A 57,671-nucleotide genomic window follows, 5' to 3' on the forward strand; every position below is an offset into this window, starting at 1 on the left:
TGCGCACCAGGCAACCGCAGAATCACAACCCGCAGTACACCCGCAGGGCACGCATTGATGCACACCGGGAATCAGCAGAATCCCAACCCGCAACATACCCGTAGGGTGCGCATTCATGCGCACCGGGAATCAGCAGAATCCCAACCCGCAGCACACCCGTAGGGTGCGCATTCATGCGCACCGGGAATCAGCAGAATCCCAACCCGCAGCACACCCGTAGGGTGCGCATTCATGCGCACCTGGAAGCCTCACCGCAGCACCCACATTCTCACGCACCCGGCAACCGCAGAAACAAAACTCCCGCCGGGTGGCGGGAGTGAAAGGGCAGATTACTCGTTGATGTCCGGGTGCTGCTGCACCAGGTTTTTCCGCTTCGCCTCAAGGCGGGCGATCTCTTCATCAATATCTTCAATCTTCTGCTCGATATTGTCGTGATGCTCCTGCAGGATCTCACGCGCTTCTTCGAGGTCCGATGCCGCCGGTGTCGCGCCGCGCAGCGGTTTGTTGGCGGTCTCTTTCATGTACAGACCGGTCACCAGACCGACCACCGCCACCACCATCAGGTAGTAAGCCGGCATATACAGATTGTTGCTGGCTTCCACCGCCCAGGCGGTCACGGTTGGCGTCAGGCCGGCAATCAGAATCGAGATGTTGAAGGCGCTGGCCAGCGCACTATAACGAATGTGCGTCGGGAACATCGCCGGCAGTGATGAGGCCATCACGCCGGTGAAGGCGTTGAGGATCACCGCCAGCAGCAGCAGACCGGCAAAAATCAGCCCCAGTACGTTACTGTTGATCAGCATAAAGGCCGGAATCGCACAGAAGAACAGGGCGATACTGCCGACGATCACGAACGGACGGCGGCCGAAGCGGTCGCTCAACATGCCCATCACCGGCTGCACAAACAGCATCCCCATCATGATGGCGATGATAATCAGCACGCCGTGATCTTCCGAGTAGTGCAGGTTATGCGACAGATAGCTCGGCATGTAGGTCAGCAGCATGTAATAGGTCACGTTGGTAGCGAGCACCAGACCGATACAGGCCAGCAGGCTTTTCCAGTGTTTGCTGGCAATCTCTTTAAACGACACTTTTGGGCCGTCGCGCAGACCTTCGCGGTCGCCTTGCTCCAGCTTATCGACATGCTGCTGGAACGCCGGGGTCTCTTCCAGTGCATGACGCAGATACAGGCCGATAATGCCCAGCGGCAGCGCGAGGAAGAACGGAATACGCCAGCCCCAGTCGAGGAATTTCTGCTCGCCAATCACCGTTGAGATCAGCACCACTACGCCCGCGCCCAGCACGAAGCCGGCAATCGAACCAAAGTCCAGCCAGCTTCCCATGAAGCCGCGCTTACGGTCCGGCGAATATTCGGCGACAAAGATTGACGCACCGGTATATTCCCCGCCCACCGAGAAGCCCTGCGCCATTTTCGCCAGCAGCAGCAGTATCGGTGCCCAGATGCCAATCGAGGCGTAAGAAGGGATCAGGCCGATACAGAAGGTACTGATCGACATGATGACAATGGTAATCGACAGGATTTTCTGGCGACCATATTTATCGCCCAGCATGCCGAAGAACAGGCCGCCCAGCGGACGGATCAGGAACGGTACCGAGAAGGTCCCGAGTGCGGCAATCATCTGCACGCCTGGCGAGGCGTCCGGGAAGAACACTTTACCCAGCGCGTAGGCCACAAAGCCATAAACACCGAAATCGAACCATTCCATCGCGTTACCGAGTGACGCGGCGGTAATGGCCTTACGTAAACGAGCGTCATCGATAATCGTGACGTCATCCAGCCCAATAGGTTTTACACGCTTCCTACGTAATTTCATGAGGTTACCCTGTATTGGAATTCAAAAAGTCCTCAACGCTGCGGACTCGGTGGAGCGTTCAGTCCGCGGCGTTGAGAAAATTAAAGCATAGCCGTGAAAGTGGTTTTTTCCCTGGCCTGCCAAAGCAATTATTACTCAGGTAATTATTGCATCCCGCGACAGAGTATACCGTTTAAATGTGATATTTGTCATGTTTCCGCCAATAACTGGCTATTTTTTGGCTAAAACTATGGCCGTTTTGGTCCGCAATCGCGGCAAAAAAATTGTCTGAATCGCGACGCAGGCCGCAGCGTAGATGCGCGCGCGAGCGAAAATATCTATACTTGCGCCAGTTTCTCTGCCGGAGATCGGGCGCCGCATGGCACGCTTTGTTTTATTTGCAAAAAGTCTCTGTTTTGACGTTGACCAGCAGGTCCTCTTTCCGGTGCAGTCGCCCGCGCACCGCGTGGCACTGACGCCGCTGCAAACCGCTATTCTGCGGCGCGTGATTGATGCGGATGGCAAACTGGTGCGCAACCAGACCCTGCATGCGTTGTTCCAGCGCGTCCCCAGCGACACACCGTTCGCCGAACGCCTGACGGCCACCATTGCCGCCATCAATCAGCAGGCGCAGCTGGCACACGCGCCGGGACCGCTGGTGCATCAGGTGCCGCTGATTGGCTGCGTGCTGGCCGATCAGGTCGATGTGGCGCCGCTGAGCGATGAGCCGGTGGCTGCGCCAGCGGCAGCGGTGGTCAGTCCGCAACCTGCGCCCGCGCCGGCCAGCGTAAAGAAAAAGCGGCCTGTGCTGCGCTGGGTAATCGTTGCGCTGCTGCTGGTGAATGTCGCGCTGGCGCTGCTGGCACGCCAGATGTTTGCGCCTGTGCAGCACGATACGCTGGATTTCCGGCCGCTGCTGCGCATTCAGAACAGCCAGGTGTTTATCCCCAGCCACCTGAAAGCCGATTCGTGGGTGGTGCAGGACGCGCTGCGCCGCTATCGGCAGTGGCAGCCGCGCCTGCCGGATGGCTCAGCGCCGCCGATGGTGTACATCAACCCGGTGCGCACCCGACTCTTTTCCAGCACCTTCCTGTGCGCCAAACCGATCGCGCAGAAGGACAACGAATGTATTTCATGGATGGTGTCCGCGCAGGAGATACCCGATGCGTAAAGCGATAATCACCACGGCGGTGGTGCTGGCCTTTGTGCTGCCGTGGGCGCTGGCGCTGCTGCTGCGGCCGGCAGAACCGGTGCCGGAGTGGTGTGAAGTACCGTATCGTATTGATCATGAAGGCGCGCCGGCTGGCGCGATTGATGCCACTATTCGCACGCGCTTTAAGGCGGACGGCAGCGGCAGCTCAACGCTAACCGGCACCGTCACGGTACGCGATCGCCACTATCGCCTGCATCGCGTATCCGATACCACCTGGCGCCGCCAGGGCGATTTCATGCTCAGCACCACGCGCAACGTACGTATTCTGGCAGACGACACCGTACCGCCCGCGCTGGCGGCGCAGATTGTGTTTTCGCCAGCGCGCGAGGGCAATAACGATTATTACCAGATGTACCAGCTGCCCAATGGCGACCAGATGATTAATTATGCCGGGCTGCCGCGCCTGTACTGCCACAGCTAACCCTGGTGCTGTCGACGCGCCGGGGGCTTAAAGCAGCGAGCGCAGCGGCGCGCCGTGCAGCCAGCCAGCAATATCTTCCACCGCCTCGCTGAAGTAGGTGCGGTAATTAGTGTCGGCGACGTAGCCCAGATGCGGCGTCGCCAGCACGTTCGGCAGCTGACGCAGCGGATGATCGGCCGGTAGCGGCTCCTGTTCAAAGACATCCAGCCCGGCGCCCGCCAGCTGACCAGACTGCAGCGCGCTGATCATCGCCTGCTGATCGACAATCCCGGCGCGCGAGGTGTTAATCAGCAGCGCGCCCGGCTTCATGTGCGCCAGCGCCGCGTCGTCCAGCAGATGACGGGTGCGCTCACTCAGCACCAGATGAATCGATACCACATCGCTCGCCCTGAGCAGCGCCGGCAGCGAAGCCATCTTCTCTGCGCCGCACGCCGCTGCGCGTGCTTCGCTCAGGTTCTGGCTCCAGGCGCACACGCGCATGCCAAAGGCGCGCGCCACGTTAGCCATCTCACCGCCAATCTTGCCCAGCCCAAGCAGGCCGAGAGTTTTGCCGTGCAGCGCCATGCCCAGCGTATGCTGCCACGCACCGTTGCTGCGCAGCGCCTGGCTTTCCGCCGGAATATGGCGTGCCAGACCGAGCAGCAGCCCCCAGCTCAGTTCCAGCGGCGCCGCGCTGCTACTGGCGGTGCCGCACACCGCAATCAGCCGTTCGGCACAGGCGTGCAGATCGATTGAGGCATTGCGCATGCCGGAGGTGACAATCAGCTTCAGATTGGGCAGGCGGCCTATCAGCCGGGCGCTGAGCGGCGTGCGTTCGCGCATCACCACCAGGATGTCGGCGTGGGCGATGTGAGCGACCAGTTCATCTTCGTCGGCGTAGTGGCGGTGCAGCGCGCTAGTTTGTACCTGCGGTTGCAGCGATGCCCAGTCGGCCAGCGACAGGGCAACATTTTGATAATCATCAAGAATGATGCAGTTCAGGCTCATGATGGTCCTCAACGGGAAGCGGTTGGCGCCCCTGCTGATTAAGCCAGGCGCGAAGCTGGTTATTGTCCATCGGACGGGCGTAATAATAGCCCTGAATAAACACCACGCCACGCTGCTGCAGATACTGAAATTGCAACGCGGTTTCTACCCCTTCACCCAGTACCTCGAGCTGCAGCTTGTGGCACAGATTGATGATGGCATCCAGCACCGGGGTTTCGATCTCCAGTCCTTCAATGGCGTTGATAAAGCCGCGGTCAATCTTCAGGTAATCGAGCGGGAAGGTCATCAGATAGGAGAGCGCGCAGTGGCCGGTGCCGAAGTCGTCAATCGCCACCTTCATGCCGTGCGACTGCAGATAACGCAGCTTGCGTGACACCGCGTCGCCGTCCTCGATCAGGCTGCGCTCGGTAAGCTCCAGCGTGATCAGCATCTGTTTGTCACGGATGTTGCGGGCAAAACGCATCATGTCCTGCACAAAATCGGGGTGTTGCAGATGCTCAGCGGCGAGGTTAAAGCCAATGTGGAAGCCCGGTTCAACCTGCCAGCTCTGGATATCTTCCGCCATCATCGCCAGTAAATGCTGGGTCAGCGGCACGATCATGCCTTCCGCTTCGGCATGGCTGATGAAGATATCCGGGCGGATCATTTCGCCGTTGGGCCGCTGCCAGCGCATCAGCGCTTCCGCACCGGTGCAGCGCTGAATCCCGGTGCTGTACACCGGCTGATAGTGCACCGTGAACTCACGGTTGCGTATCGCCCGGCGAATTTCATCCGCCCATGAGAGGCGGCGGCGCAGCCAGTTGGCGGTCAGCACCATCAGCAATATCGAAAAGATGGCGGCCATTGGCAGAAAAATAAGCAACGCCTGGCGCCAGGCTTTGATCAGCTCGGCGGCGGGTACCGTCACGCTGACGCTGATCGGATAGCGGCTGGACTCCGCCTGATAGTTGGCGCTGCTGAGGTACAGCAGTTCTGGCTGGTCGTCCGGACCGCTGGCGATGGGGCTGCCGCCGTTGAAGCGCAGGCTCATCTGATAACGGTTCGACTCGCCGATGGCGCGCATGAAGTCCATCAGATACTGGCCATCAATCACCGCCCAGAAACCGCTGCTGTCCGGCAGGTGACGCACGAAAATCACTGCCGGGCGATCCGGTACGCCGGAGGTGCCGCGAATCGACAGGCTCCACCAGGCTTTGCCGGTCACCGGCGGCGACTGCATCATCATCCCGGCCAGCGTGTCGTGCTGCAGCCCGTAAGCCGACGAGCAGGTGATTTCGCTGCCCTGCAGGGTACCGATCGAGCGGAAATAGGCATTAAGGGTGCCGGCGCGCTGCAAATCTTCATCAATATCGGCGCAGCGACGATTCTGGTACTGACGCAGGCGGGTCACCATGTCCCAGGCGCTGTCGCTCATCTTTTCTGCCTGCGTCAGCAGGGCATTGGCGGTGGCAATTTGCTGCTGGCTGACCGTATGGCGCGCCTCAATGGCTGTGCAAAATATGCCCAGCACCAGCGGTAATAACCCGGCACAGACAATCAACAGCCAGCCAAAATCGCGTTGTCGTTTTTGCAGAGGCACCAGACTTTCCTCGGTCGGTTTAAGCAGCATTCAGGGAGCGCGTTACGGCGTCAGCAGCATAACACTTTCCCGCGGCCGTGCATGTTAGCGTTTTGATTTTCCACCAATCTGATACAAGTCAATTATGGTTCGCGCTTTGCGTTTATTGACAATGTTTTGCCGTTACTGGCATTTCCCGGCAGGAAAAAGCCTGTGGCACGAGATGAGTAAAAGTGTTGCGCCAGAATCATCAGGCATGGCGATGCGCGCTGACGCCATACGGCGGTGGCGTCACTGCGCAGGGAAGCTGCCAGACGATCGGCAAATACCGATTGTCTGGCATCGTGGCGTGGTAAGACGTTACGGGCGCGGCGCGGGCCGGTTAGCTTTGACGCGCAGGCGCGGTTTGGGGCGGCCATTACCCAGCATTATCGCCAGCCGGCTGCCGCCCGGCGTGGTTTCCATCAGGATTTTGGTGACGCTGGTCAGCGGCACCGACAGCAGCATCCCGACCGGACCGAGCAGCCAGCCCCAGAAAATCAGCGACAGAAATACCACCAGCGTTGACAGCCCCAGCCCGCGTCCCATCAGGCGCGGTTCCAGCATATTGCCAAACACCATGTGAATGGCACTGAACAGCGCCGCCACCAGCACGGCGTCATACACATCATTCAGCACCAGCGCCTGAATAAACGGCGGCACACCGGCGATAATCGGGCCGATATTGGGGATAAAATTGAGGATAAAGGCGACAACGCCCCAGAACAGCGCAAATTTGACGTCCAGCAGCATCAGCACCAGCCACACCGCCAGCCCGGTAATCAGGCTGACCAGCGTTTTCAGTGCCAGATAGTGCGTGACGCCCTTCAGCGCCTTGTGCAATCCGGCGATGCGGATCTGCGGATTCATCATCGCATTGCGCAATTTGTACGGCAGATGGTGCACCTCAAACAGCATGAACACCACGGTCAGAATCAACAGCACCACATTGGTCATGGCACCGGAGAACTGCGCCAGCAGCGTGGTAGCCATGTTCATAATCACATTGGGATCGAGCCGTGCCGCCAGTGCGCTGGTGGAGATATTGATATGAAACTGTGCGGCAAAATGCTGCAGCACCGTCAGCTTCTGTTCCAGCAGGCCGCGGATTTGCGGATAGGTATCGCTGAACTCGCTTACCGAACTGGCCAGCACCCCGACCAGCAGCAGCATCACAATGAAGATCACCGTGATCACCAGCGAGATCGCCACGCCGCGCCGCAGACCCCGGCGCATCAGCAGGGTCACCAGCGGATTAAGCACAATCGCCAGGAAGCTGGCGAGTAAGAAGGGCACCAGAATATCCGACGCAGCACGAATGCCCGCCAGAATAATCACTAACATCGCCAGCTTGACCAGGATGTTCTGGCCAATTTTCTCCTGTGGCTTTTCGTTCATTCCCTCTCCTGAATGGTGGTTCGCTGTGAAAAGTGTAGTTGAACGCCAGTAAGTAATTGTTTGTTTAGGAGTAAGCGAAGCGAACCCGATAAGCACCGCCGGAAATACCGCCATCAGCCCGCCGCGAATCGACGGTGCGCACGGCGAGAAAAGGCGTATAGTGAAGCTTCAGCTATAAAAATTCCGTCAAACACGAGCGCAATCACTCATGCCTGACCAGCCCGCCGCGGCCGAATACAGCCGCTTTCGTCTGAATTTACAGATTCTCTCCATCGTGAAGTTCAACTTCGCCACCTATCTCACTATTGGCCTGCCGCTGGCGGTGCTGCCGGGCTTTGTCCATGACGGCCTGGGCTACAGCGCTTTCTGGGCCGGCGTGGTGATCAGCCTGCAATATGTCGCCACGCTGCTGAGCCGTCCGCATGCCGGTCGCTATGCCGACAGCTGGGGACCCAAAAAGGTGGTAGTGCTTGGGCTGTTTGGTAGCCTGGTGAGCGGGCTGTGTATTTTGCTGTCGGCGCTGGTAGAGGAGCAGGAGGTGCTCAGCCTCGCGCTGTTGTGCCTCGGGCGCGTGCTGCTGGGCGTCGGTCAGAGTTTCTGCGGCACCGGCACCTCGCTGTGGGGCATGGCGAAAGTCGGCTCGCTGCATATTGGCCGGGTGATCTCCTGGAACGGCATTGTCACCTATGGCGCAATGGCGATTGGCGCACCGCTTGGGGTGATGATCTTTCGCAGCGGCGGCCTGCTGCTGCTCTCCAGCGTGATTATCGCCATCAGCGTGCTGGCGATAGTGCTGGCGCTGCCCCGTGCGCCGGTGAAAGGCAGCAAGGCCAAACCGCTGCCGTTCCGCGCGGTGCTCGGTAAGGTGTACGGTTTTGGCCTGCTGCTGGCGATGGGCTCGGCGGGCTTTGGCGTGATCGCCACCTTTATCACCCTGTTTTATCAGGAGCAGGGCTGGGACGGTGCCGCCTTCGCGCTGACGCTGTTCAGCGCTGCGTTCGTCGGCATGCGCCTGCTGTTTCCCAATGCCATTAATAAGCTCGGCGGACTGCGCGTCGCCAGCCTGTGTTTTGCCGTCGAGGCGATTGGCCTGCTGCTGGTGGCGGGCGCGTTCGAACCGTGGATGGCGAAGTTCGGCGCTTTTCTCACCGGCGCCGGTTTCTCGCTGGTATTCCCGGCGATTGGCGTGGTCGCAGTCAAAGTGGTGCCGCAGCAGAACCAGGGCAGCGCGCTGGCCACATATACCGCTTTTATGGATCTGTCGCTCGGCATCACCGGTCCGATCGCGGGCTTTATCATGAGCTTCGCCGGCGTACAGCTGGTCTACCTGCTGACTGCGCTGCTGGTGGGATTTGCGCTGCTTTGTACCCTGCGGATGATCAAGCGTCAGGCTGGGATGCCAGCCGAGGATGCGGCGTCCAGGTCGCCATAAATGGCGCCCCTACGGCATGACAGAGCGCGCATTGATGTGCACCGGGCAATCCACTGCTGCAATCACGCATGGGGTGGGGGAACAGGTGAAAAAAAGGCCTCCGACCGAGGCCAACACTAACAAAAGCGTGTCGCTAAGACACAGATAAGGGTTCGTTTCACATCGCATTGTCTGCAGATGCTGCAAAGAAAACATTTATTTCGTTTTAATTGAATTATGAAATAACGGATATTGGATCTGCCTCGCAAAAATTTCATATTTCGTTTCATCCAGCCACGCTCCGGCGCTGACCCTCTCGCTGACTGATCGTCCTGCTAATCTCACTGCTGCTGATTACGGGTGCAGGCCGCATCGGCATTGTCATCAGGCCCGCACTTTGCGCCAGTCCGCTAACGCTGGCGGAAAAATGCGATCCAGGCCGCTAAAAGTAAATTTTCCAAAAAGAACTATTTGAAAAATTTATTTCACTGTAATAGCTTCATAGCACGCTTTCCGTATTGCCTGATCGGGCGCGACCCAGACTGACCCGCGGCCTGCAGGGACCTTACAAATCAAAGAGGCAACGACATGACTATCGTAGGAAACTTTATCGGCGGCAAAATCACGCACAGCGCCAGCAACGAAACCATTCCGGTCTACGATCCGGCGACCGGCAAAGTGATCCGCGAACTGACGCAAAGCACGGCGGCAGAAGTGGCGCAGGCCATCGAGGTCGCCCATGCGGCGTTTCCGGAATGGTCGAAAACGGCGCCGCTGCGTCGTGCCCGCGTCATGTTCAACTTCAAAGCGCTGATGGAAAAACATCGCGATGAACTGGCGGCACTGATTGTTTCTGAGCACGGTAAAGTCTGGTCCGACGCACTGGGTGAGCTGACGCGCGGCATCGAAGTGATCGAATTTGCCTGCGGCATTCCGCACCTGATCAAAGGGGAAAACTCACCGAACGTCGGTTCCGGCGTTGACAGCTATTCGCTGATGCAGCCGGTGGGCGTGGTCGCGGGCATTACGCCGTTCAACTTCCCGGCGATGGTGCCGCTGTGGATGTTCCCCATCGCGCTGGCGTGCGGTAATACCTTTGTGCTGAAGCCGCCGGCGCTCGATCCTTCTGCCTCGGTACGCATGGCTGAACTGCTGAAAGAAGCGGGGCTGCCGGATGGCGTGTTCAACGTGGTGCACTCCTCAAACGAAGACGCCGAGCAGCTGTATAAAGATCCGCGCATCGCGGCGGTCAGCTTCGTCGGCTCGTCCGGCGTGGCCGAGCACATCTACAAAACCGCCAGCGCGCATGGCAAACGCGTGCAGGCCTTCGGCGCCGCGAAAAACCACGCCATTGTGATGCCGGATGCCGATCTGGATGCCACCGTGAACGCCATCATGGGCGGTGCTTTCGGTTCTGCCGGGGAACGCTGCATGGCGCTGCCGGTGGTGGTGGCGGTTGGCGACGATACAGCCGATAAACTGATTTCGCGCCTGACGCCGCTGATCAAAGCGCTGCGCGTAGGTCCGGGCATGCAGCAGAGTGCCGAAGAGAATGAAATGGGGCCGGTGGTATCCGCTGCGCACCAGAAGAAAGTGCTGGGCTACATCGACAAAGGTGAGCAGGAAGGCGCGACGCTGGTGGTTGACGGACGCGGCGTGAAAGTCGCCGGCCATGAAGAGGGCTACTACGTTGGCGGTACGTTGTTCGATAACGTCACGCCGGAGATGGTGATTTGGCGCGAAGAGATTTTCGGACCGGTGCTGAGCATCATGCGTGCCAGCGACTTCGACAGCGCGCTGCAGCTGGTAAATAGCCACGAATTTGGTAACGGCAGCGCCATCTTCACCAGCAACGGCCACACCGCCCGTGAATTTGTGCACAACGTGGAAGCGGGCATGGTGGGCGTCAATGTGCCGGTGCCGGTGCCGATGGCGTTCCACAGCTTTGGCGGCTGGAAGCGTTCGGTGTTTGGTGCGCTCAACGTGCACGGTCCGGACGGGGTGCGTTTCTACACCCGCATGAAAACGGCGACCGTGCGCTGGCCGAGCGGTCAGCAGACCGTTTCTGAATTCAGCATGCCAACGCTGGGTTAATGTCGCGCAACAGGAGAAACAGGATGTCACTGATTTCAAAAGTGCAGCAGCCGGACAGCCACGGGCGTATCCAGCACGTGACGCCCGAGAGCGCCGGCTGGGAATATGTGGGCTTTGACGCTTATCTGCTGAAAAAGGGCCAGACGCTGCGGTTAAGCAGCGGCGAGAGAGAGCTGTGCCTGGTGCTGGTGGCCGGTCTGGCGTCGGTGAAAACCCGCGATGCAGAATTCCCTGGCATCGGTAAGCGCCTGTCGCCGTTTGAGCGCACGCCGCCTTACTCGGTTTACGTGCCGCATGATGATGAGGTTGAAGTCACTGCCGACAGCGATCTGGAACTGGCGGTATGCAGTGCGCCGGGCAGTGGCAATCTGCCGGCGCGGCTGATTGCACCGCAGGATGTTGGCGTGGAGCACCGTGGCAAAGGGCGCAACCAGCGCCTGGTGCATAACATTCTGCCGGATAATCAACCGGCCGACAGCCTGCTGGTGGTCGAGGTGTATACCGACGAGGGCGCGACCAGTTCGTATCCCAGCCACAAGCACGATGAGAAGGACAGCGCGGACGAAACCTATCTGGAAGAGACCTATTATCACCGTTTCGATCCCGAGCCCGGTTTCGCCATGCAGCGCGTCTACACCGACGACCGTTCGCTCGACGAGTGTATGGCCCCGTATAACCGCGATGTAGTAACGGTGCCGCGCGGGTATCATCCGGTGGCGACGCTGGCCGGTTACGATAACTATTATCTGAACGTGATGGCCGGGCCGGTACGGCTGTGGAAATTTACCTGGGAGAAGGATCACGCCTGGGTGAACAGCGAGCAGTATCCGCGCCGTTAATCGGGTCTCCGCGCGGTTGCCGGAAATGCGCACCAGGTTAAACGGCGCACGCAAGCATATAAACGTGCACAGCCGTAGGGTGCGCATTGATGCGCACCAGGTTAAACGGCACACGCATTCACTGATGCGCACAGATAAAAAAAGGCAGCCATCTGGCTGCCTTTTTTCTATTCGGTACCTGAGGTTTATTCGTTGCTGCTGTTATTCAGTGCCAGCGACACCGCCAGGGTTTGCGCCAGGCACAGCGAGGCCACCTGCGAGCGGAAGCCATCCACCTGCGCTTCGCGCACCACAAAACAGACATCGCTGAACGCCGCCAGCGGGCTGACCTGGCTGTCGGTGATGGCGATCTGATGCGCGCCACGTTTAGCACCCAGCTCCACCAGTTCCACCGCTTCACGCGCATACGGCGAGTAGCTGATAGCGATGACCACGTCTTTCGGATTCACCATGCTGAGCTGTTCAGTGAACATGCCGCCCAGGCCATCAATCAGAAAAGCGCGACGCTCCAGATGGCGCAGCGCATACACCAGATACGAGGCCACGCTGAACGAGCGGCGCAGACCGATGATGTAGATGTTCTCCGCCTCGTTGAGCATTTTCACCGCTTTGTTCAGCTGGTCGGGATTCACCTGCATCGCCAGCTGCTGCAGCGCCTGGCTGTTGACCATGGTAAAGACGTTGAGGATCTCCACCGGGCTCTCCGGTGAGCTGGCGCTGTCGTCTGTGGCTGTCTGGCGGAACAGGCGCGCCCGTTCGGTATAGTTCACGGTCTCTTCCATCAGGTGCTGACGAAAGACCTGTTTCATTTCGTTGAAGCCGCTAAAGCCGAACGCGTTGGCGAAGCGGATCAGCGTGGAGGGCGGAACATCCGCCTGCTGGGCGATAGAGGCGACGGTATCAAACGCGATGCTGTTGCTGTTATCAAGGATATAACGAGCCACCTGCTTCAGGCGTTTACTCAGCGTCTCGTAGCGACGACGGATATCGTCCTGTAACAAGGTTAATTGCGTTGGGTTATTGGTCATTACTTCGGCCCGTCAGAAAAGGAAATATGGCTGGATAATGAGCGCTATAGTACCAGATGGATGGAAAATTTCATTTGTTTGACGCTATCGTGAAGGCTATTTCATCGGTTTATGAATTGCCTCACAAAACTCAGGGGGTTGAAGGCTTTCCCTCACCCTAACCCTCTCCCGCAGGCGGGAGAGGGGACAGTCCGGAGCGGTCTGACAGGGCTGGTACAATGCTTAACGACCTGCCTGAACGGCTCCCTCTCCCGGTGGGAGAGGGCTGGGGTGAGGGCATCCGCGCGCAACTCACTAAAAAGCGGCCCGTCAGGCCGCTTCTCAGTACATCCTCTGCAAATCCGTCAGCCGCGCGCGGCGCGCCAGTAGCCAATCAGGCGCAGATAATTGCCTTTCACGGTCTCAATCAGCGCCTTATCATCCAGCTCACCGTTCAGCCACTGGCGTGACGGCTGGCCAAAAATGGTGCGACCCACGGCAAAACCTTTCACCCACGTCGCCTGCGCGGCGGCGGCGAAGCCGGCTTTCAGCTTCTCTTCCGGCGCATCAAGGCCGAGTAACAGAATGCCGCGACAGTGCGGATCCTGCTGCTCAATCAGCTCGCCGATCGCCTGCCAGCTCTCCGCCGTCAGCGGTGGTAGCTTCCACCAGTCCGGCTGCACGCCCAGGCTATAGAAGTGGCTCAGCATGTCGTAATAGTAGGACTCGTTACGGTCCGGGTTGCTCTCCGGCAGAATCACTTCCAGCAGCAGCTCGTGCCCGCTTTTGTTACAGCTGCGCCACACGTCAAGAACCAGCTCGTCCTGCTCTTTACGCAGTTCAGCACTGTCATGGGGATGATAAAACACCAGGCACTTGACGACGTGTTCGGCCGGCCAGTCCACCAGCTGAGAGCCAATATTGCCGTGCTCAAGACGCAGTGGTCGTGAACTCGGCAGCTCGATGGGCCGCCCAATCCACCAGTGCTTGCCGGTGATGGCGTTGAGCGCTTTCTGGCCGTACGTGGTATCCGCCAGGATGCCACTCTTCTCATTGAGACCGGCTTCGTTAGCCGCCTCCTGTGCCGCCTGCAGCAGCAGCAGCTTCAGCTGCGGAATGCGATCCTCGCTGACGCCCGCTTCGCGCGCCATATCGGCCAGCTGTTTACGGTGGTCAAAGGCGAACACATTCAGCTCCGGCCACTGCTGCTTACGCGTGGTAACGCGATGCAGATGATTGAGGCGCGCGTCCAGATCCGGACGTTTCACCGCGTTATCGCGGCTGAGGAAATCGTCCAGCTCCTCTTTGGTTGGCATCGCCGGCGCACAGCCGTGACGGGATACCACCAGCGCGCCACAGGCGTTGGCGTAGCGGCACGCCTGCTCCCAGCTCTCATCGTTGAGCCAGCCGCGCAGCAGGCCCGACATAAACGCATCGCCGGCGCCCAGCACGTTGAGCACCTCAACGCGCACGCCGCTGTGCAGGCGCGTCTGTTCCCAGCTATCGGGAATCTCGCCCTCAAACACCACACAACCCAGCGGCCCGCGTTTGCAGACCAGCGTGGCGTTGCTGGCCTTACGTACATTTTTCAGCGCGGTCAGCGTATCGGTACTGCCACCGGCGATATGGAACTCTTCTTCCGTTCCAACAATCAGATCGAAATAGTGCACCACTTCCTGCAGCTGCTGCGTCACCTGGCCGGATTCAATGAAACGTGTTTCACCGTCACCCAGTGAGGTCAGACCCCATAGCACCGGGCGATAATCGATATCCAGCGCGGTGCGCAGACCGTTGCGCCGGGCAATATCCAGCGCTTTCAGCACCGCCGCCCGCGTGTCCGGATGCGACAGGTGGGTGCCGGTTACCGCCACGGCGCGGGACGAGGTAATGAACTCTTCGCGAATGTCCTCGGGAACCAGCCCCATATCAGCACAGTTGTCGCGATAGAAAATCAGCGGAAAGGTCTCTTCGTCTTTGATGCCGAGAATCACCAGCCCGGTCAGGCGCTGCTTATCGGTAATCAGCCCGTCAGTATTGCAGCCCACGCGCTGCAGCTCTTCACGCAGGAAGCGGCCATTGTGTTCGTCACCGACGCGCGCCAGCATCGCCGACTTCAGCCCCTGGATCGCTGTGCCATAAGCTACGTTGCCGGAAGAGCCGCCGAGGTATTTGTTAAAGCTGGTCATATCTTCCAGGCGAGAGCCAATTTGCTGGCCGTAAAGATCGACGGCGATGCGTCCAATACAAATCACATCAAGCCGCTTCTGTTGTGTACTCATACTGATGGTTTCCTTCTGTGATAAGCAGACACGGCGGGCGCTGCCGCCCACTATCAAGCGCAATGCTTCCGGGGTCTCGGGGTGCCTGACTGGCTATGTGGGCAGTATGAGGAATAAAAATTCCAAACACAATATGAAATGAAACATCCATCGCGATTTTGTGAGCCAGGTAAAACTCTGGTGCCGCTACCTTTCCCGCCCTTTACGGCTTGCCCGTTTCGCGGGTGCTCTGGCTTGTGAGCCAGCTCGCAGGAAATGATGACGGATGAGAGGAAGCTGCTGACGTGAAATGAAATTTCGTTATGATGGCTGAGGCACAGCAGGCTGTTTCACTTTGCTGTCATCCCGTCCCGTCACCGCCCGTGTTTCAGCGCCGAATTTGATCTTCATCGCAAAATGAAATGTTTCTTCTGTAATCAGCTTTAATGGAAAAAACATTTGTTTATAATCGCCACACGTTTCACTTAGCGTCGGGCGCGTTTTCACCGCCGACCCGAACCGCGTCGTACCCCCTGAGCGGGTACCACATGTAAAGGAAGAAGCATATGGGCACTATCAGACTGACTACCGCACAGGCGCTGGTGAAATTTCTGGATAACCAGTACCTGAACGTTGACGGCGTTGAAACCAAATTCGTGCACGGCATCTTTGCTATTTTCGGCCACGGCAATGTGCTCGGCCTCGGCCAGGCGCTGGAGCAGGACAGCGGCGATTTACAGGTGTATCAGGGCCGTAACGAGCAGGGTATGGCGCACGCTGCCATCGGTTTTGCCCGGCAGTCGCTGCGCCGTCAAATCATTGCCTGTACCTCTTCCGTCGGACCGGGTGCCGCCAACATGATTACCGCGGCAGCCACGGCAACAGCCAACCGGATTCCACTGCTGTTGCTGCCGGGCGATGTGTTCGCCACGCGCCAGCCGGACCCGGTGCTGCAGCAGATCGAGCAGAGTCACGATCTCAGCATCAGCACCAACGATGCCTTCCGCGCAGTGAGTAAATACTGGGACCGCGTGAGCCGTCCGGAACAGCTGATGACCGCCTGTATCAATGCGCTGCGCGTACTGACCGATCCGGCGGAAACCGGGGCGGTAACGCTGGCGCTGCCGCAGGATGTGCAGGGCGAAGCCTGGGATTTCCCGGAATACTTCTTCCAGAAACGCGTGCATTTGCTTGACCGGCGTCTGCCGACGGCCGCCCAGCTGGACGCGGCGCTGGCATTGATTTCGCGTAAGCACAAGCCGCTGATTGTAGTGGGTGGCGGCGTGAAATACTCCGATGCCGGTCAGGCGCTGCTGAGCTTTGCCGAGCGTTTCAATATTCCGTTTGCCGAAACGCAGGCCGGCAAAGGCACCATCGTTTCCGACCATCCGCTGAACGTGGGCGGCGTGGGTGAAACCGGCTGTCTGGCGGCGAACCTGCTGGCTAAAGAGGCCGATCTGGTGATCGGTATTGGTACGCGCTATACGGATTTCACCACGGCTTCAAAATGGATTTTCCAGCATCCGGAAATCAGCTACCTCAATATTAACGTCAACAACTTCGACAGCTACAAGCTGGATGGCGTGCAGCTGCTGGCGGATGCACGCGAGGGATTAACCGCGCTGGAAGCCGGACTGAACGGCTTTGAGAATCACTGGGGTGGCCAGATTGAACAGGCCCAGAGCAAGCTGCTGAAAGAGACGCAGCGCGTGTACGCCGCCACTTTCAACACCGACGACTTTATTCCGGAAATCGCTGACCACATCGATCGCACTGCGCTGTTCGCCGAGTTTGAGCGTTTGACAAAGTCGGTGCTGACGCAGAGCAGCGTGCTGGGCACCTTAAACGAACAACTGCCAAAGGATGCGGTGATTGTCGCCGCCGCCGGCAGTCTGCCGGGTGACCTGCAGCGCGTATGGCGCACCAAAGATTACAACGCGTATCACGTTGAGTACGGCTACTCGTGCATGGGTTACGAAGTGAATGCCGCGCTGGGCGTGAAGCTGGCACAGCCGCAGCGCGAAGTCTACGCCATGGTGGGTGACGGCTCATTCATGATGCTGCACTCCGAACTGGTCACTTCGATTCAGGAAGGGGCGAAAATCAACGTCATCCTGCTGGATAACATGACCAATGGCTGCATCAACAACCTGCAGATGGAACACGGCATGGACAGTTTCAACACCGAGTTCCGCTTCCGTAATCCGCAGGGCGGCAAGCTGGATGGCGGCTTCGTGCCGGTTGATTTCGCGGCGATAGCCGCCGGCTACGGCTGTAAAACCTACCGTGTCACCACGCTGGAGCAGCTGAAGGCGGCGCTGGAAGATGCGCAGCAGCAGACGGTTTCGACCCTGATTGACATCAAAGTGCTGCCAAAAACCATGGTGCACAAATACTTCAGCTGGTGGCACGTCGGCGTGGCGCAGGCTTCTACCTCAGAGCGGACGCAGCAGGTGGCCGACAAGCTCAATCAGCATATTCAACAGGCGCGTAAGTACTAACCCTTTTCAGGCCGGCGCTGCCCGGCCCGTTTTACCCTACTTATCCGACTCTACAGGTGTAATTATGACGCTCAAACTCGGTGTAATCGGTACCGGCGCAATTGGTCAGGAACATATTCGTCGCTGCAACAACGTGCTGCAGGGCGCAAAAGTGGTGGCGGTTTCAGACATCAATGTGGAAGGTGCGCGCGCGGCGCTGCAGCGGCTTAATATCCAGGCCGAAGTCTATCAGGATGGCCATCAGGTGATTAACTCGCCGGAAGTGGATGCCGTGCTGGTGACCTCATGGGACCCGACGCATGAAGAGTTCACGCTGGCCGCGATTGCCGCCGGGAAACCGGTGTTCTGCGAGAAGCCGCTGGCGCTGAGCGCAGAGGGCTGCCGTCGCATTGTTGACGCCGAGATCGCGCACGGCAAACGTCTGGTGCAGGTGGGCTTTATGCGCCCGTATGATGCCGGCTATCGCGCGCTGAAAAAGGTGATCACCGACGGTGACATCGGCGAGCCGCTGATGCTGCACTGCGCACACCGTAATCAGAGCGTCGGGGAGAATTACACCACCGATATGGCCATCACCAACACCCTGATTCACGAGCTGGATGTCCTGCGCTGGCTGACCGAGGACGATTACAAAAGCGTGCAGGTGGTGTTCCCGCGCACGACCTCAAAGTCACACGCGAAGCTGAAAGATCCGCAAATTGTGCTGTTTGAAACGCAGAAGGGCATCCGCATCGATGTGGAGATCTTTGTGAACTGCGCGTACGGCTATGACATTCAGTGTGAAGTGGTGGGTGAAGAGGGCATCGCCAGACTGCCGGAGCCGTCGGCGATTCAGATGCGCAAAGATGCCCGCCTTGGCAACGCACTACTGACCGACTGGAAAGATCGCTTTATCGACGCCTACGACGTTGAGCTGCAGGCGTTTATCAATGATGTGAAAGCGGGCCAGCTGAGCGGGCCTTCCGCCTGGGATGGCTTTGCCGCCTCGGTGGCTGCCGATGCCTGCCTGAAGGCGCAAACCAGCGGCGCGATTGAGCCCGTTGCCATGCCGCCGCGTCCGGCGTTTTACCAGAAATAATCAGGCGCGAGCGCTAAACCTATCCACGGCAGCGGATTACCGCTGCCTCTCTGTGTCAGGGAGCTGAAAATGAACCAAGAGAACGTCAAACTGGCGATTGCGCCGATTGGCTGGACCAACGACGACATGCCGGAACTCGGCAGCGAAAATACTTTCCAGCAAACGGTCAGCGAAATGGCGCTGGCGGGTTTCACCGGCAGCGAAGTGGGCAGCAAGTATCCGCGCGATCCGGCGGTGCTGAAGCCGATGCTGGATATCCGCGGTATTCAGATTTGTAACGCCTGGTTTAGTACCTTTTTTGCCAACGGTGACAAAGCGAAAACCATCGATCAGTTCATCAACCACATGAATTTCCTGCACGCCATGGGCGCGCGCGTGATTGGCTGCTCGGAACAGAGCAAAAGCATTCAGGGCACGTCGCTGCCGGTGCTGGAGCAGAAGCCGGTTTTCACTGACGAAGAGTGGCGCCTGACGGCAGAAGGTTACAACGAACTGGCGGCGATCGCGGCGCAGAAAGGGATGCGCGTGACGCTGCATCATCACATGGGCACCGGCATTCAGACGCCAGCCGAAATCGACCGTTTTATGGCAATGACCAACGATAACGTCGGTCTGCTGTACGACACCGGCCACATTTACTACTCCGAAGGATCACAGCAGGTGATGCTGGATGTGCTGACCCAGCATCTGCCGCGTATTTTCCACGTGCATCTGAAGGATGTGCGTGACAGCGTGGTGGCAGAGGTGCGCGCAAACTCGCTGTCGTTCCTCGACGGGGTGAAAAAAGGCACCTTCACCGTACCAGGCGATGGCGTGATCGATTTCAAACCGGTATTCAAAATCCTTGATGATTACGGCTACAAAGGCTGGATGGTGGTTGAAGCGGAACAGGATCCGGCCATCGCTAACCCATTCGAATATGCAGTGAAAGCCCGTAAATATATTCGTGACAATGCCGGGCTGTAAATTTGCGTGTTAATTAGCGCAATGAATTGCGCCGCTACGGTAAATTCGACAGTGACTTTCGTCATTATCGACCGCACACACTGTAGCGGCGCGATTTATCGCGCTATGTATCAATTGCTCTTCTGCAATCGACTCATTTCATTGTCTTTATTCACTGTGTAATCTCCTGAATCCAGTGAGAATATCACGCCACCATCCTGCTTCCGCTGAATTTTCATCAGTAAATTTTTATCCAGACAATTAGCAGGGGGTTGCATTTGCTTAAAGCAAATGCGGTCCTTTTTTTCCAATGACTGATATCCCTCACCTAGTGCATAAAAATAATAGGTAATGGGGCCATTATCATTAAAGGCTTTAATATTGTATTTTGACGTTATTTGCGGCTGGTGAATCAACCACCACCTTATTTTTTTATCGTCAGAGTAAGGCAGGTGATCGACGATAATTGATGCAGAATAGTAATCCTGGTGAACGTCAATAACGTTAACTTCCCTGAAGTTCAGGTAGCAGTATATGCCACTGGCTAATGCAACAAGCAGAATTAATCCTGCCCATGTCTTCCTGTTCATTAACGACCGCCTTCTACAAAAACCACGGGTCGACCACATTGGAAATGTGGGTGAAGCCGAATTCGTTTTTCATCCGGCGTTCTGAGATATCGCCGTAGCGCATATCGTCAGCGCCATAGTCATTAAACATGCGCTGTGTGGTGAAGATATTGAGCGGAAAAGTTGCTAAAGCCATGCGTGATACTCCCTGTCACTGACGAGTCCGTTAATCCGGTCGCGGATTATTTAGTCAGTAAGTGGAGCGGTGAGAATTGATCTGGTGCAGTGCCTTGTGTGAATAACCTCTCGCCGACACAAAAAGAGAAAAAATAAAAACCCCGCGCGGTGGCGGGGTTGAGGACAATGCTTAAGGTGATTAGGAAGCCAGCGACAGCGCCGGTTTCTGGCCGTTTTCCGCCAGCCAGTCGCGGATGCGCGCCTGTTCGGCTTCGCTCAGCCACATACCCTGTTTGGTACGGCGCCAGATGGCGTCGTCCAGCTCGCGCACCCACTCGTGTTTCACCAGGTAACGCAGTTCGGCTTCATAGAATTCGTGGCCAAAGTTTTCACCCAGATCTTCACGGCTCTTCGCGCCTTCCAGCAGCACTTCAGTACGGCTGCCGTAGGTGCGGGCGAAGTGACGCGCCATGCCTTCGCTGATGAACGGATAGCGACGGCGCAGGCTGGCAGCATAATCTTCACGCGTACCGGAGAAATCACCGCCTGGCAGCACGGCGTTTTTGGTCCACGCCGGACCGGCATCGGGGTAGTATTTCGCCAGTTTCTCCAGCGCATGCTCCGCCAGCTTGCGATAGGTGGTCAGCTTGCCGCCGAACACGGACAGCAGCGGTGCCTGGCCGTTGTCGTCGTGCACGTCCAGTGTGTAATCACGGGTGATCGCCTGCGGTGAATCAGATTCATCATCGCACAGCGGACGCACGCCGGAGTAGGTCCAGACGATATCGTCGCTGGTCAGCTGCTTTTTAAAGTGCGCGTTATACACCTTCAGCAGGTAGCTGATTTCATTGTCATCGATTTTGACATTTTTCGGATCGCCTTTGTATTCGACGTCGGTGGTACCGATGATTGAAAACTCATCCATCCACGGAATCACAAACACGATACGGTTATCTTCGTTCTGCAGAATGTAAGCCTGCTTCTCGGTGTGCACGCGCGGCACCACGATATGGCTGCCTTTGATCAGGCGAATACCGTACGGCGATTTCAGCTTCAGGCCATCGTCAAAGAACTGCTTCACCCAGGGACCAGCGGCGTTAACCAGCCCTTTGGCGCGCCAGGTGTAGGTCTTGCCGGTATCGACGTCTTCCGCTTCCACCATCCACAGACCGGCTTCACGCCAGGCGCGAGTTACGCGGGTGCGGGTGCGCACTTCGCCGCCCTGTTTCACCACTTCCTGCGCGTTAAGCACCACCATGCGCGCATCGTCCACCCAGCAGTCGGAATATTCGAAACCGCGCGTAATTTCAGGCTTCAGGGCCGATTCCGCGCCAAAACGCAGACCTTTACTGCCTGGCAGCGTAGTGCGCTTACCGAGGCGATCGTACATAAACAGGCCCATGCGGATCATCCACGCCGGACGCAGATGCGGGCGGTGTGGCAGACGGAAACGCATCGGGAAGGCGATGTGCGGCGCCATTTTCAGCAGCACTTCACGTTCGGCCAGCGCTTCGCCCACCAGACGGAATTCGTAATGTTCCAGATAGCGCAGGCCACCGTGAATCAGCTTGGAACTGGCAGAGGAGGTTGCACAGGCCAAATCCCGCGCCTCCAGCATCAGCACTGACAGGCCGCGTCCTGCAGCATCCACTGCAATGCCGGCACCGTTGATGCCGCCGCCGATCACGATCAGGTCTTTGGTTTCCACGTCATCTCCTCCGATGTTCGGAATAGTTCTAAAATGTTCGTTTTCGAGCGTAATAATAATCGGAAACCAACATTGACGCCAGCGCTTAACTCAATAAAAACATTCTTGCGTGATATAGCTAACATTTCGGCAGGAAAAAAATCACATATCCACAGGATTTGTCAGGTTATAGCGGCGGCTTATCAGGGTAAACTAACGCCAAATGATGACGAGGTAATGAGAGACCCATGGAAACCTTCGAGTGTATTAACGTCCTGCAGGCTAACGAGCATCTGGCACAGGGAGCGCAACTGGTAGACATCCGCGATCCGCAAAGCTTCGCCATGGGCCATGCCACCGGTGCGCAACATCTGACCAATGACAACCTGGCGACGTTCATTGCCGGCGCCCGGCACGACCAGCCGGTGCTGGTGATGTGCTATCACGGCAACAGCAGTAAAGGCGCGGCGCAGTTCCTGTTAAGCCAGGGCTTTAGCGACGTCTACAGCATCGACGGCGGTTTTGATGCCTGGCGCGCCGCGTTTCCGACGCAGGTGGCGACCGGCAGCCTCTGATCGACCGACAAAAGGAAGGAGAGTACCGCATGATGCGCATTACCCAGTTTAACCAGCCGCGTATGGCGCAGGCGTTTGTCGATTACATGGCGACGCGCGGCGTCACGCTGCGTATTGAGCGCGAAAGCCACTATGTCATTGTGCTGGATGACGACAGCAAGCTGGAGATGGTCGAAAACGAACTCGCGCAGTTCGTGCGCGATCCCAACCATCCACGCTATCAGGCGGCGAGCTGGCACAGCGGTACCACCGACAGCGGTCTGCGTTATGAGCGTGGCAATATCTGGGCAAACATTCGCGAACGCGCGGGCCCGCTCACGCTGACCATCATGATCGCCTGCGTGGCGGTGTTTATCCTGATGCAGATCGTCGGCGACGATGTGGTGCTCGGCTGGCTGGCCTGGCCGGCAGATTCATCACAATATTTTGAGGTGTGGCGCTGGTTCAGCCACGCGCTGCTGCACTTCTCGCTGCTGCACATTCTGTTCAACCTGATGTGGTGGTGGTATCTCGGTGGTGCGGTAGAGAAGCGCCTCGGCAGCGGCAAGCTGTTCGTTATCATGCTGATTTCAGCGCTGCTGAGCGGCTGGATGCAGGCGAAGTTCAGCGGCGTGCTGTTTGGCGGGCTGTCCGGCGTGGTCTATGCGCTGATGGGCTACTGCTGGCTGCGCGGCGAGCGCGATCCCGAAAGTGGCATTTATCTCGAGCGCGGCCTGATTGGCTTCGCTATTGTATGGCTGGTGATTGGCTGGTACGGCGCCTTTGGCCTGTCGATCGCGAACGCTGCGCACGTCACCGGTTTGCTGGTGGGGCTGGCAATGGCGTTCGTTGATACGCGCAAACGCGCACGTCGCTAGTAGCAGGATAAAAAGAACACGGCCTTGAGCCGAGGAGAGAGATGTGAAGCAGACGCAACGTCATGACGCCATTATCGATCTGGTCCGGCGTCAGGGGTATGTCAGTACGGAAGAGCTGGTGGATCACTTTGAGGTCAGCCCGCAGACTATCCGGCGCGATCTGAACGATCTGGCCGATCAAAACAAAATTCAGCGTCATCACGGCGGCGCGGCGCTGCCTTCCAGCTCGGAAAACACCGCGTGGCAGGATCGCAAAATGATGTGGTCGGCGGAAAAGGCACGCATCGCCGAGCGCGTGGCGAGCCAGATCCCGGACGGCGCTACGCTGTTTATTGATATCGGCACCACGCCGGAAGCGGTGGCGCATGCGCTGCTCAACCACAACAATCTGCGTATCGTCACCAACAACCTCAACGTGGCGATTTTGCTGATGGGCAAGCCGGATTTCCGCGTGATCATCGCTGGCGGTGAAGTGCGCACGCGCGACGGCGGTATCATGGGGGAAGCCACGCTCGATTTTATCTCTCAGTTCCGGCTCGATTACGGCATTCTCGGCATCAGCGGTATTGATATGGACGGTTCGCTGCTGGAGTTCGACTATCACGAAGTGCGCACCAAGCGCGCCATTATCGAGAACTCGCGTTGCGTGATGCTGGTGGTGGATCATTCGAAGTTTGGCCGTAACGCCATGGTTAACCTTGGCAACATGAGCCTGATTGATTACCTGTATACCGATCAAACCCCGCCGTTAAGCGTACTGAAGGTGATTGAACAGCACGAAGTGCATCTGGAGCTGTGCTGATTTCCCAGGTGCGCATCAATGCGCACCCTGTGAGGCATCTGGCCATGGTTACCAAACCGCACCCTGGGTCATCGCGCTTATTGTAAGGTCGCCATTGATGGCGACCAGGCCGCAGCGGCACGCCTTTTTTCACTGCTTCTTCATTTCCCTGTCGCTTTTTTCAGCGTCCCCGGCTTAACTTACTCTTTCAGATTTGCGCTTGCCCGTGTTTACCGTTTCGGATGCAAAGGGATGCACTATGTCGCCGCTAAAATTCAATAAAACCCGCTTTGACGCCGCGCTGACCCGCCAGTGGCAGCAGCTCGGACTGACCTCCGTCCGGCAGATGACGCCGCATCAGTGGTGGCAGGCGCTCAGCCGGGCGCTGATGGAACTGCTTGCCGCACAGCCGCCCGTGCCGCCGAAAAGCGCTCAGCGCCACGTTAATTATCTCTCGATGGAGTTTCTGCCCGGCCGGTTGACCGGTAATAACCTGCTCAATCTCGGCTGGTATAACGAGGTGGCCGCCGCGCTGGCAGAGCACCAGGTTGAGCTGAATGAACTGCTGGAGGAGGAGGTCGATCCGGCGCTGGGCAACGGCGGTCTGGGACGGCTCGCGGCCTGCTACATGGATGCGATGGCGACGGTCGGCCAGCCGGCGATGGGGCACGGCCTCAACTATCAGTACGGCCTGTTTCGTCAGTCGTTTGTGGCCGGACAGCAGCACGAAGCGCCGGATGACTGGCAGCGCGATCGCTATCCGTGGTTCCGCCACAACGCGGCGCTGGATGTGCCGGTGGGGCTGGGCGGTAAGGTCAAAAAGCGCGACGACGGCAGCGTCGAATGGCGTCCGGCACAGCAGCTGATCGGCCAGGCCTGGGATCTGCCGGTAATCGGCTATCGCAACGGCATCATGCTGCCGCTGCGCCTGTGGCAAGCCACCAGCGCGCAGCCGTTTGACCTGACGCTGTTTAACGCCGGGAAATTCCTGCAGGCGGAGCAGCCGGGCATTGAAGCCGACAAGCTGACCAAAGTGCTCTATCCCAATGACAACCATGCGCCAGGTAAACGTCTGCGGCTGATGCAGCAGTATTTCCAGTGCGCCTGCGCGGTGAGCGACATACTGCGTCGTCACTGGCTGGCGGGCCGTGCGCTGCATACGCTGCCGGATTTCGAAGTGATTCAGCTCAACGATACCCATCCCACTATCGCTATTCCGGAGCTGCTGCGCCTGCTGCTGGATGAGCATGGCCTGAGCTGGGACGACGCCTGGCACATTACCAGCCGCACCTTTGCCTATACCAACCATACGCTGATGCCGGAGGCGCTGGAGCGCTGGCCGGCGAGCCTGCTGCGCGAACTGCTGCCGCGCCATCTGCAGATCATCAAACAGATCAATCGCCAGCTGAAGCAGCAGGTCAAACAGCGCTGGCCGAATGACAGCGCCCTCTGGCACAAGCTGGCGGTGGTGAGCGACGGCGAAGTGCGCATGGCCAATTTGTGCGTGGTGAGCTGTTTCGCCGTCAACGGTGTGGCAGCGCTGCACTCGCAGCTGGTGGTTAACGATCTGTTCCCGGAATATCACCAGCTGTGGCCGCACAAGTTTCATAACGTCACCAACGGCATCACGCCGCGGCGCTGGCTGAAGCAGTGCAACCCCCTGCTGTCCGCGCTGATTGACGACAGCCTGCAGGTGGAGTGGGCCAACGATCTCGACGCGCTGGAATGGCTGGCGCCGCTGGCGAAGAAGAAAAGCTTTCGCCAGCAGTTCCGCACCATTAAGCAGCAAAACAAACTGCGGCTGACGGTGTACATCAAACGCGTGACCGGCATTGATATCAATCCTGACGCGCTGTTTGATGTGCAGATCAAGCGCCTGCATGAATACAAACGCCAGCATCTCAGTCTGCTGCACATCCTGCACTGCTATCGCCAGCTGCGCGATAACCCGGACAATCCCGACTTCGTGCCGCGCGTATTTTTGTTTGGCGCTAAGGCGGCGCCCGGCTATTTGCTGGCAAAAAACATCATCTGTGCCATCAATAAAGTCGCGGAGGTGATCAACAACGACCCGCTGGTGGGCGATCGCCTGAAGGTGGTGTTTGTGCCGGATTACCGGATTACCGCCGCCGAGCTGATGATTCCGGCAGCCGATCTCTCGGAGCAGATCTCCACGGCCGGTTACGAAGCCTCCGGTACCGGCAACATGAAGCTGGCGCTCAACGGCGCGCTGACGATTGGCACGCTGGACGGGGCTAACGTGGAGATTGCCGAGGCGGTCGGTGAGAAAAATATCTTTATCTTCGGCAACACGGTGGATGAGGTAAAAGCACTGAAGGCCGACGGTTACAGTCCGAAGAAACTGCGTAAGCACGATCGCTATCTCGACGGTTTGCTGAAGGAGCTGGAAAAGGGCAAATTCAGCGACGGCGACCGGCAGGCATTTGCGCCGCTGCTGGAGAGCCTGAGCAAACAGGGCGATCCGTGGCTGGTACTGGCCGATTTCGCCGCTTACATCGCGGCGCAGCAGCGCGTCGAAGCGCTGTGGCGCGATCCGGAAGCGTGGACCAAAGCGGCGATTCTCAATACGGCGCATACCGGCCGCTTCAGTGCCGATCGTTCGATTCGCGATTATCAACAGCGTATCTGGCAGGCGGCGCGCTGAGCCGCCGGAAAATGACGCTGCATGCGTAATGTGCGCACGGCAACGAAGGAGACAACATGGCCATGAAGAAACTGGATCAGGCTGCACGGGATGCCGGTATCGCACTGAGTTTTATCAACAATAAAGGTGAGTCACAGACCATCAGCGACGACACCAAACGCGCGCTGCTGGCGCTGATGGACGCCCCGACGGGCAACGCGCCACCGCTGCCGCCGGTGCTGGTGTTCACGCCGCCCGGGCAGCCTGAACTGACGCCGCAGGGCAGCGACGACTACCGCTGGCAGCTGGTGAGCGAGCAGGGGCAGCACTACGACGGCACCCTGAGCGCGGGAGAAAGCCTGGCGCTGCCGGCAGAACTGCCCGAGGGCTACCATCAGCTCACGCTGAGCACTTCACGCCAGCAGTGGCAGACTCGCATTATCATCGCACCGGCGCGCTGTTATCTGCCGCCAGCGCTGGCGCAGGGGGAGAAGCGCTGGGGCGCGCTGGTGCAGCTCTACACGCTGCGCTCAGCGCGTAACTGGGGCATCGGCGACTTTGGCGATCTGATGCAGATGCTGGAGCAGGTCGCCGCTCACGGCGGAGATTTCATCGGTCTCAACCCGCTGCATGCGCTCTATCCGGCGAAGCCGGATCACGTCAGCCCGTACAGCCCGAGCTCGCGCCGCTGGCTCAACGTGCTGTACATCGACATCAATCAAATCGACGAATTCACCCAAAGTGACGCCGCCCAGCGCTGGTGGCACAGCGCGCCAACGCGCAAAGCGCTAAAACAGGCGCGCAGCGCAGCGTTTGTCGATTATCGCGCGGTGACGACGCTCAAGCTGACTGCGCTGCGTTTTGCCTGGCAGCACGCACAGCCGCAGCTGACCCGGCAGCCGGCGTTTCAGCAGTTTCTGGCTGAAGGCGGCGATGCACTGCGTTATCAGGCGGCGTTTGACGCCATCGTAGCGGCGCGCAGCCAGCAGCATCCCGATGAGTGGGGCTGGGAAAAGTGGCCGTCAGGCTGGCAGCAGGCGCAGCAGCCGGAGGTGCAGCAATGGTGCGCGCAGCATGAGGACGACATTCTGTTCTGGAGCTGGCTGCAGTGGCTGGCGCAGCAGCAGTTCGCCGCCTGCTGGCAGCGTAGCCAGCAGCTGGGGATGGCGGTCGGGTTATATCGCGATTTGGCGGTTGGCGTGGCACAGCACAGCGCGGAAACCTGGCAGGATCCGCAGCTGTATAAGCTGGGCGCGTCGGTGGGCGCACCGCCGGATCCGCTTGGCCCGCTCGGGCAGAACTGGGCGCTGCCGCCGCTCGATCCACATGTACTGCGCGCGCGGGGCTATCAGCCGTTTATCGATCTGCTGCGCGCCAATATGCGCGATTGCGGGGCGCTGCGCATCGATCACGTTATGGCGCTACTGCGTTTGTGGTGGATTCCCTATGGCGAAAGTGCCGATAAAGGCGCGTATGTCGCCTATCCGGTGCACGACCTGCTGGCGATCCTTGCGCTGGAGAGTCAGCGTCAGCGCTGCATGGTGATCGGTGAAGATCTCGGCACCGTGCCGCAGGAGATCGTCAGCCTGCTGCGCGACCGCGGCATTTTTTCGTGGAAGGTGCTGATGTTCGAGTGCGGGGAGGACGGGCAGTTCCGGCCACCGGCAGCCTATCCGCGCCAGTCGATTGCCAGCGCCAGTACCCATGATTTGCCGACGCTGAGCGGATTCTGGCATGCCGCCGATCTGCAGTTGCGCGAGCAGCTGGGGCTGTTTACTAAACGCAGCATGCTGAAGGCGGCCATCGCGGAACGCGATGGGCAGAGAACCGCGTTGCTGAACGCCCTGAGCGAGGCGCAAGCCATTGATACGCGCAGCAAAAACCGCGCCGGCCAGCGTCTGACGCCTGCGCTGAATCAGGGCGTGCACCGCTTTCTGGCGTACACCGACAGCGCCCTGCTGGGGCTGCAGCCGGAGGACTGGCTGGGAATGGAGACGCCGGTCAACGTGCCGGGCACGGTAGCCGAATACCCCAACTGGCGGCGCAAACTGCGCGTACCATTGGAGAAGTTGTTTAGTTACCGGAAAGTGCAGCAGCTGCTGGCGATCGTCAATGAAGGGCGTAAGAAGCCGTAAAACACGCGGCAGCCGGGGTGGCTGCCGCATCTTCTATCAGTAGTAGGAGTGCTCGCCGCGCTGATGCTCGGTGAGATCGCGCACGCCTTTCAGCTCAGGGAAGGCGGCCAGCAGCTCTTTCTCGATGCCGTCTTTCAGCGTCACGTCAATCATCGAGCAACCGTTACAGCCGCCGCCGAACTGCAGAATGGCGTAGCCTTCGTCGGTGATCTCCATCAGCGAGACGCGACCGCCGTGGCTGGCCAGCTGCGGGTTGATCTGCGCCTGCAGCAGATACTCCACGCGCTCAACCATCGGCGCATCGTCCGACACTTTACGCATCTTAGCGTTCGGCGCTTTCAGCGTGAGCTGTGAGCCGAGGTTATCGGTCACGAAGTCGATTTCCGCATCTTCGAGGTACGGCGCGCTCAGCTCATCAACATAGGCAGACAGCTTGTCGAACTTCAGTTCGGTATCGGTGGCTTCGACCGCGTCCGGCGGGCAGTAGGAGACGCCGCACTCGGCGGTTGGCGTACCCGGGTTAATAACGAATACGCGAATCTGGGTGCCATCTTCCTGTTTTGACAGCAGTTTTGCGAAGTGCTCTTGCGCAGTATCAGTAATACGGATCATGGCGATTGCTCAATAGTTGACTAAAATACCTGGTTATAATACGCCCAACGCCGACGCTCTACAAGGTACGGCACAGGCATCCTATGTGTACGCTGGCCGCGCCCTGCGCCAGTAATAAGCGGCTGATTTCCCCCACCGTGCTGCCGGTGGTCACCACATCATCGATAAGCAGGATGTGGCGTCCGCGCACCGCCATTTCAAGGCGAAACGCGCCACGCAGATTGCTTTTCCGGGCGCGGGCGCTGAGCGCATGCTGCACCGCACCGTGACGCACCCGGCGTAGCCCTTCGCGGTATTCACAGCCAAGCCAGCGCGCCAGCGGTTTAGCCAGCAGCGCGGCCTGATTATACCCACGCTGCCACGCGCGGCGGCGATGCAGCGGCACGCTCAGCACCAGATCGATACGCGGCAACGGCTGCTGGCGGCGCTTTGTTAATAATTTTAACAAAAGCAGCCGCGCCAGCATCACCCTGAGTGCGGTTGCGCGCGAGAATTTGAGCTGCTGCACCCATTCGCTCAGCGGCGGCACATAATCACTCACGCAAGTAAGAGCGTGCCACGGCGGCGGCCGGCGCAGACAGCGTCCGCACGGCTGATCGCCGCTGGCCGGCAGTCCGCAGCAGGGACAGAGCGCCGGCAGCGCCGGTAGCTGACGCAGACATACGCTGCACAGGCCGTGCCGGGCGATACGCAGCGGCAGACGGCATAGCCAACACAGGGCCGGGATTGCTAGCATAGCGACCTCCTTTTCACTTTTCGGGAGTGTAACCGATGAGTTCGCTTTACTGGCACACCACAGGCACAGGCGATCGCGATCTTGTGCTGCTGCACGGCTGGGGACTGAACGCCGAAGTGTGGCAACACATTGTTCCGCGACTCAGCCCGCATTTTCGTCTGCACCTGGTGGACCTGCCGGGATTTGGCCGCAGCCAGGGATTTGAGCCGCTGAGCCTGGCGCAGATGGCGCAACAGCTATTACCGCAGTTGCCAGCGCGCGCCGTGCTGCTCGGCTGGTCGCTGGGCGGCTTAGTGGCCAGCCAGCTGGCGCTGAGCCAGCCCGATCGCGTGGCGGCATTGATTAGCGTGGCGTCGTCGCCGTGCTTTACCGCCCGGGATGAATGGCCCGGCATCCAGCCTGAGACGCTGGCGACGTTCCAGCAGCAATTGAGCAGCGATTTCCAGCGCACGGTGGAGCGTTTTCTCGCGCTGCAAACTATGGGGACGGAAAATGCGCGTCAGGATGCGCGCCAGCTGAAAGAAGTGGTGCTGTCGCAGCCGATGCCGTCGGTGGCGGTACTGGAAGGGGGATTGAACATTCTGCGCCACGATGATTTGCGCAGCGCACTGGATGGGCTGACGCTGCCGTTCCTGCGTATCTATGGCGCGCTGGATGGCCTGGTGCCGCGCCGCATTGCGCCGCAGCTGGATGCGCGCTGGCCGCATTCGCAGTCGGTTGTCATCGCGAAGGCCGCGCACGCGCCGTTTATTTCGCACCCGGAGGCGTTCTGCCAGCAGGTGCAGCAGTTCATCCACGCAGCCACATAAACTGCCAGGCGGCCAGCACCAGCGGCTGGCTGCCATCCACGCGCTGCCCGCTGATCACATCCTGAAAAGGGCGCGCCTGCGGCAGCGTGGTGCTGATTTCGCGGCTGCTGAGATTGAACACGCACAGTAACCCTTCGTCGCTGTCCGCGGCGTGACGGCGCAGCAGCAGCACCGCGTTGTCGCTCTCCAGCAGCGTCATCGGATTGTCCGGATGGAACGCCGGCTGCCGGGTACGCAGCTGAATCAGTGCGCTAAGCCGCTCAAACACCTGCTGACGCAGCGGGTTGCCGCCGCTGATTTGCTGTTCGATATCGCGCAGGCTGTACTTCTCACGGTTGATGGCGCGGTTGTGCCCGGCAGCGCGCACGCCCTCGTTGTCATTGCGCGAGCCGAGAATACTTTGAATATAGATGGCGGGCACGCCGGGAAAGGCCAGCAGAATCGCGTGCGCCAGCAGGAAGCGACGCAGGCGCGTCTCGTCATCGTCGGTCTGGTGATTGAGCGCATCCAGATACGTTACGTTGATTTCATACGGGCTGGTGCTGCCGTCCGGGTTGTTTTTATAGGACACCAGCGCGCCCTCCAGCGCCAGTTCACGCACCAGCGCCACAATCTCGACTTCCGACAAAATGCCGCGTGCCGGATTGAGGCCAATGCCGTCGTGCGAGGCGAGAAAATTGAAGAAGGTGGTGCCGCCATTCCCGGGCTCAAGCGTGCTGGCCCACTGGCGCAGCGCGCGTGCCGAGCCGGAGTGAATGGCGTGCAGCACCAGCGGTGGCAGTGAAAACTGGTAGACCATCTGCGCTTCGTCGTGGCCGTTGCCGAAATAGCTGATGTTATCCTGATGCGGCACGTTGGTTTCGGTCACGATCACCGTACCTGGCGCGACTTCGTTGGCGATGGCGCGAAACAGCTTCACCAGCTGATGGGTTTTGGTCAGATGGATACAGCGTGTGCCCGGCGTTTTCCACATGTAGCCCACCGCGTCCAGCCGCACGTAATCCGCGCCTTTGTTGAGATAATCCAGCAGCACGCCCACCATGCGGATCAGCACCTGCGGATTAGCGAAGTTGAGATCGATTTGGTCGGCGCTGAAGGTGGTCCAGATAAAGCGCGTGTCGCCGTTAGCGAGGGTAAACGGCGTCAGCAGCGGTGAGGTGCGCGGGCGCGTCACGGCACTGAGATCGGTGGCGGGCGGCATGCTGATAAAGAAGTCGTCCCAGCCGGCATCCTGCGCCAGAAAGTGGCGAAACCACGCGCTGTGCGCCGACATGTGGTTACAGACGAAATCGAACATCAGCCGGGTTTCGCTGTGCAGCGCCGTGATGTGCTGCCAGTCACCGCAGATCGGGTTCACTTTGTGGTAATCGATAACCGAGAAGCCATCGTCGGACGAGTAGGGGAAAAATGGCAGCAGATGCACCAGACTGAAGGTGGACTGCAGATGCTGCTGATAAAAGCGCGTAAAGCTGGCGAGCGTGGGCTGCTCGGGTTCGCGGAACTGGTCGGCGTAACTGATCAGCACCACGTCTTTTTCATCCCAGTGCGCTTTACGCGGCAGCTTTACCGTGTCGCGCGCCGCGCGGATGTGCGAAAGCAGGCGCTCGCGCGCCGCGACGGGGAAGCTACCTTCATAAATCTCATCGAGCAGGAAGTTGATAATGTCCATCGGATCGCCGGGTTACGCGGAAGGTCATTTTTTTCACACGGTTTTTTCAGCGTAGTCCGCCAGGACAATTTATCAACTTCCTGTACTCGCGCGCCGCTTAGCGTTTCTTCCCAAACGCGGCCGCCAGCGCATCGCCCATCGCACTGTTACCGACGCTGGCGCTGGCAGGTTTGCCGCGGCCTTTGGCACCGGCGGCCGGCCGCGCGGCCTCTTTGCCTGCGCCGCGGTTGCCGCCGCTGCGCGCGTTGCTTTCACCCGGCTGCTCATCCAGACGCATGGTCAGCGCGATACGCTTACGCTGCAGATCGACTTCCATCACCTTCACTTTGACGATATCGCCGGCTTTCACCACCTGATGCGGATCGTCTACGAATTTGTCCGACAGCGAAGAGATGTGCACCAGGCCGTCCTGATGCACGCCGATATCGACGAACGCGCCGAAGTTGGTCACGTTGGTCACTGCACCTTCCAGCACCATGCCCGGCAGCAGGTCGTTGAGCGTCTCCACGCCTTCGGCAAACTGCGCGGTTTTGAACTCCGGACGCGGATCGCGGCCCGGTTTCTCCAGCTCTTTGATGATATCGGTGACGGTCGGCAGCCCGAAACGCTCATCGGTGAAGTCGCGCGCATTCAGGTCGCGCAGGCTACCCGGATTGCCCATCAGTTCATTCAGCGCCTGTTCCGTAGCGGCGAGAATGCGCTCCACCAGCGGATAGGCTTCCGGATGCACCGTTGAGGCATCCAGCGGATTATCGCCGTGGTTGATGCGCAGGAAGCCGGCGCACTGTTCAAAGGCTTTCGGCCCAAGGCGGCTCACCTTCAGCAGCTGCTGACGGTTCTGGAAACGGCCGTTTTCGTCACGCCAGCTGACAATGTTCTGCGCCATCATGCGCGTCAGGCCGGCGACGCGCGTCAGCAGCGCCACCGAAGCGGTATTCAGATCGACGCCCACGGCGTTCACACAATCTTCCACCACCGCATCGAGTTTTTTCGCCAGCTGGCTCTGGCTGACATCGTGCTGATACTGGCCGACGCCAATCGATTTCGGGTCAATTTTGACCAGCTCTGCCAGCGGATCCTGCAGACGACGGGCGATAGACACCGCACCGCGCAGCGAAACGTCGAGATCGGGGAACTCCTGCGCCGCCAGTTCGGAAGCGGAATAGACCGATGCTCCGGCCTCACTGACAATCACTTTTTGCGCTTTGATTTGCGGGAACTGCTTCTGTACGTCGAGGAAGAAACGCTCGGTTTCACGTGAAGCGGTGCCGTTGCCGATCGCCACCAGTTCAACCTGATGTTTCGCGCACAGTGCCGCCACCGAGGTCGCGGCTTTGGCCGCCTGGCCGGTATGCGGATAGATGGTATCGGTCGCGACCAGCTTGCCGGTGGCATCGACCACCGCCACTTTGACCCCGGTGCGCAGGCCAGGATCGAGACCCATGGTGGCGCGCATGCCGGCGGGAGCCGCCATCAGCAGATCGTGCAGATTACGGGCAAACACGTTGATCGCTTCGTCTTCCGCCCGTTCGCGGATGGTGCCCATCAGTTCGGTTTCGAGGTGCAGCAGGACCTTGATGCGCCAGGTCCAGCTGACCACGGCTTTGCGCCAGCTGTCGGCCGGAGCGTTGTTCAGGCGCAGGCCAAGGTGGTCGGCGATCAGCGTTTCACCGTAGCTTTCGCGCGGCGCTTCGTCGAACTGCGGATCGGCGTTGAGCGACAGCTGTAAAATGCCTTCGTTACGGCCACGGAACATGGCCAGCGCACGGTGCGACGGCACGCTGCTCAGCGCTTCGTGATGATCGAAGTAGTCGCGGAATTTAGCGCCTTCTTCCTCTTTACCTTCGACGACGCGCGCAACCAGATGGGCGTTCTTCCACAGGTAATCACGCACTTTCGCCAGCAGCGTGGCGTCTTCGGCGAAGCGCTCCATCAGGATATAGCGTGCGCCATCCAGCGCGGCACGCACATCGGCGACGCCTTTGTCCGCGTCGACATAACGCGCTGCCAGCTGCTCGGGGTCCTGAGACGCATCGTTCCACAGCGTCTCTGCCAGCGGTTCCAGCCCGGCTTCGATAGCGATCTGCCCGCGCGTGCGGCGCTTCTGCTTATAAGGCAGATAGAGATCTTCCAGCTCGGTTTTGTTCAGCGTGCCGTTGATAGCAGTGGCTAATTCCGGCGTCAGTTTGCCCTGGTCATCAATGGATTTCAGAATCGACTGGCGGCGTTCCTCCAGCTCACGCAGATAGCCGAGACGGCTCTCCAGCGTACGCAGCTGGGTATCATCCAGCCCGCCGGTCACTTCCTTACGGTAACGTGCGATAAACGGCACGGTGTTCCCTTCGTCCAGCAAGCGAATGGCGGCGTCAACCTGGTCGGCGCGTGCCTTCAGCTCACCTGCGATAATCTGGCTCAGCGAATCTTTCATCATCAGTAACGGTCTTGCTTACACAGGGTTAGAAATAGGGGACAGTTATACGGACTGAGGCCGCAAATTGCCAGCCGCTGACCGGTGAATCCGTCTTTTTCTGAATGCAGCGCGCAACTCAGAGAAACTTAGCCACCTATGTGTTAAACCCCAGCGCAATGGCGTGCCGGTTGCAGCCAGGCTCGCCCCGTCTCTGCCCTATAATCCGCGGCAAACCACGGAAGGAGGGTGAAGCAATGATCAAATTACTGCTGCTGCTGGCCGGACGCGAGCTGCTGGTGCGTTATCGTCTGCTGATTTATGGCCTGGCGCTGTGCGGTGTGCTGCTGGCCGGCATGATTGTGGCGGACGTGCTGGTCGATGGGCATATCAATCTGTCGCTACAGGTGCTGGCGCTCTTACTGTCGCTGTCGCTGCTGTTTAACCTGCTGAGTGGCGAGGTGTCGCTGCAGCGCTGGCTCAATCTGCTGTTTTCCCTGATTTTTGTTGGCACGCTGCTGGCCGGCGCGCTGTGGCACGGTGACGAGAGGCAACTGAAGAAACTGCTGCTGACGGTGATGGAAATCTGCCTGTTGTTTAACGGCCTGTTTCGCTGCCTGAGCGCGGCGCTGATTCAGCGTCAGCGCTGGGTGCGACATTTTATGCTGGGCTGCGGCGAGATGGTGCTGAGCGTGGTGCTGTTTTTCAATGACAACCTGCATACCTGCCTGTTGCTGGGCAGCTGGCTGGTACTGTTGCTGCTGTCGTTCAGCCTGACGGTATGGCGCGTCTGGCGCCAGTGGCAGCGCCTGCCGGCGGGTCAGTCCGTTACGCTGCTGCCGTGGTTTTGTCGCGGCCATCGTCATATCGCGCGGCTCCGGCCGTGGCAGCAGGCCCGCTTTCCGCCGGACGCTGCGGCATTTCCTCTCTGTGTCCACGTCTGGCAGGCGCAGTCTGAAGCCAGTCAACAGCCGAAGCGCTATGTGATTGACCGTTACATCGGCGTGATTAACGGTGAAGGGCACTTTTGTACCGGCCACGCGGCACTGAGCTTTGGCGAGCGCGGCTACATCAGCCTTTATCCGCAGCAGGAGATCGATCCGCAACCGCACGAGCTGCCGCGTCTGCTGCTGGCCGGACAGATTAACGATCGCCCCGGCCGTTTTCTCCCCTCGCTGGCGGCAGAGATTGCCGACTGGCGCAGCCCGGATTTAACCTTCAGTTTTCAGCACTACAACGGGCAGGCGCTCGCCAGCTACTGGCAGGCCAACCGTGGTGACAGCCTGTATAATCTGACGGCAAAAAACTGTTCGACCACCGTGGTGGATGCGCTGGACGTGGCGTTTGAAGGCTATTACGGCCAGCGGCTGCAGCAGGTGTTTGCGCTGCTGTTGCAGCCGGCATTCTGGGGCGCCTGCGTGCTGCGCGAACGGGCAGAAATCATGACCTGGACGCCCGGCCTGGTCGCCGATTATGTGCGCCTGATGAAAAAGACGCTGGGTGCCTGTCCGGGCAGGTAAGGCTTTGTGATAGCCTCTGTGCAGTGAACAGGGCTGTAACCACGAGTGAAGCGATGAAAACCCAACTGATTACCCGCGAAGGCTATAACAAGCTGCGTGCTGAGCACGACCATCTGTGGAATGAGAAGCGGCCGGAAATCACCCGCATTGTCTCCTGGGCCGCCAGCCTGGGCGATCGCTCTGAAAACGCCGATTACACCTATAACAAGCGCCTGCTGCGCCAGATCGATCGGCGCGTACGCTATCTGCGTAAATGCCTCGCCGAGCTAAAAATCGTTGATTATGCGCCGCAGCAGGAGGGCAAAGTGTTCTTCGGTGCCTGGGTGGAAGTAGAGAATGAGCAGGGCGACGTGAAGCGTTTTCGCATCGTCGGACCGGACGAGATCTATGGCGATACGGTGAAAGAGTACATCTCCATCGACTCGCCGATGGCGCGCGCGCTGATCAAAAAAGAGGTGGATGACGAGGTGACGGTGAACACGCCGGAAGGACAGAAGGTGTGGTTTGTGAACCGCATTGAGTACGTCACGGAAAGTGAGGAAAAAAGAGGCGGAGAGTAATGGCCTGGTGAAACAAGCCGGGGCGCAACTTATTCTCCGCTGGCGAAAGGGCTGGCAGTATAAGAGGGGGAAGCGCCGCAGCCTTGCCGCGCCAGATAAGCGTTATTTGCCCGGCGTGGTCGCCGTGGTCGTTGAGGTGCTGCTGCCGCCGTGATCGCCGCCGCCCATGGTGGCCAGCGCGACGCCGAGCAGGGCTCCCACCGCACCGATGCCGATAGCATCTGAATTACCTTTGGCCGTGGTCGACGCCTGTGCGCCGGCGGCTTCGCCCGCTGGCGTAGCGGCCTGAACCTGTGTGAGGCTGGTGAGTACCAGAGCGCTCAGCAGAACAACGGTTTTTTTCATCTTTCTTCTCCACATGAACTCAGTAAGCAGGTGCCGATGCAGTGTCGGAGATCATTTGCGCAGAGGAAAGGGGAGTTTACTGACTGATTTAAATCACTTTATTTAACATTGGCCTTATTTTGCGCGCGCACTGGCACTGTTCCGAGCGCGGATACGCAGTGAGCGTCGAAAACGCGATATTTTATGCTGCTGAGCGCGGCCGCTGGCTTATCCAACAGGCGAAACTTAAGCCAAATGGCGCGCCCCGCCTGACGGCGGAAGCGGGACGGCCCGGCTGGACCACTCGCCGGCAGAAAACGCCGCTGATTTTCAGACAAGCGCTAAACGGCGTCAAAATCAGTCAGAAAAGCGCGAGCGGAGCCGCAGTTCGCGGTTAAAATTAAAGATAAGCTGCTGTTTAATATGCTTTGTAACAATTTCGGCTAGAATATAAACCATTAATGACTGTCACAGACAGGCATCTTTTTTACACAATATCGGCTCAGGCAATGGCGCCTTTGGGAGTTGAACATGCAAGAGAACTACAAAATTCTGGTCGTCGATGATGATATGCGTCTGCGCGCACTGCTCGAACGCTATCTCACCGAACAGGGCTTTCAGGTGCGCAGCGTCGCCAACGCCGAGCAGATGGATCGTCTGCTGACCCGCGAATCATTCCATTTAATGGTGCTGGATTTAATGCTGCCGGGCGAAGATGGCCTGTCAATTTGCCGTCGTCTGCGTAGCCAGAGTAACCCGATGCCGATCATTATGGTCACCGCGAAAGGTGAAGAGGTCGATCGTATCGTGGGGCTGGAAATCGGTGCCGATGACTACATTCCAAAACCGTTCAACCCGCGTGAGCTGCTGGCGCGAATTCGTGCTGTGCTGCGTCGTCAGGCCAATGAGCTGCCGGGCGCGCCGTCGCAGGAAGAAGCCGTCATCGCCTTCGGTAAGTTCAAACTGAACCTCGGCACGCGCGAAATGTTCCGTGAAGATGAGCCGATGCCGCTGACCAGCGGAGAGTTTGCCGTGCTGAAAGCGCTGGTGAGCCATCCGCGTGAGCCGCTGTCGCGCGATAAGCTGATGAACCTGGCGCGCGGGCGTGAGTACAGTGCGATGGAGCGTTCTATCGACGTGCAGATCTCTCGTCTGCGCCGCATGGTCGAAGAAGATCCGGCGCATCCGCGCTACATCCAGACCGTCTGGGGCCTTGGCTACGTGTTCGTTCCGGACGGCAGTAAAGCATGAGGCGATTGCGCTTCTCACCCCGCAGTTCGTTTGCCCGCACCCTGTTGTTGATCGTTACCTTGCTGTTCGTCAGCCTGGTAACGACCTACCTGGTGGTGCTCAATTTCGCCATTCTTCCCAGCCTGCAGCAGTTCAACAAAGTCCTCGCCTACGAAGTGCGTATGCTGATGACCGATCGGCTGCAGCTGGAGGATGGTACGCAGCTGGAAGTGCCGCCGGCCTTCCGGCGCGAAATTTATCGTGAGCTGGGCATCTCGTTGTACACCAACGCGGCGGCGGAAGAGAGCGGGCTGCGCTGGGCGCAGCATTATGAATTCCTCAGTGAACAGATGGCGCAGCAGCTGGGCGGGCCGACCGACGTACGGGTTGAGGTTAACAAAAACTCGCCGGTGGTCTGGCTGAAAACCTGGCTGTCGCCGGATATCTGGGTGCGCGTGCCGCTGACCGAAATCCATCAGGGCGACTTCTCACCGCTGTTCCGCTATACCCTGGCGATAATGCTGCTGGCGATTGGCGGCGCCTGGCTGTTTATCCGTATACAAAACCGACCCTTAGTCGATCTTGAACACGCTGCGTTGCAGGTGGGGAAAGGCATTATTCCGCCACCGCTGCGCGAATACGGTGCTTCGGAAGTGCGTTCGGTGACGCGTGCCTTCAACCAGATGGCGGCGGGCGTGAAGCAGCTGGCCGATGACCGTACGCTGCTGATGGCCGGCGTCAGCCATGATCTACGCACGCCACTGACGCGCATCCGTCTCGCCACCGAGATGATGGGCGAGGAAGATGGCTACCTGGCCGAGTCGATCAACAAAGACATTGAAGAGTGTAACGCCATCATTGAGCAGTTCATCGATTACCTGCGTACCGGGCAGGAGATGCAAACCGAGCGCGCCGATCTGAATAGCGTGCTGGGCGAAGTGGTGGCGGCGGAGAGCGGCTACGAACGCGAGATTGAGAATGCGGTGATGGACGCGGAGCTGATGCTGGATATTAATCCGCTGTCGATTAAACGCGCGGTAGCGAATCTGGTGGTTAACGCGGCGCGCTACGGGAACGGCTGGATCAAAGTCAGCAGCGGTCAGGAATTGAATCGCGCGTGGTTCCAGGTGGAGGATGATGGTCCGGGCATTAAGCCGGATCAGTTACAGCATCTGTTCCAGCCGTTTGTACGCGGCGACAGCGCGCGCAGCACCAGCGGCACCGGCCTGGGTCTGGCGATTGTGCAGCGTATTATCGATGCACATGACGGATCGCTGGAGATTGGCGACAGTGAACGCGGCGGATTACGTATCCGCGCGTGGTTACCGATTCCGGAAAACAGCGCAACGACGGCAGTAAGCAGTACTGTTAGTTAAATTTCCGCACCAACCGTCGCGGCGCAATCTATTGCGCATCCATCAGCGATATTACCGCTGCAGGCATGCGCGATAAATCGCGCCGCGACGAAATGTGCCTTAGCTAAGCCGCCGTTGTGGCGGCTGGGCTACTTCACAGCTGCGGGCCGGCCTGCACCAGCGCTTTGCCGGCATCGTTGTCGGTGTACTTATCGAAATTGGTGATAAAGCGCTGCGCCAGCGCTTCGGCAGCCTGCTGCCAGGCGGCGGCGTCAGGCCAGCTGCGGCGCGGATCGAGAATGGCATCGTCCACCTGTGCCAGCGTGGTGGGCACCTGCAGATTAAACACCGGCAGCGTCACGGTCTCCGCTTCATCCAGCTCACCGGCCAGAATCGCGTTGATGATAGCGCGCGTGTCTTTCAGCGAAATGCGCTTGCCGCTGCCGTTCCAGCCGGTATTCACCAGATAGGCCTGCGCGCCGGACGCCTGCATACGTTTCACCAGCACATCCGAGTACTGCGTTGGATGCAGCGTCAGGAACGCCGCGCCAAAACAGGCGGAGAAGGTTGGGGTGGGCTGCGTCACACCGCGCTCGGTGCCGGCCAGCTTGGCGGTAAAGCCGGACAGGAAGTGGTACTGGGTTTGCTCTGGCGTCAGACGCGAAACCGGTGGCAATACGCCAAACGCGTCGGCGGTCAGGAAGATGACCTTCTTCGCGTGGCCCGCTTTCGACACCGGCTGCACGATGTTTTCGATGTGCTCGATCGGGTAAGACACGCGGGTGTTTTCCGTCTTGCTGGCGTCGGCGTAATCGACCGTGCCGTCGGCGCGCACCACCACGTTCTCCAGCAGCGCATCGCGGCGAATCGCGCGGTAAATCTCCGGCTCAGCCTGCTCTGACAGATTGATGGTTTTGGCGTAGCAGCCGCCTTCGAAGTTAAAGACGCCGTCGTCGTCCCAGCCGTGCTCATCATCGCCAATCAGCTGACGATCCGGATCGGTAGAGAGCGTGGTTTTACCGGTACCGGACAGGCCAAAGAACACCGCCACGTCGCCCGCTTTGCCGACGTTGGCCGAGCAGTGCATTGAGGCGATACCCTTCAGCGGCAGCAGATAGTTCATGATGGCGAACAGGCCTTTTTTCATCTCGCCGCCGTACCAGGTGCCGCCGATCAGCTGCATGCGTTCGGTCAGGTTAAAGGCGACAAAATTCTCGGAATGCAGCCCCTGCGCCTGCCAGTCCGGATTGGTGCACTGCGCTGCGTTCATCACCACGAAATCCGGCGTAAACTCAGCCAGTTCGGCTTCAGTCGGACGGATAAACATGTTTTTGACGAAATGCGCCTGCCACGCCACTTCCATCACGAAACGCACGCTGAGGCGGGTGTCCGGGTTGGCGCCGCAGAAGGCGTCAATCACAAACAGACGCTTGCCGGAAAGCTGTTGCGTGCAGCGATCTTTCAGCGCCTGCCAGGTTTCCTGTGACAGCGGCTGGTTGTCGTTCTTGCCGTTGCCAACATCGTTCCACCACAGCGTGTCACGCGTGGTGTCATCCCGCACGATGTATTTATCTTTCGGCGAACGTCCGGTGAAGATGCCGGTATCCACGGCAATGGCACCGCTCTGCGTCAGGGTGCCGCGCGCGTAACCTTCCAGCTCCGGGCGGGTTTCTTCCTGAAATAACGTGGCGTAATCAGGGTTGTACACCACCTCGGTGGTGCCGCTAATTCCGAGCGTTTCGAGGTCTTGCGATGTCAGGCCGTTAACGCGCATGTGACTGCTCCTTAAATCGGTACTTCATGGCATTTTTTATGAGGGTTTCTGCGTCCTGCTGCGCATAGCCGCACAGGGCAGATCGCGCGCAGTGTACACGTCTGAGCGAGGTGGAAAAGTGAAGAGAGTTAAAAATGCGAGCTGGAACGTGACAAGTAGAGAAATCTGCCACTTATGAAACTAAAGTTAGCGTAAATTAGTTAATTTCCGTGAAAAATCATAGCGCTACGCCGGCGGAAAATACGGGCGGCGTCACCGCCCGTTTGCTGATTAATGCAGTTGATCGCTATTGCCGGAGGGAGCGTTACGAATAGCAGCAATATCCACGGCGTCGTACACATAGTGCGTGCCGCAGTAGTCGCAGTGCATATCGATTTTGCCGTCTTCGACCAGAATCTCATCCACTTCCTCTGGCGGCAGCGTTTTCAGCACTTCACCGCAGCGTTCGCGCGAGCAGGTGCATTTGAAGCTGACCGGCGCCGGATCGTAAACCGTGGCTTCTTCCTGATGATAGAGACGCCACAGTACGTCAGTCGCGGGCAGCTCAATCAGCTCTTCGCTCTTCACGGTTTCGGTTAACGTGGCCAGATGGTTAAAGTCATCCAGGTTGGGCTCCTGCGCGGGCAGCACCTGCAGCAGAATACCGGCTGCGCCTTTCTCGCTGGTGCGAATGAACAGGCGGGTTGGCAACTGCTCGGAACGCATGAAGTAATCTTCCAGACAGCCCGCCAGCGTATCGGCTTCCAGGCCGACCACGCCCTGATAGCGCTCGCCTTTCTCAGGCGAAATGGTGATCACCAGATAGCCGTTACCCACCATCTGCTTCAGGCTGCTGCCGGCGGCAATCTCCGCATCCTCTTTCAGGCGCGCCACGCCGCGCAGCTCCTGGCGGTTATTTCCGTTGATCACCGCCATGCTCAGCGGGCCATCGCCCTGCAGCTGCACGGTGATGTCGCCGTCAAATTTCAGCGTGGCGGTGAGCAGGCTGGTGGCGACCAGCAGTTCGCCCAGCAGCGTTTTGACCGGCTCGGCGTAGTCGTGGTTCTGCACGATGTCGCGCCAGGTTTGAGATGCGTTGACCAGCTCGCCGCGCACGGCGACGTTTTCAAACAGGTAACGATGCAGTTGATCTTGAACAGACATAAGGTTTCTCTCGTGGGGGCGCGAGTTATTCATCGCCCGACAATTTAAATTTCAGCAGATCGCGGCGCTCTTTTTTATCCGGGCGACGATCGGGATGCGGCATGGTCAGGGCATTCATTTTGCGCGCCAGCGCGTTCTTTTCGCGCTTTTCGATGCTGGCGGCCGTCTCCGTGTACATCTGCTGCGCTTCGCTGGCCGGACGCCGCTGGTCGCCGATGGCGGTAATGATTACCGTGCGCTCATCGTTGCCCTGACGCAGCGTCAGCTCGGCCTGCAGTTCGACCACTTTGCCCGGTTTGCTGCGCTGGCCGTTGTAATGCACTTTGCCGCCTTCAATCATGTCGCGAGCCAGCGCGCGGGTTTTATAGAAGCGCGCGGCCCACAGCCATTTATCAAGGCGGACGCCTTCACTGGTTTTCTCTTTCATTGCGGCTCCTGCTGTTACGCTGCGTCGCGCCGTTTGGCGATCGGTCGCACACGGTCGCATGACGCCGGAAAGATGGATCGGGCCGGTGCCGGATACCCAAAGGTATGGGTACAACGTGATAAATCAAGGGCGAGGTACCGTTGCGGACTGCCGATCCATCGCCAATCCCTTAAGCGTAATCGGCATTTTGTTTTCCGCCCTGAAAAACAGGGCGACAGGGTAGCACAGAAGGCGGAGGGTCAGAACAGCGAGCGCACGCTCTGCATAGTGCTGAGGTTGTGGTTAAAGCACTTGTCGTAATACTGCTGAATCTGCGCCATACGCAGGCGGTTGCGGTGGATGCGGCGCAGCGCCAGCAGGCCGTTGCTGACGGCGCTGACAATCAGCACCAGCATCAGCAGCGCGGTGCCCAGATAGCGCCACTGCGCCATGGCGTCGGGCTCGTTGTGCAGGGCGATATGGCGCGTGCCGTTGGCATCGGTGGTAATGCTGGTAATGATACCGCTGGCGGCAAATGGCGTGTGCAGCAGCATGCCGGACAGGCGCTGCAGTTCGTGCCACTGCGCTGGGGCGTCGAGATCGAACAGCGCCACCGACGGCTGCGGCTGGTTCACCATCTGCCGGCCTTCATCGCTAATGATCAGGAATCCGCCCGGCGGCGGGCTGTTAAGGGTTTCCGCCGCGCGACGCGTCTCCCGCGAGAAGAAGGTCGAGGTGGCGGTGTTCACCAGATTCTCCAGCGCTTCGGCGCTAACCGGGCGCAGCAGCACGTTCATGCCGTTGAGCTTGCCGGAATCCGCACGGTGAATCAGCGTATCCCAGTCTTTCGCATTACCGAGGTTGACCAGCGCATTTTTCAGGCGCACGCAGTCCTGCTGCTGGCTGCACAGCTGCTGGGTTTTCAGCACCAGGTCGGAGAAATCATCCAGCAGGATCATGCCTGATTTCTGAATCGCCGACGCCAGCTGCGGGTTCAGTTTCGGGTCGGTGTTGGTTTCCGGATGCAGCTGCTGCGTGGTGGTCTCCAGCAGCGCGGCGGCTTTGTCGATGATGTCGGACTGCGGCAGCGGCAGCGGCGCAGCGTTGTTCCAGTAAATCGCCGAGCAGTCGAACGGCATGTAGCCGTAGCTGCGGTTGCTCTGGTAATTGCCCGGAACCGAGCACATGCCGGTGCCGCTCACTTTCAGGCTATCGCCAATGTGCAGCGGCAGGGCAGTGAGTTTATCGACGCTGTTCACTTCCACGCTCTCAGTCCCTTTTAGCCAGGCGAGGCTGAGTTTGATCGGCATGCTGAGCGGAATCCAGCTCACCAGCATCACCAGTACCAGCAGCGAACCGCACGCCAGCACCAGGTTTTTACGCCAGCGCTGTACCGGGAAGTTGCGGACTTCATCCTGCAGCGACAGGAAGCGCCCCTGGCGTACCACCTGACGATTCAGGTAGATATCCACATCTGTCACCTGGCCCAGGTCGTGCGCCACATAAGGCTGCCAGTGTGCCGGATAGATTAAGTCGATGATGCCGAGCGAGATGTTGCTCTGCTCCTGATTGGATTCGCCAAACAGGCCCCAGCGCTTCGGTGCACCGCGCAGACAGTGCACATCGCGCAGCCCTTTTTCACCGGGGAATCGATACATAAACCACAGGCTGACAGCGACGATCGCGCCGGCGGGCAGCGCAATCCACAGCATCAGGCTGCCGGGCAGTACCAGGCTGAGGAAAAACAGCAGGAAGGCGCAGCAAATGGCGCTCGCTTCACGCGTGCCGTCGGCGCGCGACAGCTGATACTCTTCCGGCGACTCTTTGCGCACCTGCAGCAGCTCGACGTTTTCGCTCTCCTCTTTACGAATCGAAGCGTTGGTCGACATCGGCCGCACCAGCGGCGGTAGCGCCGGTTGTTCCACCGCATAGTTCACCAGCGAGTGGCCGTTGAGCGAGATCACCAGCGGCAGGGTCTGGGTACGGATCAGCTCGACGTAGTTTTCTTCAGCGATGTACTGCTCCCACAGCGGCGGCAGATGCACCTCGACTTCATCCAGGTAGTAGCGCCATTTGTGGGGATCGTCAGTGGAGAGGCCGTAACGGGTGATGGAGCGGGTAACGGGATAAACATTATTGCTCTGTGCGGTCAGCGCCAGCGCTTCGGGTTCCCGTGACGATCGGGTCGATCGCCCGCCGCTGTGCTGACGCGCTTTACCCAGCGACGCAATATACTTCTCAACGGCAGCGCGTTCTTCATCGGTGAGTTTACGGCAGGGCGGACTGATAAACGGCAGTGGTTTCGCCAACGGCGGACGATGCCGCATAGCGTACCAGTAGCCGATTCCGGCCACTAACGAACAGGCCAGCATGACAGCCAGAATGACGATAAGAGTGCTCATGCTTTGCTCAATCCAGCCAAAAAACTGCCGTCACGTTTACGATGTGCTCCCGGTAAAACCTGCAATACGAGTCAATTTTGGCGAGCAGAAGTCATTCTGACAAGAGGCAAATGAAACAAAATACCGCGCAAAATCATTGTATTATAAATTTGTTAGATTATTCCTTAACGGGATGGTACTCACAAGTCCCTCAATTAAACATCGGTATTATCCGAATTTGCTGCTACCCCGTTGACTTATTGTGAAAATCTTACTGTGCAGATAACAAGAAGTTGTTAGCGGCAGCGAACAAATGTATGTCACCATGATTGACCCGCGCTGCGTGTCGCACAATGCCGCGGGCTTCGGTATGCTGACGTCATCGCGTTTCACAAGGCTGTGCTAAGTTTGAGGCTGATATGACCACTCCCCTGAAAAAACCTGACATCCTCAACGTGGAAGCGGTGGCCCGCTCCCGCCTGTTTACCATCGAAGCGGTTGATCTCGCCTTCAGCAACGGTGCGCGTCGCGTCTATGAGCGCATGAAGCCCTCCGATCGTGAAGCGGTGATGATTGTGCCGATCATTGGCGATGACGTGATCCTGATCCAGGAGTACGCCGTCGGACTGGAAACCTATGAGCTGGGCTTCCCGAAAGGTTTAATCGATCCTGGTGAAAGCGCTTTTGAAGCCGCCAACCGTGAGCTAAAAGAAGAAGTGGGCTTTGGCGCGCATCAGCTGGAAGCGCTGGGCAAACTCACCATGGCGCCGTCCTATTTCTCCAGCAAGATGAATATCGTGGTAGCTGAAGGGTTGTACGAAGAGAAGCTGGAAGGGGATGAGCCGGAGCCGCTGATTGTACGCCGCTGGCCGCTCAGCAATCTGCTGGCGCTGCTGGAAGAGCCGGATTTTCGCGAGGCGCGTAACGTCAGCGCGCTGTTTATGGTGCGTGAGTGGCTGGTGAAGCAGGGGCGGTTGAGTTATTGAGGACACCTGGCGGCGCAATAAAAGGCGCGGAAAGTCGCACGGGGTAAAAACAAAAAGCCGGGGATTTCCCCCGGCTTTTTTGATCAAAACAGTTCGTGGCTTTCACCGTTGTCCATGATGGTGGTGCCCACATCATGCACCGAATACTCGGTCGGCTGGGTGCCGTTAATGAAGTACTCCTGACGGGTGTTGCCGCCACCGTTGGCCAGCTTGCCGGTGCTGCGGTCAATGGTCACCGTCACCACGCCGTCCGGCGGTGTCAGCGGCTGCACCGGCACACCATCCAGCGCCACTTTCATGTAATCATCCCATGCCGGCTGCGCACTCTTCGCGCCGCCTTCGTAGCCGGAGATCTGATCCGGAATCGCACCCGATACCGTGGTGCGTCCCAGCGCGCGCGAATCATCGAAGCCAATCCACACCGACGTCACGACGCCCGGACCATAACCGGAGAACCAGGCGTCTTTGGAACTGTTAGTGGTACCGGTTTTGCCGCCGATATCGTTGCGCTTCAGATCGCGGCCGGCACGCCAGCCGGTTCCCATCCAGCCCGGTTCACCGAAGATGTTAGAGTTCAGCGCGCTCTTGATCAGGAACGCCAGCGGCGTGTTGATCACGTGCGGCGCATACTGCTGATCGCCGGCCGGCTGCGGCTGCGCCGGTACCTGCTCCAGCTCGGGCTGCGGCACGGTCTGATTCTGCTGCTGATTCGAGGTGGCGACGTTTTCCACGCTCTCTTCATTCAGCGCCACCGACTTTTTGGTGTCGCCATAGATCACCGGCAGATTGCACTGCGGGCAGGCGATCTTCGGCTGCGCCTGGAAAATCACGCCGCCCTGTTCGTTCTCGATCTTCGCGATGAAGTAAGGATCGACCAGGAAGCCACCGTTGGCCATCACCGCATAGCCGCGCGCCACCTGCATTGGCGTGAAGGATGCGGCGCCCAGAGCCAGCGACTCGGTATGGATAATGTTCTGCGCCGGGAAGCCAAAGCGCTGCAGATACTCAGCGGCGTAATCAACGCCCATGGCACGCATCGCGCGCACCATTACCACGTTTTTCGACTCACCCAGCCCCTGGCGTAAACGAATCGGACCCGCATAAGTCGGCGGCGAGTTTTTTGGTCGCCAGTCTGCGCCGGCACCGGCATCCCAGCGTGAAATCGGCACGTCGTTGAGGATGGAGGCCAGCGTCAGGCCGCGGTCCATGGCGGCGGTATACAGGAACGGCTTGATGTTCGAGCCGACCTGACGCAGCGCCTGGGTGGCGCGGTTGAACATACTCTGGTTGAAGTCAAAACCGCCCACCAGCGCGCGTACCGCACCGTCTTCCGGATTAAGCGACACCAGCGCCGAGTTCACCAGCGGCACCTGTCCCAGCCACCATGCATCCCCGACTTTACGTACCCAAATCTGCTGGCCAGCCTGCAGCACCTGAGTGACGCTGCGCGGCGTCGGGCCCTGCAGGGTGTCGGATTTATACGGACGCGCCCAGCGCACGCCGGCTAAAGTCAGCGAAACGCTGCTGCCATCTTTCAGCATGGCGGTGGCTTCGTCGGCGCTGGCGCTGGTGACCACGGCGGCATTCAGCGGACCGTAGACCGGCAGATTTTTCAGCGTATTGACGATGCGGGTGTGATCCCAGCTGGCTTCACCCACTTTCCACAGCACGTTGGTCGGACCGCGATAGCCGTGACGCATATCGTACGCCATCACGTTGTTACGCACCGCCTGCTGTGCGGCTTCCTGCAGATGGCGGGTCACGGTGGTATACACCTTGTAGCCATCGTCATAGGCGCTGTCGCCGTAGCGTTTCACCATCTCCTGACGCACTAACTCGGTGAGATACGGTGCAGAGAAGGCAATTTCCGGGCCGTGATAGCTGGCGGTCAGCGGCGTGTTGCGCGCGTCGTTATACTGCTGCTGCGTGATGTAGTTCTGATCCAGCATGCGAGCCAGCACCACATTACGGCGCGCCAGCGCACGGGCATGGGAATAGAGCGGGTTAAAGGTCGACGGCGCTTTCGGCAGGCCGGCGATCATCGCCATCTCACTCAGCGACAGCTGATCGACCGGTTTACCGAAGTACACCTGCGCCGCCGCACCGACGCCGTAAGCGCGATAGCCGAGATAGATTTTATTCAGATACAGCTCAAGGATTTCATCCTTACTCAGCAACTGCTCGATGCGAATCGCCAGGAAGGCTTCCTTGATTTTACGCATCAGCGTGCGTTCAGGGCTGAGGAAGAAGTTACGCGCCAGCTGCTGCGTAATGGTACTGGCGCCCTGCGAGGCGTGGCCGGAGACCAGCGCGATGCTGGCGGCGCGGAAAATCCCCACCGGATCGACGCCGTGATGCTCATAAAAGCGGCTGTCTTCGGTGGCGATAAACGCTTTGATTAGCTCAGGCGGCATCTGTTGCAGGGTGAGCGGGATACGGCGCTTTTCACCGTACTGGGCGATCAGCTCGCCATCCGCGCTGTAAACCTGCATCGGGGTTTGCAGGCGCACATCTTTCAATGTGTTCACATCAGGCAGCTGCGGCTCTATGTATTTGTACAAACCATAAACCGTGCCGGCTCCCAGCAAAATGCAACACACTGCAAGGATCAATAAATACTTTACGAACTTCACCTGAGAATTCCCATCTGTTGGCGTTTGGGCAGTTTATAAACAATCGCGCGGTAGTATAAAGGCAAGCCTGACGCTTTGATATACCCGTCAATCTTCATGCAATGCGGGTAATCATCCTTTTCCCTGTAACGATAAGGAGATCGCGCGCATGGCTTTTCAGCGCTGGCAAATTGGACTGGACATCCAGAACGGGCAACTCTGCGCCCTTGGCATTGAACGACGCCGTCACGGATGGCAGCTGCGACACTGGTGGCAGCAGCCGCTGCCGCACGATACGTTACGCAACGGCGTGTTGCAAACCTCGCCAGTGTTACAGGAGATGTTGGTGCGCTGGCAACGTCATTTACCCAGGCGCTACTCACTGCGCGTTGGCCTGCCGCCGCAGCTGGTGCTGCAGCGTACGCTGCCGTTGCCGCAAACCTCACTGCGCGAGCCGGCGCTCAGCCGCTACGTTAACGCGTCCGCATCACGCCTGTTCCCGGTCGAAGCCGCCTCGCTGTCGCTGGATTACCGGCTGGGCGGCAGTGCCAGCCAGCTGCACGTCACCGCCGCGCGCCGCGACGTCATCGCCCAGTGGCTGGCGCCGCTGCAGCAGGCCGGACTGCGCCCCGACGTGTTTGAGCTGAGCAGTCTGGCACTGACGCAGATCGCCATGCGCGTTCCGCTGCGCCCGCATCAGTTGCTGATCCATCCGCTCAGCGACCACTGGCTGTGGACGCTGGCCGGCGAAAATAGCGCCTGCGGCGCGGCGACCGAACTCCTGACGCTCGCCCATCTGCGTGACACCTTTCCCCAGGCACAAACGGTGTTCTGCACCTCACCGCAGGCGTTGCCGGAGGCGGAAGTACAGCGCTGCAAGCCGCTGGCGCTGCTGCATTATCTGCAACCGCCGCTACCGGCAGAGGCGGGCGCGCTGGCGATTGCGCTAGGCCTGGCGCTGCGTCCGGAGGATTACTGATGCTGGCGGTCAATTTGCTCCCGTGGCGGGCACAGCAGTTGCTGCTACGCCGCCAGCACAGTGTGGCGCTGCTGGTTGCCGTGCTGCTGGTAACGCTGTTACTCACGCTGCTGCTGTGGTGGCGCGCTGAACAGCGGCTCCAGCATGCAGCCCGGCAGCACACCGATATGACCATACAGCTCCAGCAGATCCAGCAACGGCTGGCGCAACAGCAAACGCTGATGGCGCAGCGGGATGACCTGTTACGCAGGCAGCAGGCGCAGCAACAGCGGCTGCAGCAGCATCAACGCTGGCAGCAGTTCTGGCAGCAACTGCCCGCGCTGATGCCGGAGACGCTGTGGCTGAGTCGCGTGGAGCGGCGTCAGGGGCAACTGGTGCTGGACGGTCTGGCGCAGAGCCTGGCTGACGTCAGCGCGTTCCGCCAGCAGCTGCAGACGCAGCCGCTGTTTGCGGCGGTGAAGCAGGGCAGCGTACAGCGTCAGGCGCAGGGGGATTACCGCTTCGCGCTGCGCGCCCGGCTGCAGGAGGCGACCGATGAATGAGCTCATCCAGCGCTGGCTGCAGCTGGCACTGACGTGGCGGATAGCCAGCCTGCAGCTGCTGGCGCTGCTGCTACTCGGGCTGGCGTGGCTACTGCTGCTGCGTCCGCAACAGCAGCAATTCAGCACGCTGCAACAGCAGCTGTCACAACTGGCGCAGCAGCACCAGCAACGTCAGCAGCAGCTGGACGCGCGACCGGCCATCGAACAGCTCCAGGCGGAGATCGCAACGCTGCAGCCAGCGGCAACGGCGGCGTCCGTATCGTTAGAGCAACTGGTGGCGGCGCGCGGCAATCAGCTCGAGGCCTGGCATCCGGACAGCCAGCCACAGCAGCTGGCGCTGCGCCTGAGCTGGCCGCAATTTCTGCCGCTGTTCAGCGGGCTGGCTGCGACGGCGTTAGCGGTGCCACAGCGTTTTCAGCTGCAGGCGGAGCAGGGCGTGTTACACAGCGAGTTCTGGCTGGAGAGTGACGATGCGGAGTAGCGCACTGGTGTTACTGCTGTGCAGCAGCTGGGCGCTGGCGCGCGATCCGTTCCAGCCGCTGACTGCCAGCCAGTGTCAGGCGCCCGCTGCCGTACCGCAGGGCTGGCGATTACAGGGCATCATTGGTCGCGCGCCGCACTTTGTGGCCTGGCTGGTTTCACCGCAGGGCAAACGTCAGCGGCTGAGTGCACCAGCTGCTTTTCCGATGGCACCGTGGCAGGTAACGCAGCTCAGTGCACATACGCTGGTACTGAGTGCCCCGCAGAGCTGTCCGCCGCAGCACATTACATGGGTAATAAAAGGAGGATTTTATGAAAAGGATGATGCTGCTGCTGTGGCTGGCGCTGAGCAGTCCGCTGCACGCCGCTGATCAGCCCCTGAGCCTGGTATTTGATGATGCGCCGGTCGAGCGCATTCTGCAGGCGCTGGCTGACTATCAGCAAACCAACCTGCTGATCGCGCCGGGCGTGGAGGGGCGGCTGTCGCTGCGACTCGATAACGTCGGCTGGGAGCGCGCACTGGCGCTGGTCACGCGGCTGGCGAAACTCACGGTGATCCAGGAGGAGGGTGTGCTGCTGGTCTATCCGGAGAGCTGGCAGCAGCGACAGGCACAGCAGGCACAAGCGGAGCGTGAAGAGAAGCAGCTGCAGGCGCCGCTTGAGCAGCGCACCGTCACGCTGCACTACGCCAGCGCCAGCGATGTTTACCGCAGCCTGCAGGCGGAACGCTCGCTGATGACGCCGCGCGGCAGCGTGACGGTGGATAGCCGTACCAACAGCCTGTTGCTGCGGGACAGCGCGCAGGCGCTGCGCGACACCGAGCGCTGGCTGCAGGCGCTGGATCTGCCGCTGGAGCAGGTGGAGCTGTCAGCGCACATTGTTACCATCAATGAAGAGCATCTGCGCGAGCTCGGCGTCAGCTGGAGCACCGCACCCGGCGATGTCGTCACCGGGGCGCTGCGCAATCCGCAGCTGCTGGTGCCGCTGACGGTGAGCAATCCGGCGATACGCGCCGGCATCACGCTCGGACCGATGAGTGGCGAACTGCTTAACCTGGAGCTGAGCGCGCTGGAGCAGGAGAACCAGATCGAAATCATCGCCAGCCCGCGGCTGTTTACCTCACACCAGCAGACCGCCACCATCAAGCAGGGCACCGAAATTCCCTACGAGGTGAAATCCGGTAACAGCGGTGCGACGGCGATTGAGTTCAAAGAGGCGGTGCTGGGCATGGAGGTGACGCCAGTAGTATTGGGCAACGGGCGTATTCAGCTCACGCTGCGGCTGAGCCAGAACATGCCGGGTCGCAGCCTGACGATGGGGGAAAGTCAGGTGCTGAGCATTGATAAGCAGGAAATCGCCACTCAGGTGACGCTGCGCGACGGTGAAACGCTGGCGCTGGGCGGTATTTTCCAGCAGCAGCGCACCCAGGGCGAAAAGCGCGTGCCGTGGCTGGGCGAGGTGCCGCTGCTCGGCAGTCTGTTTCGTCAGCAGACCGACGAGCGCAAAAAACGTGAGCTGGTGATCTTCATCACGCCGCGACTGGTCAGGGAAGCAGCGCTTACCGCCGGATAAAGCGGAAAATTCGCTCCATATGACCAACTGCGTTGACGCAGGGCAGGAATTAGCATACAAGGTTTAGCGATTTTAAAACGGTGTAACGGAACGCGGCAGGATAACCTTCCGGCGGGTGTCAGTGACAAGCGATACTGGCATCGAAAGAAATATGCCCGAATTTTGGGTGGTACAGGACGTCAGCAACGGCACCTATTCCACAGTTTACGCAGGTAAGCTGTCGGGAGCGACAGGCCCAGCCAGCGCACCTGTAGCGCGCACAAGGATGGCAAAAAAGGAAGAGCGTTACCGTCTCGCGAACCACAGACCGGTCCTGTTTGAAGGTCGCCGGGGGCAATTTATTCGGTTGCCAAACGGCCATGAGTGTTGAGATAATTTTCCGTCTGACTCTTGCTAACGCTCATGAGGTCTCAGTTCCTGTCCCGCCAGCAATGTGCTGAACGCGGGGTATCATCAACGAATTCTTAGTAATACCGACAAAATGGCAGAGAAACGCAATATCTTTCTGGTTGGGCCGATGGGTGCCGGCAAAAGCACTATTGGTCGTCAGTTAGCTCAGCAACTCAATATGGAATTTTTCGATTCCGATCAGGAAATTGAGCGACGTACCGGAGCGGATGTAGGCTGGGTATTTGATGTGGAAGGCGAAGCCGGTTTTCGCGATCGTGAAGAGAAAATCATCAACGAGCTGACCGAGAAACAGGGCATTGTCCTGGCGACCGGTGGCGGCTCCGTCAAATCCCGTGAAACCCGTAATCGTCTCTCCGCCCGCGGTGTGGTCGTCTACCTCGAAACCACCATCGAAAAGCAACTTGCCCGCACTCAGCGTGATAAAAAGCGTCCGCTGCTGCAGGTTGACGAACCGCCGCGCGAAGTACTGGAAGCGCTGGCTGGCGAACGTAATCCGCTTTATGAAGAGATCGCTGACGTCACCATTCGCACTGACGATCAAAGTGCAAAAGTTGTCGCCAATCAGATCATCAACATGCTGGAAAAAAATTAATCCAGCACCCTGAGGGCTCAGCAATAGGTATCGGTCATCATGGAGAAGATCACTGTCTCACTGGGGGATCGCAGTTACCCCATCACCATCGCTGTCGGACTGTTTAACGATCCGGCTTCTTTTTGGCCGCTGAAAGCCGGCGACAATGCCATGCTGGTGACGAATCAGACGCTGGCACCGATCTATCTGGACAAACTCGCGACGCTGCTGAGCAACGCCGGGGTGAAAGTGGATCTGGTGATTCTGCCCGACGGTGAGCAGTACAAAACGCTGGCGGTGATGGACGAGGTTTTCACCGCGCTACTGCAGAAGCCGCACGGCCGTGACACCACGCTGATTGCGCTGGGCGGTGGCGTGATTGGCGATCTGACCGGTTTTGCTGCCGCCAGCTACCAGCGCGGCGTACGCTTTATTCAGGTGCCGACCACCTTGCTGTCGCAGGTTGACTCCTCGGTCGGGGGCAAAACTGCGGTGAACCATCCCCTCGGTAAAAACATGATCGGTGCTTTCTACCAGCCGGCTTCGGTGGTGGTTGATACCGACTGCCTCACTACGCTGCCGCCGCGCGAGCTGGCCTCCGGTCTGGCGGAAGTGATCAAATACGGCATCATTCTCGACGGTGAATTTTTCCAGTGGCTGGAGCAGAATCTTGATGCGCTGCTGGCGCTGGATAACACTGCCATGGCTTACTGCATTCGCCGCTGCTGCGAGCTGAAAGCCGACGTGGTGGCGGCCGACGAGCGTGAAACCGGCCTGCGTGCGCTGCTCAATCTCGGTCATACTTTTGGCCATGCGATTGAAGCGCATATGGGTTACGGCAACTGGTTGCACGGTGAAGCGGTTGCGGCAGGCATGGTAATGGCGGCGCGCACTGCTGAGCGTCTGGGTCAGTTCAGCGCTGCCGATACTGACCGCATTATTGCGCTGCTGCAGCGTGCTGGCCTGCCGGTTAACGGCCCGGCCAGCATGACGGCAGAAGCCTATCTGCCGCACATGATGCGCGATAAAAAAGTGCTCGGCGGCGAGCTGCGTCTGGTGCTGCCTCTCGCTATTGGCCGCTCCGAAGTGCGTGGCGGCGTGGCGCATGATATGGTGCTGGCTGCGATTAACGATTGCAAAGTATCTTGATTATCCCCGGACTACGTCGGGCTGCTGTCCGGCGGGGAACAGTGAGCAGTGATGCGGCACGTGGGAAGCGTGCCGTTTTACGGAGGAGGCTAAATGGATGAGTTCAAACCGGAAGACGAGTTAAAACCTGACGCCAGTGACCGCCGTCCCACGCGGCCTCGCAAATCGTCTTCTGCGCCGAAAGCGAAAGTACCGGTTTCCCGTCAGCATATGATGATGGGCATCGGCATTCTGGTGCTGCTGATTCTGGTGCTGGGCATTGGCTCCGCGCTGACCGGCCCGGACGAGAAGAAACCGGCCAGCAACAGCGCCAGCACCGGTAGCGCGGCACCGGCTGGCGGCGGCAGTGAAAAGAATATCGACCTGTCAGGTTCAACCGCCATGAGCGGCCAGCAGAATGCCACGCCGTCGGCTGAGGGCAGTGCGCCGCAGAATACCGCCGGTAACGCCGCACCTGCCGGCAGTGACGGTCAGTCAATCTCCATGCCGTCTGTCTCCTCCACGCCGACTCAGGCAGCACCGGTTGACACACCGGCCAACCAGCAGCGCGTAACGCTGCCGGGCGATCTCAATACCGCGCTGAACAATCAGCAGGGTTCCGTTGATGCCGCGGCGCAGGGCGCACAGGGCAACAGTTCGCTGCCTACCGCACCGGCAACGGTCAGCGGCAGCGCCGGCAAAGCGGTCACGCCGCCGGCGGTACGCGCTGAGACGCCACCGCGCAGCCTCGGTGCCAGCAGCAGCCACAAAACCCCGGCTGCCAGCAAACCGGCTGCAGTGAAAGAGAACAAAACGCACACCACCACCGCGCACAACAGCGCACCGGCCAGCAGTGGCGGTGCCAGCAAGTCGCTGCCATCGGGCGGCAACTACACGCTGCAGCTGAGCGGTGCGTCGAAAGAAGCGAGCCTGAACGCCTGGGCGAAGAAACAGAATCTGAGCGGTTATCACGTGTATAAAACCACGCGTAACGGCCAGCCGTGGTACGTGCTGGTGAGCGGCGCTTATGCCACACCGGCCGAAGCCAAACGTGCAGTAGCTTCACTGCCGGCGGAAGTGCGTGCGGCGAACCCGTGGGTTAAACCGCTCAGCCAGGTGAAGAAAGAGAGCCAGTAAGTGATGTGGGGCCGCGCTGCTGCGGCCCCGTTCTAAGCGCAGATCTGCTGTCGGTTTCGCCACAGCCAATAATTAAGATGTAATAGCCACGACAGCATGAAGAAAAATCGCGCTTTCCTGAAATGGGCCGGAGGGAAATACCCGCTGCTTGACGATATCCGTCGTCATCTGCCACAAGGTGATTGTTTAATCGAACCTTTTGTCGGCGCCGGTTCCGTATTCCTCAACACCGATTATGACCGTTATCACCTGGCGGACATCAACGGTGATCTGATCAATCTCTACAATATCGTCAAAACGCGCACCGCCTCGTTTATTGAAGACGCGCGCCAGCTGTTCAGCGCCAGCGGCAATACGGCGGAAACCTATTACGCCCAGCGTACGGCGTTCAACGCCAGCACGGATACCTATCAGCGCGCCGTGCTGTTTCTTTATCTCAACCGCCACGGTTACAACGGCCTGTGCCGTTACAACCTGCGCGGTGAATTTAATGTGCCCTTTGGTCGCTATCGTAAGCCGTACTTCCCGGAAGCCGAACTGTTATGGTTCGCCGAGCGCGCGCAAAAAGCCACCTTTGTCTGTGAATCGTACGATGTTACTCTGGGCAACGCCCCTGCAGGCTCAGTGGTTTATTGCGATCCGCCGTACGCGCCGCTGTCGGCGACGGCTAATTTTACCGCTTACCACACCAACAGCTTTAGCCTGCGTGAGCAGCAGCATCTGGCGGAACTGGCCAGTAAGCTGGCGCAGGAGAGCCGCATCCCGGTACTGATTTCAAACCACGATACCCTGCTGACGCGCGAGTGGTATCAGCATGCGGATTTACACGTAGTTAAAGCCCGGCGTTCCATCAGCCGAAGCATAAGTGGTCGCACTCAGGTTGACGAACTGCTGGCGCTTTTCCGCTAGCCTGTTTCGTCCGCGACCAACGCATCACGCCAGCTCCGGCTGGCGCACAAAATTGGGAGATTCGGATGAAACAATTTTTACTGGCCCCATCAATCCTTGCCGCTGATTTTGCCCGCCTGGGCGAAGATACCGCTAAAGCGCTGGAAGCCGGTGGCGACGTGGTGCATTTCGATGTGATGGACAACCACTATGTTCCCAATCTGACCATGGGGCCAATGGTGCTGAAAGCGCTGCGCGATTACGGCATCACCGCGCCCATCGATGTGCATCTGATGGTCAAACCGGTCGATGCGCTGATTCCGGAATTCGCCAAAGCGGGTGCCAGCTTCATTACTTTCCATCCCGAAGCCAGCGAGCACGTTGACCGTACGCTGCAGTTGATCAAAGAGCACGGCTGTAAAGCCGGTCTGGTGTTCAATCCGGCAACGCC

48 protein-coding genes (1 of these 48 cut by a window edge) are annotated in these 57,671 nt (G+C 59.2%); 29 read left to right on the forward strand and 19 right to left on the reverse strand.

All coding sequences use genetic code 11. The annotated features are described in order from the left end of the window. Positions 1-329: 329 nt before the first annotated feature. Positions 330-1,835 carry a glycine betaine/L-proline transporter ProP gene (gene proP / locus H7K56_RS18015; protein WP_058759333.1) on the reverse strand — a complete coding sequence of 502 codons (1,506 nt, stop codon included), beginning with the start codon at positions 1,833-1,835 and terminating at the stop codon, positions 330-332. A gap of 358 nt (positions 1,836-2,193) precedes the next feature. On the opposite strand from proP, the gene H7K56_RS18020 reads away from it, so the two are divergent. Together H7K56_RS18020 and H7K56_RS18025 are read left to right on the forward strand one after the other, a co-directional pair. After that, positions 2,194-2,985, forward strand: coding sequence for a hypothetical protein (locus H7K56_RS18020; RefSeq protein WP_150360760.1), 792 nt, complete (start codon positions 2,194-2,196; stop codon positions 2,983-2,985). Then, entirely contained in the window at positions 2,978-3,448 is a 471-nt protein-coding gene (locus H7K56_RS18025; protein ID WP_021508122.1) for a hypothetical protein, read from the forward strand. The genes H7K56_RS18020 and H7K56_RS18025 overlap by 8 nt, the downstream gene beginning before the upstream one ends. Positions 3,449-3,475: 27 nt before the next feature. Here H7K56_RS18025 and H7K56_RS18030 read toward each other — a convergent pair whose 3' ends face one another. From H7K56_RS18030 to H7K56_RS18040, 3 genes are all read right to left on the reverse strand, one after another. Then, positions 3,476-4,435: a D-2-hydroxyacid dehydrogenase family protein gene (locus H7K56_RS18030; protein WP_058774976.1), complete on the reverse strand. Its 960-nt coding sequence runs from the start codon at positions 4,433-4,435 to the stop codon at positions 3,476-3,478. Then, the gene (locus tag H7K56_RS18035; protein WP_058770992.1) at positions 4,410-6,014 is read right to left on the reverse strand and encodes an EAL domain-containing protein; all 1,605 of its coding nucleotides are present in this window, start codon (positions 6,012-6,014) and stop codon (positions 4,410-4,412) included. Before H7K56_RS18035 ends, H7K56_RS18030 begins: the two co-directional genes overlap by 26 nt. 339 nt (positions 6,015-6,353) lie before the next feature. Continuing rightward, positions 6,354-7,430, reverse strand: coding sequence for an AI-2E family transporter (locus tag H7K56_RS18040; RefSeq protein ID WP_058780198.1), 1,077 nt, complete (start codon positions 7,428-7,430; stop codon positions 6,354-6,356). A 208-nt stretch (positions 7,431-7,638) separates the two neighbouring features. Between H7K56_RS18040 and H7K56_RS18045 the strand changes: the two genes are divergently transcribed. The 3 genes from H7K56_RS18045 (at position 7,639) to iolB (ending at position 11,774) form a co-directional block, all read left to right on the forward strand. Next, entirely contained in the window at positions 7,639-8,862 is a 1,224-nt protein-coding gene (locus H7K56_RS18045) for an MFS transporter (protein WP_150360759.1), read from the forward strand. Between the two features lie 567 nt (positions 8,863-9,429). Next, complete coding sequence (locus H7K56_RS18050; RefSeq protein WP_058774978.1) at positions 9,430-10,935, forward strand: CoA-acylating methylmalonate-semialdehyde dehydrogenase; 1,506 nt, start codon at positions 9,430-9,432, stop codon at positions 10,933-10,935. Positions 10,936-10,958: 23 nt separating this feature from the next. After that, positions 10,959-11,774 carry a 5-deoxy-glucuronate isomerase gene (gene iolB / locus H7K56_RS18055; RefSeq protein ID WP_150360758.1) on the forward strand — a complete coding sequence of 272 codons (816 nt, stop codon included), beginning with the start codon at positions 10,959-10,961 and terminating at the stop codon, positions 11,772-11,774. Positions 11,775-11,959: 185 nt separating this feature from the next. Here iolB and H7K56_RS18060 read toward each other — a convergent pair whose 3' ends face one another. Together H7K56_RS18060 and H7K56_RS18065 are read right to left on the reverse strand one after the other, a co-directional pair. Next, a complete protein-coding gene (locus tag H7K56_RS18060) occupies positions 11,960-12,802 on the reverse strand; it encodes a MurR/RpiR family transcriptional regulator (protein WP_088516544.1) in 843 nt (280 codons plus the stop codon). 344 nt (positions 12,803-13,146) lie between these two features. Continuing rightward, the gene (locus tag H7K56_RS18065) at positions 13,147-15,060 is read right to left on the reverse strand and encodes a bifunctional 5-dehydro-2-deoxygluconokinase/5-dehydro-2-deoxyphosphogluconate aldolase (RefSeq protein ID WP_150360757.1); all 1,914 of its coding nucleotides are present in this window, start codon (positions 15,058-15,060) and stop codon (positions 13,147-13,149) included. Positions 15,061-15,605: 545 nt separating this feature from the next. On the opposite strand from H7K56_RS18065, the gene iolD reads away from it, so the two are divergent. From iolD to iolE, 3 genes are all read left to right on the forward strand, one after another. Then, a complete protein-coding gene (gene iolD / locus H7K56_RS18070; RefSeq protein ID WP_150360756.1) occupies positions 15,606-17,540 on the forward strand; it encodes a 3D-(3,5/4)-trihydroxycyclohexane-1,2-dione acylhydrolase (decyclizing) in 1,935 nt (644 codons plus the stop codon). A 64-nt stretch (positions 17,541-17,604) separates the two neighbouring features. Then, positions 17,605-18,618, forward strand: a complete 1,014-nt coding sequence (iolG, locus tag H7K56_RS18075) for a bifunctional inositol 2-dehydrogenase/D-chiro-inositol 1-dehydrogenase (RefSeq protein ID WP_021507394.1) — start codon at positions 17,605-17,607, stop codon at positions 18,616-18,618. A gap of 69 nt (positions 18,619-18,687) precedes the next feature. Continuing rightward, positions 18,688-19,584, forward strand: a complete 897-nt coding sequence (iolE, locus tag H7K56_RS18080) for a myo-inosose-2 dehydratase (RefSeq protein ID WP_104189577.1) — start codon at positions 18,688-18,690, stop codon at positions 19,582-19,584. A gap of 110 nt (positions 19,585-19,694) precedes the next feature. On the opposite strand, the gene H7K56_RS18085 is transcribed toward iolE, so the two are convergent. The 3 genes from H7K56_RS18085 to glpD form a co-directional block, all read right to left on the reverse strand. Continuing rightward, a complete protein-coding gene (locus H7K56_RS18085; protein ID WP_058770956.1) occupies positions 19,695-20,153 on the reverse strand; it encodes a DUF943 family protein in 459 nt (152 codons plus the stop codon). Positions 20,154-20,166: 13 nt separating this feature from the next. Further along, positions 20,167-20,328, reverse strand: a complete 162-nt coding sequence (locus H7K56_RS18090) for a DUF3289 family protein (RefSeq protein ID WP_150360754.1) — start codon at positions 20,326-20,328, stop codon at positions 20,167-20,169. A gap of 180 nt (positions 20,329-20,508) precedes the next feature. Next, on the reverse strand, positions 20,509-22,017 hold the full coding sequence (gene glpD, locus H7K56_RS18095) for a glycerol-3-phosphate dehydrogenase (RefSeq protein WP_058759321.1): 1,509 nt from the start codon (positions 22,015-22,017) through the stop codon (positions 20,509-20,511). A 227-nt stretch (positions 22,018-22,244) separates the two neighbouring features. On the opposite strand from glpD, the gene glpE reads away from it, so the two are divergent. The 5 genes from glpE to malQ all read left to right on the forward strand — a co-directional run bounded on the left by glpE (position 22,245) and on the right by malQ (position 28,988). Then, positions 22,245-22,571, forward strand: a complete 327-nt coding sequence (glpE, locus tag H7K56_RS18100) for a thiosulfate sulfurtransferase GlpE (RefSeq protein ID WP_021313438.1) — start codon at positions 22,245-22,247, stop codon at positions 22,569-22,571. Positions 22,572-22,603: 32 nt separating this feature from the next. Further along, complete coding sequence (glpG, locus tag H7K56_RS18105) at positions 22,604-23,428, forward strand: rhomboid family intramembrane serine protease GlpG (RefSeq protein ID WP_104189633.1); 825 nt, start codon at positions 22,604-22,606, stop codon at positions 23,426-23,428. Positions 23,429-23,471: 43 nt separating this feature from the next. Then, complete coding sequence (locus tag H7K56_RS18110) at positions 23,472-24,230, forward strand: DeoR/GlpR family transcriptional regulator (RefSeq protein ID WP_058759319.1); 759 nt, start codon at positions 23,472-23,474, stop codon at positions 24,228-24,230. A 238-nt stretch (positions 24,231-24,468) separates the two neighbouring features. Then, a complete protein-coding gene (gene malP / locus H7K56_RS18115) occupies positions 24,469-26,874 on the forward strand; it encodes a maltodextrin phosphorylase (protein ID WP_150360752.1) in 2,406 nt (801 codons plus the stop codon). 56 nt (positions 26,875-26,930) lie between these two features. Further along, positions 26,931-28,988, forward strand: coding sequence for a 4-alpha-glucanotransferase (gene malQ / locus H7K56_RS18120; protein ID WP_150360751.1), 2,058 nt, complete (start codon positions 26,931-26,933; stop codon positions 28,986-28,988). A gap of 36 nt (positions 28,989-29,024) precedes the next feature. Here the strand turns inward: malQ and nfuA are convergent, their stop codons facing one another. Continuing rightward, positions 29,025-29,600, reverse strand: coding sequence for a Fe-S biogenesis protein NfuA (gene nfuA, locus H7K56_RS18125; protein WP_021507402.1), 576 nt, complete (start codon positions 29,598-29,600; stop codon positions 29,025-29,027). Between the two features lie 58 nt (positions 29,601-29,658). Then, on the reverse strand, positions 29,659-30,336 hold the full coding sequence (gene gntX / locus H7K56_RS18130; protein ID WP_059011196.1) for a DNA utilization protein GntX: 678 nt from the start codon (positions 30,334-30,336) through the stop codon (positions 29,659-29,661). Between the two features lie 35 nt (positions 30,337-30,371). On the opposite strand from gntX, the gene bioH reads away from it, so the two are divergent. Next, complete coding sequence (gene bioH / locus H7K56_RS18135) at positions 30,372-31,145, forward strand: pimeloyl-ACP methyl ester esterase BioH (protein WP_141496745.1); 774 nt, start codon at positions 30,372-30,374, stop codon at positions 31,143-31,145. On the opposite strand, the gene H7K56_RS18140 is transcribed toward bioH, so the two are convergent. Both H7K56_RS18140 and H7K56_RS18145 read right to left on the reverse strand, forming a co-directional pair. Beyond that, positions 31,126-32,814: an alpha-amylase family glycosyl hydrolase gene (locus tag H7K56_RS18140; RefSeq protein ID WP_104094156.1), complete on the reverse strand. Its 1,689-nt coding sequence runs from the start codon at positions 32,812-32,814 to the stop codon at positions 31,126-31,128. The genes bioH and H7K56_RS18140 overlap by 20 nt on opposite strands. 97 nt (positions 32,815-32,911) lie before the next feature. Then, complete coding sequence (locus H7K56_RS18145; RefSeq protein ID WP_125309889.1) at positions 32,912-35,242, reverse strand: Tex family protein; 2,331 nt, start codon at positions 35,240-35,242, stop codon at positions 32,912-32,914. Between the two features lie 236 nt (positions 35,243-35,478). Between H7K56_RS18145 and H7K56_RS18150 the strand changes: the two genes are divergently transcribed. Continuing rightward, positions 35,479-36,741, forward strand: a complete 1,263-nt coding sequence (locus H7K56_RS18150; RefSeq protein WP_058770963.1) for a hypothetical protein — start codon at positions 35,479-35,481, stop codon at positions 36,739-36,741. Between the two features lie 53 nt (positions 36,742-36,794). Continuing rightward, positions 36,795-37,301, forward strand: coding sequence for a transcription elongation factor GreB (gene greB, locus H7K56_RS18155; protein ID WP_021507408.1), 507 nt, complete (start codon positions 36,795-36,797; stop codon positions 37,299-37,301). Positions 37,302-37,403: 102 nt separating this feature from the next. Here greB and yjbE read toward each other — a convergent pair whose 3' ends face one another. Beyond that, positions 37,404-37,646: an exopolysaccharide production protein YjbE gene (yjbE, locus tag H7K56_RS18160; protein WP_021507409.1), complete on the reverse strand. Its 243-nt coding sequence runs from the start codon at positions 37,644-37,646 to the stop codon at positions 37,404-37,406. Positions 37,647-38,156: 510 nt separating this feature from the next. On the opposite strand from yjbE, the gene ompR reads away from it, so the two are divergent. Further along, positions 38,157-38,876 carry an osmolarity response regulator transcription factor OmpR gene (gene ompR, locus H7K56_RS18165; RefSeq protein ID WP_001157751.1) on the forward strand — a complete coding sequence of 240 codons (720 nt, stop codon included), beginning with the start codon at positions 38,157-38,159 and terminating at the stop codon, positions 38,874-38,876. Further along, positions 38,873-40,231, forward strand: coding sequence for a two-component system sensor histidine kinase EnvZ (gene envZ, locus H7K56_RS18170; protein WP_058774990.1), 1,359 nt, complete (start codon positions 38,873-38,875; stop codon positions 40,229-40,231). Before ompR ends, envZ begins: the two co-directional genes overlap by 4 nt. 133 nt (positions 40,232-40,364) lie before the next feature. Here the strand turns inward: envZ and pckA are convergent, their stop codons facing one another. The 4 genes from pckA to H7K56_RS18190 all read right to left on the reverse strand — a co-directional run bounded on the left by pckA (position 40,365) and on the right by H7K56_RS18190 (position 45,935). Further along, positions 40,365-41,984, reverse strand: coding sequence for a phosphoenolpyruvate carboxykinase (ATP) (pckA, locus tag H7K56_RS18175; protein WP_150360750.1), 1,620 nt, complete (start codon positions 41,982-41,984; stop codon positions 40,365-40,367). A gap of 270 nt (positions 41,985-42,254) precedes the next feature. After that, complete coding sequence (hslO, locus tag H7K56_RS18180; protein WP_021507412.1) at positions 42,255-43,127, reverse strand: Hsp33 family molecular chaperone HslO; 873 nt, start codon at positions 43,125-43,127, stop codon at positions 42,255-42,257. Positions 43,128-43,152: 25 nt separating this feature from the next. Further along, positions 43,153-43,554 (reverse strand): ribosome-associated heat shock protein Hsp15, encoded by a 402-nt coding sequence (hslR, locus tag H7K56_RS18185; RefSeq protein WP_150360749.1) that lies wholly within the window; start codon positions 43,552-43,554, stop codon positions 43,153-43,155. Positions 43,555-43,793: 239 nt separating this feature from the next. Continuing rightward, complete coding sequence (locus tag H7K56_RS18190) at positions 43,794-45,935, reverse strand: intracellular growth attenuator family protein (protein ID WP_150360748.1); 2,142 nt, start codon at positions 45,933-45,935, stop codon at positions 43,794-43,796. Positions 45,936-46,333: 398 nt separating this feature from the next. Here H7K56_RS18190 and nudE point away from each other — a divergent pair, with 398 nt between their 5' ends. Further along, on the forward strand, positions 46,334-46,900 hold the full coding sequence (gene nudE, locus H7K56_RS18195; RefSeq protein ID WP_021507415.1) for an ADP compounds hydrolase NudE: 567 nt from the start codon (positions 46,334-46,336) through the stop codon (positions 46,898-46,900). 83 nt (positions 46,901-46,983) lie between these two features. On the opposite strand, the gene mrcA is transcribed toward nudE, so the two are convergent. After that, on the reverse strand, positions 46,984-49,533 hold the full coding sequence (gene mrcA / locus H7K56_RS18200; protein WP_031279687.1) for a peptidoglycan glycosyltransferase/peptidoglycan DD-transpeptidase MrcA: 2,550 nt from the start codon (positions 49,531-49,533) through the stop codon (positions 46,984-46,986). A gap of 148 nt (positions 49,534-49,681) precedes the next feature. Between mrcA and pilM the strand changes: the two genes are divergently transcribed. From pilM to rpe, 10 genes are all read left to right on the forward strand, one after another. Then, positions 49,682-50,491 (forward strand): type IV pilus biogenesis protein PilM, encoded by an 810-nt coding sequence (gene pilM / locus H7K56_RS18205; protein WP_150360747.1) that lies wholly within the window; start codon positions 49,682-49,684, stop codon positions 50,489-50,491. After that, on the forward strand, positions 50,491-51,033 hold the full coding sequence (locus H7K56_RS18210) for a PilN domain-containing protein (protein ID WP_058770966.1): 543 nt from the start codon (positions 50,491-50,493) through the stop codon (positions 51,031-51,033). Before pilM ends, H7K56_RS18210 begins: the two co-directional genes overlap by 1 nt. Continuing rightward, positions 51,026-51,514: a HofO family protein gene (locus H7K56_RS18215; RefSeq protein ID WP_058770967.1), complete on the forward strand. Its 489-nt coding sequence runs from the start codon at positions 51,026-51,028 to the stop codon at positions 51,512-51,514. The genes H7K56_RS18210 and H7K56_RS18215 overlap by 8 nt, the downstream gene beginning before the upstream one ends. Continuing rightward, positions 51,504-51,884, forward strand: coding sequence for a HofP DNA utilization family protein (locus tag H7K56_RS18220; protein ID WP_150360746.1), 381 nt, complete (start codon positions 51,504-51,506; stop codon positions 51,882-51,884). Before H7K56_RS18215 ends, H7K56_RS18220 begins: the two co-directional genes overlap by 11 nt. After that, positions 51,826-53,085 carry a DNA uptake porin HofQ gene (gene hofQ / locus H7K56_RS18225; protein ID WP_150360745.1) on the forward strand — a complete coding sequence of 420 codons (1,260 nt, stop codon included), beginning with the start codon at positions 51,826-51,828 and terminating at the stop codon, positions 53,083-53,085. The genes H7K56_RS18220 and hofQ overlap by 59 nt, the downstream gene beginning before the upstream one ends. A gap of 481 nt (positions 53,086-53,566) precedes the next feature. After that, positions 53,567-54,088, forward strand: coding sequence for a shikimate kinase AroK (aroK, locus tag H7K56_RS18230; protein WP_010617392.1), 522 nt, complete (start codon positions 53,567-53,569; stop codon positions 54,086-54,088). Between the two features lie 39 nt (positions 54,089-54,127). Then, positions 54,128-55,216 (forward strand): 3-dehydroquinate synthase, encoded by a 1,089-nt coding sequence (gene aroB, locus H7K56_RS18235; RefSeq protein WP_150360744.1) that lies wholly within the window; start codon positions 54,128-54,130, stop codon positions 55,214-55,216. A gap of 93 nt (positions 55,217-55,309) precedes the next feature. Then, positions 55,310-56,332, forward strand: coding sequence for an SPOR domain-containing protein (locus H7K56_RS18240; protein ID WP_150360743.1), 1,023 nt, complete (start codon positions 55,310-55,312; stop codon positions 56,330-56,332). A 96-nt stretch (positions 56,333-56,428) separates the two neighbouring features. Beyond that, a complete protein-coding gene (dam, locus tag H7K56_RS18245) occupies positions 56,429-57,241 on the forward strand; it encodes an adenine-specific DNA-methyltransferase (protein ID WP_021507424.1) in 813 nt (270 codons plus the stop codon). Positions 57,242-57,306: 65 nt separating this feature from the next. Beyond that, positions 57,307-57,671, forward strand: partial view of a ribulose-phosphate 3-epimerase gene (gene rpe, locus H7K56_RS18250; protein ID WP_021507425.1) — the 5' portion only. Its footprint extends 319 nt past the window's final position; only the first 365 of its 684 coding nucleotides appear in the window; the start codon lies at positions 57,307-57,309; its stop codon lies beyond the right edge, outside the window.

It is taken from the genome of Pantoea dispersa, from assembly GCF_014155765.1.
Taxonomy (GTDB): domain Bacteria; phylum Pseudomonadota; class Gammaproteobacteria; order Enterobacterales; family Enterobacteriaceae; genus Pantoea; species Pantoea dispersa.

Excerpts from the sequence above, each read along its gene's own strand:
- iolG (WP_021507394.1), top strand. The coding sequence starts at position 17,605 with ATGACGCTCAAACTCGGTGTAATCGGTACCGGCGCAATTGGTCAGGAA.
- aroB (WP_150360744.1), top strand. The coding sequence starts at position 54,128 with ATGGAGAAGATCACTGTCTCACTGGGGGATCGCAGTTACCCCATCACC.
- iolE (WP_104189577.1), top strand. The coding sequence starts at position 18,688 with ATGAACCAAGAGAACGTCAAACTGGCGATTGCGCCGATTGGCTGGACC.
- gntX (WP_059011196.1), bottom strand. The coding sequence starts at position 30,336 with ATGCTAGCAATCCCGGCCCTGTGTTGGCTATGCCGTCTGCCGCTGCGT.
- dam (WP_021507424.1), top strand. The coding sequence starts at position 56,429 with ATGAAGAAAAATCGCGCTTTCCTGAAATGGGCCGGAGGGAAATACCCG.
- H7K56_RS18085 (WP_058770956.1), bottom strand. The coding sequence starts at position 20,153 with ATGAACAGGAAGACATGGGCAGGATTAATTCTGCTTGTTGCATTAGCC.
- glpG (WP_104189633.1), top strand. The coding sequence starts at position 22,604 with ATGCGCATTACCCAGTTTAACCAGCCGCGTATGGCGCAGGCGTTTGTC.
- pilM (WP_150360747.1), top strand. The coding sequence starts at position 49,682 with ATGGCTTTTCAGCGCTGGCAAATTGGACTGGACATCCAGAACGGGCAA.
- hofQ (WP_150360745.1), top strand. The coding sequence starts at position 51,826 with ATGAAAAGGATGATGCTGCTGCTGTGGCTGGCGCTGAGCAGTCCGCTG.
- glpE (WP_021313438.1), top strand. The coding sequence starts at position 22,245 with ATGGAAACCTTCGAGTGTATTAACGTCCTGCAGGCTAACGAGCATCTG.
- hslO (WP_021507412.1), bottom strand. The coding sequence starts at position 43,127 with ATGTCTGTTCAAGATCAACTGCATCGTTACCTGTTTGAAAACGTCGCC.
- malQ (WP_150360751.1), top strand. The coding sequence starts at position 26,931 with ATGGCCATGAAGAAACTGGATCAGGCTGCACGGGATGCCGGTATCGCA.
- H7K56_RS18040 (WP_058780198.1), bottom strand. The coding sequence starts at position 7,430 with ATGAACGAAAAGCCACAGGAGAAAATTGGCCAGAACATCCTGGTCAAG.
- aroK (WP_010617392.1), top strand. The coding sequence starts at position 53,567 with ATGGCAGAGAAACGCAATATCTTTCTGGTTGGGCCGATGGGTGCCGGC.
- H7K56_RS18150 (WP_058770963.1), top strand. The coding sequence starts at position 35,479 with ATGATCAAATTACTGCTGCTGCTGGCCGGACGCGAGCTGCTGGTGCGT.
- pckA (WP_150360750.1), bottom strand. The coding sequence starts at position 41,984 with ATGCGCGTTAACGGCCTGACATCGCAAGACCTCGAAACGCTCGGAATT.
- H7K56_RS18190 (WP_150360748.1), bottom strand. The coding sequence starts at position 45,935 with ATGAGCACTCTTATCGTCATTCTGGCTGTCATGCTGGCCTGTTCGTTA.
- nudE (WP_021507415.1), top strand. The coding sequence starts at position 46,334 with ATGACCACTCCCCTGAAAAAACCTGACATCCTCAACGTGGAAGCGGTG.
- H7K56_RS18020 (WP_150360760.1), top strand. The coding sequence starts at position 2,194 with ATGGCACGCTTTGTTTTATTTGCAAAAAGTCTCTGTTTTGACGTTGAC.
- proP (WP_058759333.1), bottom strand. The coding sequence starts at position 1,835 with ATGAAATTACGTAGGAAGCGTGTAAAACCTATTGGGCTGGATGACGTC.
- hslR (WP_150360749.1), bottom strand. The coding sequence starts at position 43,554 with ATGAAAGAGAAAACCAGTGAAGGCGTCCGCCTTGATAAATGGCTGTGG.
- H7K56_RS18060 (WP_088516544.1), bottom strand. The coding sequence starts at position 12,802 with ATGACCAATAACCCAACGCAATTAACCTTGTTACAGGACGATATCCGT.
- bioH (WP_141496745.1), top strand. The coding sequence starts at position 30,372 with ATGAGTTCGCTTTACTGGCACACCACAGGCACAGGCGATCGCGATCTT.
- H7K56_RS18030 (WP_058774976.1), bottom strand. The coding sequence starts at position 4,435 with ATGAGCCTGAACTGCATCATTCTTGATGATTATCAAAATGTTGCCCTG.
- H7K56_RS18065 (WP_150360757.1), bottom strand. The coding sequence starts at position 15,060 with ATGAGTACACAACAGAAGCGGCTTGATGTGATTTGTATTGGACGCATC.
- malP (WP_150360752.1), top strand. The coding sequence starts at position 24,469 with ATGTCGCCGCTAAAATTCAATAAAACCCGCTTTGACGCCGCGCTGACC.
- H7K56_RS18215 (WP_058770967.1), top strand. The coding sequence starts at position 51,026 with ATGAATGAGCTCATCCAGCGCTGGCTGCAGCTGGCACTGACGTGGCGG.
- H7K56_RS18220 (WP_150360746.1), top strand. The coding sequence starts at position 51,504 with ATGCGGAGTAGCGCACTGGTGTTACTGCTGTGCAGCAGCTGGGCGCTG.
- H7K56_RS18145 (WP_125309889.1), bottom strand. The coding sequence starts at position 35,242 with ATGAAAGATTCGCTGAGCCAGATTATCGCAGGTGAGCTGAAGGCACGC.
- H7K56_RS18045 (WP_150360759.1), top strand. The coding sequence starts at position 7,639 with ATGCCTGACCAGCCCGCCGCGGCCGAATACAGCCGCTTTCGTCTGAAT.
- H7K56_RS18210 (WP_058770966.1), top strand. The coding sequence starts at position 50,491 with ATGCTGGCGGTCAATTTGCTCCCGTGGCGGGCACAGCAGTTGCTGCTA.
- H7K56_RS18025 (WP_021508122.1), top strand. The coding sequence starts at position 2,978 with ATGCGTAAAGCGATAATCACCACGGCGGTGGTGCTGGCCTTTGTGCTG.
- H7K56_RS18090 (WP_150360754.1), bottom strand. The coding sequence starts at position 20,328 with ATGGCTTTAGCAACTTTTCCGCTCAATATCTTCACCACACAGCGCATG.
- yjbE (WP_021507409.1), bottom strand. The coding sequence starts at position 37,646 with ATGAAAAAAACCGTTGTTCTGCTGAGCGCTCTGGTACTCACCAGCCTC.
- ompR (WP_001157751.1), top strand. The coding sequence starts at position 38,157 with ATGCAAGAGAACTACAAAATTCTGGTCGTCGATGATGATATGCGTCTG.
- iolB (WP_150360758.1), top strand. The coding sequence starts at position 10,959 with ATGTCACTGATTTCAAAAGTGCAGCAGCCGGACAGCCACGGGCGTATC.
- iolD (WP_150360756.1), top strand. The coding sequence starts at position 15,606 with ATGGGCACTATCAGACTGACTACCGCACAGGCGCTGGTGAAATTTCTG.
- H7K56_RS18240 (WP_150360743.1), top strand. The coding sequence starts at position 55,310 with ATGGATGAGTTCAAACCGGAAGACGAGTTAAAACCTGACGCCAGTGAC.
- nfuA (WP_021507402.1), bottom strand. The coding sequence starts at position 29,600 with ATGATCCGTATTACTGATACTGCGCAAGAGCACTTCGCAAAACTGCTG.
- greB (WP_021507408.1), top strand. The coding sequence starts at position 36,795 with ATGAAAACCCAACTGATTACCCGCGAAGGCTATAACAAGCTGCGTGCT.
- H7K56_RS18050 (WP_058774978.1), top strand. The coding sequence starts at position 9,430 with ATGACTATCGTAGGAAACTTTATCGGCGGCAAAATCACGCACAGCGCC.
- envZ (WP_058774990.1), top strand. The coding sequence starts at position 38,873 with ATGAGGCGATTGCGCTTCTCACCCCGCAGTTCGTTTGCCCGCACCCTG.
- H7K56_RS18140 (WP_104094156.1), bottom strand. The coding sequence starts at position 32,814 with ATGGACATTATCAACTTCCTGCTCGATGAGATTTATGAAGGTAGCTTC.